Source organism: Rhodoferax sp. U2-2l, assembly GCF_020594515.1.
Taxonomy (GTDB): Bacteria; Pseudomonadota; Gammaproteobacteria; order Burkholderiales; family Burkholderiaceae_C; genus Rhodoferax.
The window spans coordinates 113,261-170,603 of sequence record NZ_JAJCTH010000006.1 but is presented as its reverse complement, the minus strand read 5'-3'; the positions used below and the strand labels follow the sequence as shown (position 1 = coordinate 170,603).

At 62.6% G+C, this 57,343-nt stretch carries 50 protein-coding genes (2 of these 50 cut by a window edge); 24 read left to right on the top strand and 26 right to left on the bottom strand.

The window, feature by feature from the left end; all coding sequences use genetic code 11:
* The 14 genes from crtA to ompA all read right to left on the bottom strand — a co-directional run.
* Positions 1-339 carry the beginning of a spheroidene monooxygenase gene (crtA, locus tag LHU53_RS07825; protein ID WP_227332046.1) on the bottom strand. It extends 423 nt beyond the left edge of the window, so the window shows 339 of its 762 coding nt (coding positions 1-339); its start codon is at positions 337-339; its stop codon lies beyond the left edge, outside the window.
* Positions 340-479: 140 nt separating this feature from the next.
* Positions 480-1,343 carry an HDOD domain-containing protein gene (locus tag LHU53_RS07820; RefSeq protein ID WP_227332044.1) on the bottom strand — a complete coding sequence of 288 codons (864 nt, stop codon included), beginning with the start codon at positions 1,341-1,343 and terminating at the stop codon, positions 480-482.
* A gap of 88 nt (positions 1,344-1,431) precedes the next feature.
* Positions 1,432-1,974, bottom strand: coding sequence for a peptide-methionine (S)-S-oxide reductase MsrA (msrA, locus tag LHU53_RS07815; RefSeq protein WP_227332043.1), 543 nt, complete (start codon positions 1,972-1,974; stop codon positions 1,432-1,434).
* A 90-nt stretch (positions 1,975-2,064) separates the two neighbouring features.
* Positions 2,065-3,636: a nitrogen regulation protein NR(I) gene (gene ntrC / locus LHU53_RS07810; protein ID WP_227332041.1), complete on the bottom strand. Its 1,572-nt coding sequence runs from the start codon at positions 3,634-3,636 to the stop codon at positions 2,065-2,067.
* Positions 3,637-3,710: 74 nt separating this feature from the next.
* Positions 3,711-4,781 carry a nitrogen regulation protein NR(II) gene (glnL, locus tag LHU53_RS07805; protein ID WP_227332096.1) on the bottom strand — a complete coding sequence of 357 codons (1,071 nt, stop codon included), beginning with the start codon at positions 4,779-4,781 and terminating at the stop codon, positions 3,711-3,713.
* Between the two features lie 44 nt (positions 4,782-4,825).
* Complete coding sequence (locus LHU53_RS07800; RefSeq protein ID WP_227332039.1) at positions 4,826-5,335, bottom strand: hypothetical protein; 510 nt, start codon at positions 5,333-5,335, stop codon at positions 4,826-4,828.
* Positions 5,336-5,492: 157 nt separating this feature from the next.
* Positions 5,493-6,908 (bottom strand): type I glutamate--ammonia ligase, encoded by a 1,416-nt coding sequence (glnA, locus tag LHU53_RS07795; protein WP_227332037.1) that lies wholly within the window; start codon positions 6,906-6,908, stop codon positions 5,493-5,495.
* A 228-nt stretch (positions 6,909-7,136) separates the two neighbouring features.
* Positions 7,137-7,976, bottom strand: coding sequence for a molybdopterin-binding protein (locus LHU53_RS07790; protein ID WP_227332036.1), 840 nt, complete (start codon positions 7,974-7,976; stop codon positions 7,137-7,139).
* Positions 7,942-8,847 (bottom strand): EI24 domain-containing protein, encoded by a 906-nt coding sequence (locus LHU53_RS07785; protein WP_227332034.1) that lies wholly within the window; start codon positions 8,845-8,847, stop codon positions 7,942-7,944. The genes LHU53_RS07790 and LHU53_RS07785 overlap by 35 nt, the downstream gene beginning before the upstream one ends.
* Positions 8,848-8,947: 100 nt before the next feature.
* A complete protein-coding gene (locus LHU53_RS07780; RefSeq protein WP_227332032.1) occupies positions 8,948-9,703 on the bottom strand; it encodes a 16S rRNA pseudouridine(516) synthase in 756 nt (251 codons plus the stop codon).
* Positions 9,704-9,711: 8 nt separating this feature from the next.
* Complete coding sequence (locus tag LHU53_RS07775) at positions 9,712-10,896, bottom strand: acetate/propionate family kinase (protein ID WP_227332031.1); 1,185 nt, start codon at positions 10,894-10,896, stop codon at positions 9,712-9,714.
* A gap of 10 nt (positions 10,897-10,906) precedes the next feature.
* Positions 10,907-12,328 carry a bifunctional enoyl-CoA hydratase/phosphate acetyltransferase gene (locus LHU53_RS07770; protein WP_227332015.1) on the bottom strand — a complete coding sequence of 474 codons (1,422 nt, stop codon included), beginning with the start codon at positions 12,326-12,328 and terminating at the stop codon, positions 10,907-10,909.
* Positions 12,329-12,333: 5 nt separating this feature from the next.
* Positions 12,334-12,741, bottom strand: coding sequence for a hypothetical protein (locus LHU53_RS07765; protein ID WP_227332013.1), 408 nt, complete (start codon positions 12,739-12,741; stop codon positions 12,334-12,336).
* Positions 12,742-13,069: 328 nt separating this feature from the next.
* Complete coding sequence (ompA, locus tag LHU53_RS07760) at positions 13,070-13,702, bottom strand: outer membrane protein OmpA (RefSeq protein WP_227332012.1); 633 nt, start codon at positions 13,700-13,702, stop codon at positions 13,070-13,072.
* A 244-nt stretch (positions 13,703-13,946) separates the two neighbouring features.
* On the opposite strand from ompA, the gene gyrA reads away from it, so the two are divergent.
* The 12 genes from gyrA to LHU53_RS07700 all read left to right on the top strand — a co-directional run bounded on the left by gyrA (position 13,947) and on the right by LHU53_RS07700 (position 28,221).
* Positions 13,947-16,595 (top strand): DNA gyrase subunit A, encoded by a 2,649-nt coding sequence (gene gyrA / locus LHU53_RS07755; RefSeq protein WP_227332010.1) that lies wholly within the window; start codon positions 13,947-13,949, stop codon positions 16,593-16,595.
* Positions 16,596-16,667: 72 nt separating this feature from the next.
* Positions 16,668-17,759 (top strand): 3-phosphoserine/phosphohydroxythreonine transaminase, encoded by a 1,092-nt coding sequence (gene serC, locus LHU53_RS07750; RefSeq protein WP_227332008.1) that lies wholly within the window; start codon positions 16,668-16,670, stop codon positions 17,757-17,759.
* A gap of 83 nt (positions 17,760-17,842) precedes the next feature.
* Complete coding sequence (gene pheA, locus LHU53_RS07745; protein ID WP_180132343.1) at positions 17,843-18,925, top strand: prephenate dehydratase; 1,083 nt, start codon at positions 17,843-17,845, stop codon at positions 18,923-18,925.
* Positions 18,926-18,997: 72 nt separating this feature from the next.
* Positions 18,998-19,867 carry a prephenate dehydrogenase/arogenate dehydrogenase family protein gene (locus LHU53_RS07740; protein WP_227332006.1) on the top strand — a complete coding sequence of 290 codons (870 nt, stop codon included), beginning with the start codon at positions 18,998-19,000 and terminating at the stop codon, positions 19,865-19,867.
* Positions 19,868-19,879: 12 nt separating this feature from the next.
* Positions 19,880-22,069, top strand: coding sequence for a bifunctional 3-phosphoshikimate 1-carboxyvinyltransferase/cytidylate kinase (locus LHU53_RS07735; protein WP_227332004.1), 2,190 nt, complete (start codon positions 19,880-19,882; stop codon positions 22,067-22,069).
* A 132-nt stretch (positions 22,070-22,201) separates the two neighbouring features.
* The gene (gene rpsA, locus LHU53_RS07730) at positions 22,202-23,881 is read left to right on the top strand and encodes a 30S ribosomal protein S1 (protein WP_227331997.1); all 1,680 of its coding nucleotides are present in this window, start codon (positions 22,202-22,204) and stop codon (positions 23,879-23,881) included.
* Between the two features lie 81 nt (positions 23,882-23,962).
* Positions 23,963-24,274 (top strand): integration host factor subunit beta, encoded by a 312-nt coding sequence (locus tag LHU53_RS07725; protein ID WP_227331995.1) that lies wholly within the window; start codon positions 23,963-23,965, stop codon positions 24,272-24,274.
* 63 nt (positions 24,275-24,337) lie between these two features.
* Complete coding sequence (locus tag LHU53_RS07720; RefSeq protein WP_227331985.1) at positions 24,338-24,670, top strand: lipopolysaccharide assembly LapA domain-containing protein; 333 nt, start codon at positions 24,338-24,340, stop codon at positions 24,668-24,670.
* Positions 24,660-25,817: a lipopolysaccharide assembly protein LapB gene (gene lapB, locus LHU53_RS07715; RefSeq protein ID WP_227331983.1), complete on the top strand. Its 1,158-nt coding sequence runs from the start codon at positions 24,660-24,662 to the stop codon at positions 25,815-25,817. Before LHU53_RS07720 ends, lapB begins: the two co-directional genes overlap by 11 nt.
* Complete coding sequence (rfaE1, locus tag LHU53_RS07710) at positions 25,814-26,743, top strand: D-glycero-beta-D-manno-heptose-7-phosphate kinase (protein ID WP_227331981.1); 930 nt, start codon at positions 25,814-25,816, stop codon at positions 26,741-26,743. Before lapB ends, rfaE1 begins: the two co-directional genes overlap by 4 nt.
* Positions 26,740-27,765: an ADP-glyceromanno-heptose 6-epimerase gene (gene rfaD / locus LHU53_RS07705; protein WP_227331980.1), complete on the top strand. Its 1,026-nt coding sequence runs from the start codon at positions 26,740-26,742 to the stop codon at positions 27,763-27,765. The genes rfaE1 and rfaD overlap by 4 nt, the downstream gene beginning before the upstream one ends.
* A gap of 138 nt (positions 27,766-27,903) precedes the next feature.
* A complete protein-coding gene (locus LHU53_RS07700; protein ID WP_227331978.1) occupies positions 27,904-28,221 on the top strand; it encodes a helix-hairpin-helix domain-containing protein in 318 nt (105 codons plus the stop codon).
* Positions 28,222-28,402: 181 nt separating this feature from the next.
* Here the strand turns inward: LHU53_RS07700 and LHU53_RS07695 are convergent, their stop codons facing one another.
* The 5 genes from LHU53_RS07695 to LHU53_RS07675 all read right to left on the bottom strand — a co-directional run bounded on the left by LHU53_RS07695 (position 28,403) and on the right by LHU53_RS07675 (position 32,804).
* Positions 28,403-28,702, bottom strand: a complete 300-nt coding sequence (locus LHU53_RS07695) for a hypothetical protein (protein WP_227331970.1) — start codon at positions 28,700-28,702, stop codon at positions 28,403-28,405.
* 23 nt (positions 28,703-28,725) lie between these two features.
* Positions 28,726-28,980, bottom strand: coding sequence for a MoaD/ThiS family protein (locus tag LHU53_RS07690; RefSeq protein ID WP_227331962.1), 255 nt, complete (start codon positions 28,978-28,980; stop codon positions 28,726-28,728).
* Between the two features lie 7 nt (positions 28,981-28,987).
* Complete coding sequence (locus LHU53_RS07685; RefSeq protein WP_227331960.1) at positions 28,988-30,283, bottom strand: NAD(P)/FAD-dependent oxidoreductase; 1,296 nt, start codon at positions 30,281-30,283, stop codon at positions 28,988-28,990.
* A gap of 122 nt (positions 30,284-30,405) precedes the next feature.
* A complete protein-coding gene (locus LHU53_RS07680; protein ID WP_227331959.1) occupies positions 30,406-32,259 on the bottom strand; it encodes an aldehyde ferredoxin oxidoreductase family protein in 1,854 nt (617 codons plus the stop codon).
* A 71-nt stretch (positions 32,260-32,330) separates the two neighbouring features.
* Positions 32,331-32,804, bottom strand: coding sequence for a 4Fe-4S dicluster domain-containing protein (locus tag LHU53_RS07675; protein WP_227331957.1), 474 nt, complete (start codon positions 32,802-32,804; stop codon positions 32,331-32,333).
* A 282-nt stretch (positions 32,805-33,086) separates the two neighbouring features.
* On the opposite strand from LHU53_RS07675, the gene LHU53_RS07670 reads away from it, so the two are divergent.
* The 6 genes from LHU53_RS07670 to LHU53_RS07640 all read left to right on the top strand — a co-directional run bounded on the left by LHU53_RS07670 (position 33,087) and on the right by LHU53_RS07640 (position 39,100).
* Positions 33,087-34,211 carry a helix-turn-helix domain-containing protein gene (locus LHU53_RS07670; RefSeq protein WP_227331955.1) on the top strand — a complete coding sequence of 375 codons (1,125 nt, stop codon included), beginning with the start codon at positions 33,087-33,089 and terminating at the stop codon, positions 34,209-34,211.
* A gap of 98 nt (positions 34,212-34,309) precedes the next feature.
* Positions 34,310-37,084, top strand: a complete 2,775-nt coding sequence (locus LHU53_RS19810) for a PAS domain S-box protein (protein WP_304621928.1) — start codon at positions 34,310-34,312, stop codon at positions 37,082-37,084.
* Between the two features lie 186 nt (positions 37,085-37,270).
* Positions 37,271-37,480 (top strand): hypothetical protein, encoded by a 210-nt coding sequence (locus tag LHU53_RS07655; protein WP_227331954.1) that lies wholly within the window; start codon positions 37,271-37,273, stop codon positions 37,478-37,480.
* A gap of 61 nt (positions 37,481-37,541) precedes the next feature.
* A complete protein-coding gene (locus tag LHU53_RS07650; protein ID WP_227331953.1) occupies positions 37,542-37,865 on the top strand; it encodes a hypothetical protein in 324 nt (107 codons plus the stop codon).
* Between the two features lie 195 nt (positions 37,866-38,060).
* Complete coding sequence (locus LHU53_RS07645; RefSeq protein WP_227331951.1) at positions 38,061-38,780, top strand: AzlC family ABC transporter permease; 720 nt, start codon at positions 38,061-38,063, stop codon at positions 38,778-38,780.
* Entirely contained in the window at positions 38,777-39,100 is a 324-nt protein-coding gene (locus tag LHU53_RS07640) for a branched-chain amino acid transporter permease (RefSeq protein WP_227331948.1), read from the top strand. Before LHU53_RS07645 ends, LHU53_RS07640 begins: the two co-directional genes overlap by 4 nt.
* Before the next feature lie 8 nt (positions 39,101-39,108).
* Here LHU53_RS07640 and LHU53_RS07635 read toward each other — a convergent pair whose 3' ends face one another.
* Positions 39,109-39,768, bottom strand: coding sequence for a histidine phosphatase family protein (locus LHU53_RS07635; protein WP_227331947.1), 660 nt, complete (start codon positions 39,766-39,768; stop codon positions 39,109-39,111).
* 276 nt (positions 39,769-40,044) lie between these two features.
* Between LHU53_RS07635 and LHU53_RS07630 the strand changes: the two genes are divergently transcribed.
* Genes LHU53_RS07630 through LHU53_RS07620 form a run of 3 tightly spaced genes read left to right on the top strand, consistent with a single transcriptional unit; the run spans position 40,045 to position 44,406 of the window.
* On the top strand, positions 40,045-40,224 hold the full coding sequence (locus tag LHU53_RS07630; protein WP_227331946.1) for a hypothetical protein: 180 nt from the start codon (positions 40,045-40,047) through the stop codon (positions 40,222-40,224).
* A 17-nt stretch (positions 40,225-40,241) separates the two neighbouring features.
* Positions 40,242-43,463, top strand: a complete 3,222-nt coding sequence (locus LHU53_RS07625; RefSeq protein WP_227331945.1) for a hybrid sensor histidine kinase/response regulator — start codon at positions 40,242-40,244, stop codon at positions 43,461-43,463.
* A gap of 19 nt (positions 43,464-43,482) precedes the next feature.
* Entirely contained in the window at positions 43,483-44,406 is a 924-nt protein-coding gene (locus tag LHU53_RS07620) for a diguanylate cyclase (RefSeq protein ID WP_227331943.1), read from the top strand.
* A 146-nt stretch (positions 44,407-44,552) separates the two neighbouring features.
* Here LHU53_RS07620 and LHU53_RS07615 read toward each other — a convergent pair whose 3' ends face one another.
* From LHU53_RS07615 to LHU53_RS07590, 6 genes are read right to left on the bottom strand one after another with little or no spacing between them, the layout of a single operon-like run.
* Positions 44,553-45,734 carry a two-component system response regulator gene (locus tag LHU53_RS07615; RefSeq protein ID WP_227331941.1) on the bottom strand — a complete coding sequence of 394 codons (1,182 nt, stop codon included), beginning with the start codon at positions 45,732-45,734 and terminating at the stop codon, positions 44,553-44,555.
* 5 nt (positions 45,735-45,739) lie between these two features.
* The gene (locus LHU53_RS07610; RefSeq protein ID WP_227331939.1) at positions 45,740-50,758 is read right to left on the bottom strand and encodes a PAS domain S-box protein; all 5,019 of its coding nucleotides are present in this window, start codon (positions 50,756-50,758) and stop codon (positions 45,740-45,742) included.
* Positions 50,755-51,447 (bottom strand): histidine phosphatase family protein, encoded by a 693-nt coding sequence (locus LHU53_RS07605; RefSeq protein ID WP_227331937.1) that lies wholly within the window; start codon positions 51,445-51,447, stop codon positions 50,755-50,757. The genes LHU53_RS07610 and LHU53_RS07605 overlap by 4 nt, the downstream gene beginning before the upstream one ends.
* 38 nt (positions 51,448-51,485) lie before the next feature.
* Positions 51,486-52,283 carry a substrate-binding domain-containing protein gene (locus LHU53_RS07600; RefSeq protein WP_370632249.1) on the bottom strand — a complete coding sequence of 266 codons (798 nt, stop codon included), beginning with the start codon at positions 52,281-52,283 and terminating at the stop codon, positions 51,486-51,488.
* A 50-nt stretch (positions 52,284-52,333) separates the two neighbouring features.
* Positions 52,334-53,080: an ATP-binding cassette domain-containing protein gene (locus LHU53_RS07595; protein WP_227331935.1), complete on the bottom strand. Its 747-nt coding sequence runs from the start codon at positions 53,078-53,080 to the stop codon at positions 52,334-52,336.
* Complete coding sequence (locus LHU53_RS07590; RefSeq protein WP_227331933.1) at positions 53,077-53,817, bottom strand: ABC transporter permease; 741 nt, start codon at positions 53,815-53,817, stop codon at positions 53,077-53,079. The genes LHU53_RS07595 and LHU53_RS07590 overlap by 4 nt, the downstream gene beginning before the upstream one ends.
* 85 nt (positions 53,818-53,902) lie before the next feature.
* On the opposite strand from LHU53_RS07590, the gene LHU53_RS07585 reads away from it, so the two are divergent.
* The 3 genes from LHU53_RS07585 to LHU53_RS07575 all read left to right on the top strand — a co-directional run.
* A complete protein-coding gene (locus LHU53_RS07585; protein WP_227331932.1) occupies positions 53,903-55,024 on the top strand; it encodes a substrate-binding domain-containing protein in 1,122 nt (373 codons plus the stop codon).
* A gap of 101 nt (positions 55,025-55,125) precedes the next feature.
* Positions 55,126-55,737, top strand: coding sequence for a TRAP transporter small permease subunit (locus LHU53_RS07580; protein ID WP_227331930.1), 612 nt, complete (start codon positions 55,126-55,128; stop codon positions 55,735-55,737).
* Positions 55,738-55,761: 24 nt separating this feature from the next.
* Positions 55,762-57,343, top strand: partial view of a TRAP transporter large permease subunit gene (locus LHU53_RS07575; RefSeq protein WP_227331929.1) — the 5' portion only. 233 nt of this gene lie beyond the right edge of the window; only the first 1,582 of its 1,815 coding nucleotides appear in the window; its start codon is at positions 55,762-55,764; the stop codon falls past the right edge of the window.

The following is a 57,343-nucleotide window of genomic DNA, read 5'->3' as shown; positions in this document are numbered from 1 at the left end:
GGTGAAAGGCACTTTGCCGCCCCACTTGCCTTTGGCGGCGATGGGGTTGAGGTAAACCGTCCAGTGCTCGTCGGCCTTGGCGCGCCATTTTTGGAACAGGGGTTGCTCGGCGATGTGTCGGCGTGCCGTGGCTTCATCGGGCCAGACGGTGAAGATGCCCCAGACGGCGGTGTTGGGTTTGGGGGTGAACCCCTCCCCAGTGCCAGATCCCAGCAGCTTGTAGAAGCGCAGGTCAGGCATGCTGTTGAGCGGCGCGCGCGCCCAAGCCATCTGGCCAATCACCCACAAACGGTCGAGGGCGGATTCAAAGTGAAAGATGCTCAGGCAAACAGTGGTCATGGCAGGCTCTCAAAGGCAGGGACAAACCCGATCTGACGGGCTCCAGGGTGGGCGATAACGTCAGCCAAATTTTAGGTTGCCCGGGATTTGATACCGGTCAATTGACCTGCATCCAAACGATGGCTGCCAGAACGCCCAGCCTACTCGAACATGGCCTCCAGACCCTGGGTCAACTCAGCCAGCGGCGGCATCACCGGCTGGCGCGCATCCGGGTGCGCGCGGGCAGCCAGCGCGGACGTCCAGTCAGGCTGCAGATACAACCGCTCACCCACTTCCGCCGGGTAGTAGGCCAGTTGTTCGGCATCGCTCCAACCCAGCACGTCGGCGCGGGCACGCCAGGCCCCCAGGTGGACCAATGCCGAGGCTTCCAGAAATTCAGGGGCAGCCAGCGGGTGCGCAATGTGCCGCAGCGCTTCGGTCAACGGCAACGGGAACTGCCACGCCCGGGCCAGTTCAGCCGACACATCGCCGTGGTTGAAACCAAAGGTCTGTTTTTCCAGCTGGGCGCGTCCCGGGGCCAACACCCCCATCTGCTGGTCCAGCGACGCCATCGCCGACGCTGCCACCGTGTGCATTTGCAATTGACCGATGGCATGCAACAACCCCAGCGTGAAGACACGGTCAGAGTTGACATCTATCCGGTTGGCCAGCCAACGTGCGGTGCAGGCGGTGTACAGGTTGTAGCGCCAGAACTGTGGCAGATCGATCCCGGCGGTATGGCGAAAAGCGCCTGCCACACTGCTGCCCAGCACCAGATTGCGCACCATCACCAGGCCCAAGATCTGCAACGCGGCGTCCACCGTGCCAACGGTGCGCGACACATGAAAGTAGGCCGAGTTGGCCAGCCTGAGCAGCTTGGCGCTCAGCGCCGGGTCGGCCGCGAGCTGGTGGGCGATGTCGGTGACAGACACCTCGTTCGCACTGAAACTGGCAATGAGCTGCTGCCCCACCTTGGGGATGGTGGGCAGCTTGCTGGGGTCGTCAATCAGGCTTTGGAGGTCCATGGCGTCACTTTCTCAAGGGGCAGGCGGCAACAGCCATTTTCCACGATCTGCCACGCTGCCAGCGAGACGTTTCGGGGCGCGGGTTGGTTCAATCCAGCGCCAGCCGGGCAAACGTGCTCTTGAATTTAGCCACTTTGGGCGCGGCCACCGCCAGGCAGTAGCCCTGGTACGGGTTGCGCGCGAAATAGTCCTGGTGGTAGGCCTCGGCGGGCCAATAGTTGCGCAGGGGCAATACCTCGGTGACGATCGGCCGGCGGTAAACGCCACTGGTTTGCAGCTCGGCGATCACCTCCAGCGCCACCTGTTGCTGATCCAGGTCGGCAAAGTAAATGCCACTGCGGTATTGGGTGCCATGGTCGTGACCCTGGGCATTGAGCGTGGTCGGGTCGTGGATGACAAAAAAGATCTCCAGAATGTCCCGCAGGCTGATCTGCGCCGGGTCAAACACCAGCTTGACCACCTCGGCATGGCCAGTTTGGCCGGTGCAGACCTGCTCGTAACTGGGTCGCTGGACATGGCCGTTGCAGTAGCCGGACTCCACGTCGACGATGCCCTTGACCTTGACGTACACCGCTTCCGTGCACCAAAAACAACCTCCCCCCAGGGTGATCGTTGGGTGTTGTGCTGACATGGAACGCTCCTTGACGTGATCTGTGACGCGGTTGATTGTCCACAGATCGGCAAAGACCCCAAACAGCCGCTTGACGCGGGGGTGTGCGGCTTATTCCAGCCCGAGTTCCTGAATCTTGCGGGTGATGGTGTTGCGGCCAATGCCCAAGCGCTGAGCGGCCTCGATACGCCGCCCGCGCGTGCTGGCCAGCGCGGCCAGAATCAGGCGCGACTCGAAGCGGCGCGTGAGCTCATCCCACACATCACACCGGTCGGTGGCCAGCAGCGCATGCGCATCGGCGTCCAGCCCGAGCTCCCAGGTGGACACGGGGGCGTGGGCCGCTGGCGATTCGCCTGCGTGGAGTTCGGCGTCGTCCAACATCGGCCCAGCCAACGCGGATGACAGTGACGGGCTGTGGTTGGCACCAGAACGCGGCAACGCTTCAGCCAGCCCCGCCGGGAACGATGGCACAGGCTCCGCCGGACGGACCGCACCGATGGGTGCCTGGCGGCCACCCTGGGCAACCACGTCCACCTCAGGCGGCAAGTCTTTCGGTTCAATCAGTTGGGCCGGCGCCATCACGGTCAGCCAGTGACAGATGTTTTCAAGTTGGCGCACGTTGCCCGGAAAGCCAAACTCGCTCAAATAAGCCAGCGCCGCCTCGGAAATGCGCTTGGGCTCGACACCCAGCTGCGCTGCACTTTGCTGCAAAAAGTGCCGTGTCAACGCCGGAATGTCTTCACGTCGCTCGCGCAAGGCCGGCAGCCGCAGCCGGATGACGTTGAGACGGTGAAACAAGTCTTCGCGGAACACGCCTTCCTTGACGCGCTGCTCCAGATTCTGGTGCGTGGCGGCAATCACCCGCACATTGGTCTTGACGGCGCCGTGACCGCCCACGCGGTAAAAGTGCCCGTCGGACAGGACCCGCAACAGACGCGTCTGCAGGTCAAACGGCATGTCGCCAATTTCATCCAGAAACAGGGTGCCGCCATCGGCCTGCTCAAAACGGCCACGGCGCATGGTCTGCGCCCCGGTGAAAGCGCCACGCTCATGGCCGAACAGTTCGGACTCCAGCAGATCCTTCGGGATGGCGGCGGTGTTGATCGCGACAAACGGCCCATTGGCGCGGGGAGAGTGCTTGTGCAGTGCCCGCGCCACCAGCTCTTTGCCCGAGCCCGACTCGCCGGTGATCATGACCGTGACATTGCTTTGGCTCAGGCGACCAATGGCTCGGAACACATCCTGCATGGCGGGTGCCTGACCCAGCATTTCGGGTGCATCGGTGATGTGCTCCTCAGCCACTTCTTCGCGCTGGCTTTCTTCCACCGCACGGCGGATCAGCTCCACCGCCTTGGGCAAATCAAACGGTTTGGGCAGGTACTCGAACGCGCCACCCTGAAAGGCGGACACCGCGCTGTCCAGGTCAGAGTAGGCGGTCATGATGATGACCGGCAGACCGGGCAGTTTGGCCTTGACCTTTTCCAGCAGATCCAGCCCGGAACCCCCCGGCATGCGGATGTCACTCACCAGCACCTGCGGGCCACGGTCGCTCTCGTCGTTGAGCGCGGTCAAGACATCGCGGGCGTTGGTGAAGCTGCGCGTGGGCAGGTTGTCGCGCAACAGCGCTTTTTCGAGCACAAAACGGATGGACTGGTCGTCATCCACAATCCAGATGGGCTTCATAGCAATTGGTCACCTCGGTAAGTACCCATGCTCTGGTCAGGTACAGAACGCCTTGCGACGCGCCATTGTGCAGCTCAGGGCAGAGGAATCAGTATTTTGAAATCCGTCAATCCGGGCGCGCTGTCACACTCGATCAGGCCTTGGTGTTGCTGGACAAAGGTTTGCGCCAATGTCAGCCCCAGTCCGGAACCTCCCTCGCGCCCGGACACCAACGGATAAAAAATGCGGTCCTTGATCGAGTCTGGTACACCAGGCCCGTTGTCCAGCACATGCAATTCCAATGCCAACCGGTAGCGCTGTTTGCCAAAGGTGGTCTGGCGCGCCACGCGGGTCCTGAAAGTGATGCGGGCATCGCCCTGTTGCATGCGATCAACCAGCGCCTGGCAGGCGTTGTGGGCAATGTTGAGCAGCGCCTGGATCAGCTGCTCGCGGTCACCGCGAAACTCGGGGATGGAGGTGTCGTAGTCCTGCACCACCTCCAGGCCCTTGGGAAACTCGGCCAGGATCAACGAGCGCACCCGCTCACACACCTCATGGATGTTCACATCGCCCACCACATGGGCCTTGCGGTGGGGTGCCAGCAGCCGGTCCACCAGCGACTGCAACCGATCGGCCTCGTGGATGATGACCTGGGTGTACTCGTTGAGGTCGGGCGAGGCCAGCTCCATCTCCAGCAACTGCGCAGCGCCGCGAATGCCGCCCAGCGGGTTTTTGATCTCGTGGGCCAGGTTGCGAATGAGTTCCTTGTTGGCCAGCGCTTGTTCGGCCAAGCGCTCCTCGCGGTCCTGGCGGGCCTGCTGCTCCAGCGGCAGCAGTTCCACAATGATTTCCGGGCCCTCGTTGAGCGTGACGATCACATGCACCGGCAAGGGGTCGCGGTTCACACGCAACAGCGCAGCGTCGTAACGCAGGGCCGAAAAATCGTTGCCACCCACGCTTTTCAGAATGGTACGCAAATGCTCCGGCTGGGTGAAACAGTCCGGAAAATGCGCCCCCACCATGGCCCGGCGCGACATGCCCAACGCATCTTCCATCGCGGCATTGACAAACAGCATGTCGCCATCGCTGCGCACCACAGCCACCAAGGTGGCCAACAGATCAAAGGCTTTGTAACGCTCGGCGTTGTGGCGGGCTGCGGCTGTCATGCCAGGTTTGAGCGAACGTTCCACGCAAATTGATCCTGACATTTTTAAGGCGCCGCTGATGTGCCTGGCGCAGCTGGCAAGCGGTCTATTTCACGGCGAAGGCCCGCAATGTCGCTCTCGGTGCGTGCCAGGTTGGCCTTGAGTTCAGCGACCCGGTCCAGATACTTCTGGTGGTTGCGGGCTTCCGGGCCCAGCTTTTCGGGTTCGCCGTTGTTGTATTCCTTCTTGAGCTGCTCCAGACGGGTCTGGGCCTTTTTGAGCTCTTCCTGCAAGATCAGGCGCATATCGGAATCGCGCACTTTTTGTTGCGCCGCGTCAACCCGCGGTGCGTTGTTGCCTGCCGACGCGCTGGTTTTGGAGACCGACGATTTCGGCACCGGGCTGCCCTGCACCACCGTGACGTTGCCGCCCTCCACCAATTTGCAGCCTTTATTGGATCGGGCATCGGGCTTGGTGTTGGTGTATTCGTTGCCACAACGGTAAATCGCGTCCTGCGCCTGGCCCGTGGCCGCCACCGCGCCCATCCAGGCCACCAGCATCCACAGTCGTTTCATAGAAATTTCGCTCAGTCAATCAAAACCGGACATGGCGGGTGGCCAGACTTCGGCACCCCGCCCCATCGGCATAGTTTCCCACAATAAAAAAGGACGGCACCAGCCGTCCTTTTGTTGACCAGGTGGTCATGTTCTACACACCTGGCGGGTCAGCCGATCACAGCGAGTAGTACATGTCAAACTCGATCGGGTGGGTGGCCATGCGCAGGCGCGTGACTTCGCCCATCTTGAGCTCGATGTAGGCATCGATCAGGCCGTCGGTGAACACGCCACCCTTGGTCAGGAAGGCACGGTCTGCATCCAGGCATTCCAGCGCCTGGTCCAGGCTGTGGCAGACGGTCGGGATACGTGCGTTTTCTTCAGGCGGCAGATGGTACAGGTCCTTGGTGGCTGCTTCGCCGGGGTGGATCTTGTTTTCCACACCGTCCAGACCGGCCATCAACAACGCGGAGAAGCCCAGGTACGGGTTCATCAGCGGATCGGGGAAGCGGGCTTCCACACGGCGGCCTTTGGGGTTGGCCACATAAGGAATACGGATCGACGCCGAGCGGTTCTTGGCCGAGTAAGCCAGTTTCACCGGGGCTTCAAAACCGGGCACCAGGCGTTTGTAGCTGTTGGTACCGGGGTTGGTGATGGCGTTCAAGGCACGGGCGTGCTTGATGATGCCGCCGATGTAGTACAGCGCGAAGTCGCTCAAACCGGCATAACCGTCGCCAGCGAACAGGTTTTTACCGTCCTTCCAGACCGACTGGTGCACGTGCATGCCGGAACCGTTGTCACCCACGATGGGCTTGGGCATGAAGGTAGCGGTTTTGCCGTAGGCGTTGGCCACGTTTTGCACCACGTATTTCAGGACTTGGGTCCAGTCAGCGCGCTCAACCAGGGTGCTGAACTTGGTGCCCAGTTCGCATTGGCCAGGGGCGGCCACTTCGTGGTGGTGCACTTCCACCGGAATGCCGAGCGATTCAAGAATCAGGGACATTTCGGAACGCATGTCTTGGGTGCTGTCGATCGGAGGCACCGGGAAATAACCACCCTTGGTGGTAGGACGGTGACCGCGGTTGCCGCCTTCGATTTTCTTGCCAGAGTTCCAGGGCGCTTCGTAGTCGTCGATTTTGAAGAAGGTGCCCGACATGTCGGTGTTCCAGCGCACGTCGTCAAACAGGAAAAACTCGGGTTCGGGGCCGAAATAGGCCGTGTCACCCATGCCGGAGGCCTTCAGGTAGGCTTCAGCGCGGTGGGCCACCGAGCGGGGGTCACGCTCATAACCCTTGCCGTCGGTGGGCTCGATCACGTCGCAGCTCATGAACAGCGTGGTTTCTTCAAAGAACGGGTCGATGTTGGCGGTGTTGGGGTCGGGCATGAGTTGCATGTCCGAGGCTTCAATACCCTTCCAGCCAGCAACGGATGAACCGTCAAACGCGTGACCCGAGCTGAATTTGTCTTCATCAAAATGCGAAACCGGCACGGTCACGTGTTGTTCCTTGCCACGCGTGTCGGTGAAACGGAAGTCAACAAACTTGACTTCGTTGTCTTTCACCATCTTCATGACGTCTGCGACGGTCTTGGCCATCAAATACTCCTGGTTACAGTTGAGAAAAGGTTAGTTAGGATGAATGCAGGTTTTGTGCCAGTCCTTGCGCGCGACGCGTAGCCCAGACAAGCCTTGTATTTTGCACTGACTTTGGCGTCGGGCTGGCAACGCTCACACCCTGAAGACGCGACAGGAACCCGTAAGCAGAACAGTCCGGACTTCAATTGCACTATATTGGTGCAATTGACTGCACCAAGACTGAGTCTTTCAGGATTGCACCAATTCAGGGCCCAACTTCAGTTGAAAGGTCTGCAAACCGGCCAACAACGCGGCGTAGGCTGGCGTGACCAAGCCTGGCGCCCCCTTGACACCCAGTTCAATGTGGCGACCCCATTGCGCATGATCCACACTCGGCAGACTGAACACCTTGATACCGGGAAAATCATGCTCCAACTGCACCATCAGCGGCGTGAGCGTCGCCTCCATGGCACCAAAAACAATCACTGAACGCTCCAGCCAGGCCTGGGTCTGGAACCATGGGGCGTAACAGGTGTCCAGCACCCATTCGATCATCGGCCAAGCCATCACCGGGAAACCGGGTACAAAATGCACCCGCCCCACGCTGAAGCCCGGGATCTTGTTGTAGGGGTTGGGGATCACGGTGGCGCCTGCCGGAAACACACCCATGTTGAGCCGGTGCAGGTTGTCCGCGGCGTCGGGCTGGTACACCTTGCCTTGCTCCAGCGCCACATCCTGCATGCGCTGCTCAATCAGCACCTTGGCCTGCGGGTGCAAGGCCAGCGGTACCCCCAGGGCACGGGCGGCACACTGCCGGGTGTGGTCATCCGGCGTGGCACCAATCCCGCCAGTGGAGAAGACAACATCACCGGACGCGAAAGCACGCTCAAGCAGCGTCGTGATGCGGTCTGGGTCATCACCCACATACTCGGCCTGAGTGAGCGACAGCCCGCGCGCCTTGAGCAACTCAATCACCTTGACCAGGTGCTTGTCGGCCCGTTTGCCCGACAAAATTTCGTCGCCCACAATGATCAGGCGAAAACCGGGACGATGCTCAGGTGACGGTTGGGGGATGGGGCTTGGGTTCATGGGTGGATGGTAACGCTTCAGGCTCTGACAAGGTCACGTCCGCCCAAGGCTCATCCGTTGGCGGCTTGTCCAAGTCGCGCTCCTGGCGCAAGGTTTGCAAGGCCTGCAGGCAGTAGTGCGCAAACCACAAGGACGACAGCGCAAACACCCAGGTGTAGAGCCAGATGCCCAGGGGCACCAGCACCACAAAGGCGGCGGCAAACAACACGCCCGAGGCCCAGATCACGCTGGGCGCCGCACCCAGGTAACCGCAAAAAACCCCGATGCCCAGCAAGGAGAGCCGATGTCGGCGAAACAGTTCACGCCGCTCTTCACCACTGGCATGGGTGGCCAGCGCATCAAAAGCCATCACGCGGTAGGTGAGCCACCCCCAGATCAGCGGTGGCAACACCAGAATCAGCGGTGGAATCAGCCACAAAGGAATCGACACCAGCAACGCCAACAGCGCCAGTCCGGCCGACAACAGCGACCAACCCAAACCCAGTAACAGCGATCCGCCTTCTTTACGCACCAACTCCGGGAACCGTCTGGCCGCCACCAATGCGGTGAGTGCGGGTGTCATGAGCAACGCCACCGACAGCAGCGACAGCATCACCACCACAGGCATCACCGCCACAATCACGATCAGCGGCGCCAGAAACGCGGTGATGCCACCCAGACCCATCGCCTGCATCCAGCCCGACACACCGCTGATGACACTGGAAGCCTCCAGCGTGGCGCGCACCCAGGCCAGGCTGGTCTCCCAATACAAACCACCCAGCGTCACCGACAGCACGGCGATCAGCAACAGCGGCGCCAGCGACAGCAGCATCACGCGGGGCCGAAAGCAGTCCAGCACGGCACGCCAGAATGAATCAAACAGCAAATTCATGCCACAAGCATACCTGAGCGCTGCGCGGCCACGGGCTGGCCACTGCGCAAGGGTTCAGGGGCAAGCAGAGCCAAAGCGGCCGGCGAAGATCGTGCGGGCTTCAGCGCACTGCGGGTTGGTTGATGCGGGCGAGGTCACTGGCGTCAAGCCAGCGCCACTGGCCGGGCAGCAAGTCCTGCGGCAGCGGCAGGTCGCCAATCTGGGAGCGGTGCAGCCCCTCCACCCGGTTGCCGACGGCCGCTAGCATGCGTTTGACCTGGTGGTATTTGCCCTCGGTCAAGGTCAGGCGCAGGTGAAATTCAGACACCGCTTCACACGCGGCGGCGCGCACCGGCTTAGGGTCATCATCCAGCACCACACCGGCCAGCAGCCGCTGCACCTGTTTGTCATCCAGTGGGTGTTTGACCGTCACCTCGTACACCTTGGGCACATGGTGGCGCGGTGAACTCATGCGGTGAATGAACTGCCCGTCATCGGTCAGCAGCAGCATGCCGGTGGTGTCCTGGTCGAGCCTGCCGACCGCCTGCACCCCTTGCACCGCCCCTTTTTGGGGCCGCTGGCGCAGCGGCGCGGGCAGCAGGCTGTAGATGCTGGGGTAAGTGGAGGGCTTCTGGGAACACTCGGTGGCGGTCGGCTTATGCAACACGATGTAGGCCTTGTCGGCGTAACGCCAATCCACGCCCTGCACCCTGAAATACAAACCCGCCGCGTCAAATTCCGCCGCAGCTTGCACCACGGTGACCAGGCCTGCGGGGTCATCTGGCGTGTGAACCTGAACCAGCCCCTGCTGGATCAACCCGGCGCACACCCGCCGCGTCCCAAAACCCTGCGAGTAAAGAATGTCTTGCAGCTGCATGCCCCGCGTCACCGGCTGATCAGAGCCGCCGCTTCGCGGGCCGCCACCACCCCTTCATCGGTGGGGACCACCCAGACCTCGACCTGACTGGTCGGGGCGTGAATGGCCATCACATCGCTGCCGGTGGCCTGGGCGTTGAGCACCGGGTCGATCACCACACCCAGCCAGGCCAGTCTTTGGCCGACTTGCGCGCGCAAAGCCACGTCATGTTCACCAATACCGCCGCTGAACGCCAGCACATCGAGACCCTGCATGCAGGCCACCAGGGCGCCACTTTCACGCACCACACGGTAGGTGAAGGCATCAATCGCCAGCTTGGCGTTGGGGCTGGGGTCGGCGCGCAGACGGCGCATGTCCGCCGAAATGCCCGACATGCCCAGCAAGCCACTTTGTTTGTAAAGCAGTCTCTGCAACTTGGCATGGTCCCAGCCCTGCTCCAGCAGGTACAGCATCACACCCGAGTCCAACGACCCGGTGCGGGTGCCCATCATCAAGCCATCCAGCGCCGAGAACCCCATGGTGGTCGAACAACTCTTGCCGTCCTGCGCGGCACACAGGCTGGCGCCGTTGCCCAGGTGGGCCATCAGCGTGCGGCCCCGGGCGCGGTGCGAATACTCCAGCAGGGTCCCCATCACATACTGGTAGGACAGGCCATGAAATCCATAACGGCGCAAACCCTGCTGATAGAGCTCTTGCGGCAGCGCAAACCGGTAATCCACCTCGGGCAGCGTGGCGTGGAACGCGGTGTCAAAACAGGCCACTTGGGGCAAACCGACAAACGCCTCGCGAAAGGCACGGATGCCCTCCAGGTTGTGCGGCTGATGCAGCGGCGCGAGCGAGTTGAACTCGGTCAGCTGGGCCAACACCTCGTCGGTGACGATCAGGCTGGCACGGTACATCGCCGCACCATGCACCACCCGATGGCTCACCGCAGAGAGCGCGGGCACGCCGGGCAACTGCGCCAACAGATCGCGCAGACTCATCAGCGCCTGGGCAAACACATGCCCCTCGGCCAACACCAGCGCACGCGTCTGGTTCTGGCCTTGGTAGGTCCAGCTCATCTGTGGCGCCCCACCGGGCTCCAGGCCCTCGATCAAGCCAGACAAAATTTGCGGCTGCACTTGGGCATTGACCAGGGGATAAAGGGAAAATTTGAGCGAGGACGAGCCCGCATTCACTGAAAGAATGGCCATGAAAAAACTCCTACCAGGCGGTTCGAGGTTGGCTGCGGCGCGCATTGTGTGCGGCCAGCAAGCCCAAAAGTGCAGAGGCGACACGGTTGGACGGCCCCTCTGCGCGGCTGGTGAGCGCGATCGGAATACGTGCGCCCACCACCAGACCGGAGCCACTGGCTCCGGCCAGATACTCCAATTGTTTGGCCAGCATGTTGCCGCTTTCCAGATCAGGCACCGCCAGAATATCGGCGTGCCCCGCCACCGGCGAGTTGATCTGCTTGATCTGCGCAGCATGCATCGAAATGGCATTGTCAAAAGCCAGCGGCCCGTCCAGCACACCACCGGTGATCTGGCCGCGCTCGGCCATCTTGCACAAGGCGGCGGCGTCAATGGTTGACGGAATGTTGGGGTTGACGGTTTCAACCGCCGACAGGATCGCCACCTTCGGCGTCGCCACACCCATGACCCGGGCGAAATCAATCGCGTTCTGGATGATGTCGATTTTTTCCTTCAGGCTCGGGCGAATATTGAGTGCGGCGTCGGTGATCAACAGCGGCTTGTGGTACAGCGGCACATCAAAGCGGAACACATGCGACATGCGACGCCCGGTGCGCAACACCGCCTGCGACAGCACCGCCTGGATCAGTTCGTCGGTATGCAGGCTGCCCTTCATGAGCATTTCGACATCGCCACTGGCGGCCAGGCCGGCCGCAGCCTCAGCCGCCGCGTGGCTGTGCGGCTGGTTGATGATTTCGGCGCCATGCAGGTCGATGCCCGCCTCGGCGGCCACATGGCGGATGCGCACCTCGGGGCCCATCAGCACCGGCACGATCAAACCGTAACGCGCGGCGTCCATAGCTCCGCTGAGCGAACCTTCATCACAAGGGTGCACCACCGCGCAGCGCACCGCTTCCAACTTGTCGCCCATGGACAGCAACTGCTTGAACCTGATTTGCGGGTCATACAGCTGGATTTGCGGCGCCGCCACACGCGGCAGCCGCACCTTCACGGTGGGCGCCAGCACACGGGCCATGCCACTGAGGACACACGTCCCCTTTTGGTTGACCACCTGGCAGTCCAGCTCGATGCTGTGGTTCTCCGGGTTCTTCGAGATCACGGTCACCGTCACCGTCAGCGTGTCACCCACCCGCACCGGCTTGACAAAATGCAGCGCCTGGTCCTGGTAGATCGTGCCGGGGCCGGGAAACTGGGTGCCCAACAGCGCAGAGATCAGGGCGCCACTCCACATGCCGTGGGCAATCACCCCATGAAAAAGTGTGTCGTTCGCGTACTCAGGGTCCAGGTGGGCCGGGTTGGTATCACCGGACACAGCCGCAAACGCCCGGATGTCCTCCAACTTGAGCGCACGCAACAGGCGGGCACTCTGGCCAATGCTGATTTCGTCGAAAACATAGTTCTCGATCAGTTCGGTATCTGACGGAAGGTTCATGTGTTTTACTTAGCGTTGAAGAAGTTGTCGAGATCGAGCCCATCGGCGCCCGGCTTGAAGCCTCGTTGAATCAGGCGACCTTCAGCCTGCTCAATGACCTGGCGGACGACCGTCAGGCCGTTGTCTTTCAGGATATCTGTCTCCAGTTGGTAACGCAGCACCAGCAGACCCCGCAACTCCTCGCGCAGGTGCGCTGCCCGCCGTTCCCCGGTCATCGGCGTGAAACTGGCTTGGCCGTCTGCCGATGCGACTCGACGCTCTCTGTCAATCGCAGGAATCTGCGTCTGGTCCATGAGCTTCTGCACAGCTTGCGGGTCGTCCAGAGAGATGCCCAAACCGATCGCCAAGCGACCAATACGTTCACTCAAGGACTCCAGAGAGGCACTCAGGCGTTGCACCAGCTCATCATCCATCTGCATCGTCGACCTACTTTCAAAAAATCACTTCGGACAGCAAGGCGGCTGCTCGTCTCAACAATCACGTGCGACACGGTGAGCACCGCCCGAAGGCACGGCACACAACAACCCTTGCGACACGCCACTCTGCGCAGATCAGATTTTAGGTCAAACCACCCTTTATTGAAACAGCGTTTCGACAAAATGAAACAAAAGTCGTGCGCACCAACCGAACTGAACGCACCTCAAGATGCCTGCCGGGTTCTGTCAAGCCCAACCATCTCACGCGCCCATAAAAAAACCCGCCGCAGCGGGTTTTTTTGATCAGGTCAGCGCAGCTGACGGCTTATTTGGCGCGTGTACCCACCACTTCGACTTCCACGCGGCGGTTCTTGGAACGGCCAGCAGAGGTCTTGTTGTCGGCAACAGGCTGCGACTCACCCTTGCCTTCGGTGTAAACACGGTTCTTTTCGATGCCCTTGGACACCAGATAAGCCTTGACAGCTTCAGAACGCTTCACCGACAGACCTTGGTTGTAGGCGTCAGAGCCGACAGCGTCGGTGTGACCCACAGCGATGATGACTTCGAGGTTGATGTCCTTGACCTTGGCAGCCAAATCATCCAGCTTGGCTTTGCCTTCGGGCTTCAGCACAGCTTTGTCAAAGTCAAAGAATGCGTCAGCGGCGTAGGTCACCTTGGCTGCGGCGACTGCGGGTGCAGGTGCCGGTGCGGGAGCAGCAGCAGGAGCCGGTGCAGCAACAGGGGCCGGAGCCGGTGCAGCGACGGGAACGATGGCGCCGTCGCAAGTTGCGGCAGCCGTAGCGGGGGTCCAGAAATTGTCGCGCCAGCACAGTTCGTTGGTGCCGTTCTTCCAGACGGTACCGTCGGTAGCACGCCAGTTATCAATGGTCTGGGCACCGGCTGCACTTGCGAGAGCTGCGGTAGCGATCAGCATCGCCAATTTGTTCAATTTTTTCATGATTCTCCTGGATGAAAAAGGCCGCAGCGACGCGGCGTTACTAAGTCAGACGCCCACAATGCCTATCACGTGGAACGTTCAATTGATTGTGCCACACAGCGATTCAACACAAAAGCGATAGCAGCACACAGCGCACTGCAATGTCGAGGCATGTGAACTAATTGCTGTTTTCGTTGCGGGCTAGCCACAGCCTGACCGCATAAAATCGCAGAACTCTACTGAATTTGCCTCGCATCAACTCCCCATGACCCAATTCGCCAAAGAAACCTTGCCCACCAGTCTTGCGGACGAAATGCGTCGCAGCTATCTGGACTACGCCATGAGCGTGATCATCGGGCGGGCTTTGCCGGATGCGCGCGACGGCCTCAAGCCGGTGCACAGGCGTGTGTTGTTTGCGATGCACGAGCTCAACAACGACTGGAACAAGGCCTACAAAAAATCCGCGCGTATCGTGGGTGATGTGATTGGTAAATACCACCCCCACGGTGACCAATCTGTGTACGACACGATTGTGCGTATGGCGCAGGACTTCTCCATGCGCCACATGCTGGTCGACGGCCAGGGCAATTTCGGCTCGGTGGACGGTGACAGCGCTGCCGCCATGCGTTACACCGAAATCCGCCTGGCCAAGATTGCGCATGAGCTGCTGGCCGACCTGGACAAAGAAACTGTGGACTTTGGTCCCAACTATGACGGTTCCGAGAAAGAGCCCCTGGTGTTGCCCACCCGCCTGCCCAACCTGTTGGTCAATGGCTCGGGCGGCATTGCCGTGGGTATGGCCACCAACATCCCGCCGCACAACCTCAACGAAGTCGTTGATGGCTGCCTGCACCTACTCAAAAACCCGGAAGCCTCGATTGACGAGCTGATGGAGATCATCCCGGCGCCCGACTTCCCCACCGCCGGCATCATCTACGGCATCAACGGCGTGAAAGACGGCTACCGCACCGGCCGTGGCCGCATCGTGATGCGCGCCAAATGCCATTTCGAGGACATCGACAAGGGCCAGCGCCAGTCCATCATCGTTGACGAGCTGCCCTACCAGGTCAACAAGAAGACCTTGCAAGAACGCATGGCCGAACTGGTGCACGAGAAAAAAATCGAAGGTATCAGCCACATCCAGGACGAGTCCGACAAATCCGGCATGCGCCTGGTGATCGAACTCAAACGCGGTGAAGTGCCCGAGGTGGTGCTCAACAACCTGTACAAACAGACCCAGCTGCAAGACACCTTTGGCATGAACATGGTGGCGCTGGTCAACGGCCAGCCCAAGCTGTGTAACCTGAAGGACCTGATTGCGGTCTTTTTGAACCATCGCCGCGAGGTGGTGACACGGCGTACCGTGTTCGAGCTGCGCAAGGCGCGTGAACGTGGCCATGTGCTCGAAGGCCTGGCCGTGGCGCTGGCCAACATCGACGACTTCATCCGCATCATCCGCGAGTCACCCACCCCACCGGTGGCCAAGGCCGAGTTGATGACCCGCAGCTGGGACAGCAAGCTGGTGCGCGAAATGCTCACCCGTACCCGTGCCGACGGTGGTGTGGTCAACGCCGACGACTACCGCCCCGACGGCCTGGAGATGCAGTTTGGCATGCAGGCCGACGGCTTGTACCGCCTGTCTGAAACCCAGGCCCAAGAAATTCTGCAGATGCGCCTGCAACGCCTGACCGGGCTGGAGCAGGACAAGATCGTGGGTGAGTACAAAGAAGTCATGGCAGTCATTGACGACCTGCTGGACATCCTGGCCCGCCCGGAGCGGGTCTCCATCATCATCGGCGACGAACTCACCGCGATCAAAACCGAGTTTGGCCTGACCAAGGTGGGCGCACGCCGCTCGCTGGTGGAGCACAGCTCGTTTGACCTGAGCACCGAAGACCTGATCACCCCGACCGACATGGTGGTCACACTGAGCCACAGTGGTTACATCAAGAGCCAGCCGCTCAGTGAATACCGCTCCCAAAAGCGTGGTGGCCGAGGCAAGCAGGCCACCGCCACCAAAGAAGACGACTGGGTCGACCAGCTCTTCATCGCCAACACCCACGATTACCTGCTGTGTTTTTCCAACCGCGGCCGCATGTACTGGCTCAAAGTTTGGGAAGTGCCACAAGGCTCGCGCGGCTCGCGTGGCCGCCCGATCGTCAACATGTTCCCGCTGCAAGAGGGCGAAAAAATCACCGTGGTGCTGGCACTCACTGGTGAAAAACGCACGTTCCCCGAAGACCAGTATGTGTTCATGGCGACCCGCATGGGCACCGTCAAAAAGACCGCACTCGACGAATTTTCCAACCCACGCAAGGCCGGCATCATTGCGGTGGACTTGGACGACGGCGACTTCCTGATTGGCGCCGCCTTGACCGACGGCAAACACGATGTGATGTTGTTCAGTGACGGTGGCAAGGCGGTGCGTTTTGATGAAAACGATGTGCGCCCCATGGGTCGCCAGGCACGTGGCGTGCGCGGCATGATGCTTGACGAGGGTCAGAGTGTGATCGCCATGTTGGTGGCCGAAGACGAGTCCCAAAGTGTGCTCACCGCCACCCAACACGGCTACGGCAAACGCACCAGCATCGTGGAGTACACCCGCCATGGCCGTGGCACCAAGGGCATGATCGCCATCCAGCAAAGTGAGCGCAACGGCAAGGTGGTTGCAGCCACCCTGGTACACGCCGATGACGAGATCATGCTGATCACCGACAAGGGGGTCTTGGTACGCACCCGCGTCAGCGAAATTCGTGAATTGGGCCGCGCCACCCAGGGCGTGACCCTGATCGGCTTGGACGAAGGCTCGCAGCTCAGTGGGCTGCAGCGTATTGTGGAAAACGACGCGATCGTCAAAACTCCCGACGACAGCAGCGACGAGGCCTCCGACGAGCCTGCTGCGCCCGATGCCTGATTACTTCTAAAAATATAGCTACTAGCCCTTAATCAATAAGGGCTGGAGCCCGATTTATTATCAATTCCTCGCATGAACAGACCTTATAACTTTTCTGCCGGCCCGGCCGCCATGCCCGAAGAGGTGTTGGCAGAGGCTGCGGGCGAGATGCTGGACTGGCACGGCAGCGGCATGGGTGTGATGGAGATGAGCCACCGCGGCAAGGAGTTTGGCCAGATCGCCCAGGAAGCCGAGGCGGACTTGCGCGAGCTGTTGGCCGTGCCAGCGCACTTCAAACTGCTGTTCATGCAAGGTGGTGGCCTGGCCGAGAACGCCATCGTGCCGCTGAACCTGTCGCGTGGGGAGGCGGTGGACTTTGTGGTCAGCGGCAGCTGGAGCCAGAAATCTGCGCAAGAAGCGGCGCGCTATTGCACCGTGCGGGAAGCTGCCAACACCAAAAGCGGCGGCTTCACCACGCTGGTCGACCCGACCAGCTGGCAGCTCAGCAACAAACCAGCCTACGTGCACATCTGTAGCAACGAAACCATCAACGGGGTCGAGTACCAGAGCCTGCCAGACCTAAAGGCGCTGGGCTGTGATGCACCGCTGGTGGTGGATTTCTCGTCCCACGTCGCCTCGCGGCCAGTCGACTGGTCACGGGTCGGTCTGGCTTTTGGTGGTGCACAAAAAAACCTCGGCCCCGCTGGCTTGACCCTGGTGGTGGTACGTGAGGATTTACTGGAACGTGCCCTGCCGATCTGCCCAAGCGCTTTCTGCTACAAGACCGTGGCCGAGAACAACTCCATGTTCAACACCCCGCCCACCTATGCGATCTACATCGCGGGGCTGGTGTTCAAGTGGCTCAAGCGCCAGGGTGGGATCGCCGCGATGGAGGCGCGCAACATCGACAAGGCTGAGCTGCTGTACCAGGTCATCGACCGCTCCAGCCTGTACACCAACCGGGTCGACCCAAGCTGCCGCTCCCGCATGAATGTGCCGTTTTACCTGCGTGACGAAAGTCTCAATGAAGCCTTCCTGGCTGGCGCCAAAGAACGTGGTCTGCTGCAACTCAAAGGCCACAAGTCGGTGGGAGGCATGCGCGCCAGCATCTACAACGCGCTGCCGCTCGAAGGGGTGCAGGCGCTGGTGGCCTATTTAAGCGACTTCGAAGCGCAGCACGGCTGACCACTTCGGTCGGCCGTACCTGCCCACAGAGATTCCACACCAACGCCAGTCAAACACCCAGCCCTACCACCTGAACCGACACGATGGCCAAGACCCTTCCTGAATTGCGCAACCAGATCGACGCGGTGGATCTGGAACTGATTGCCCTGCTCAACAAACGCGCCGCCCTGGCCCATGAGGTTGGTGAGATCAAACGCCTGGACGGTTCGACCGTGTTCCGGCCCGACCGCGAAAACCAGGTGATCAGCAACCTGCAGGCCGTCAACCAAGGTCCCCTCAAAGACCACAGCGTGGCCATCATCTGGCGTGAAATCATGTCGGCCTGCCGCTCGCTGGAGGCGCCGCAGCGCGTGGCGTACCTGGGCCCGGCAGGCACGTTCAGCGAACAGGCCGCGATCCAGTTTTTTGGCGGCAGCATGGCGCGCGTCATGTGTGTCAGTTTTGACGAGGTGTTCCGCGCCACGGCGGCGGGCAGCGCCGAATTTGGTGTGGTGCCGATCGAGAACTCGTCCGAAGGAGTGGTCTCGCGCACGCTGGACCTGCTGCTCAGCTCACCCCTGCACATCATCGGTGAGACCAGCTTTCTGGTGCGCCACAACCTACTTCGCCTGGAACCCAGCCTGTCCAACATCGAGGCGGTCTACGCCCACCCGCAGGCCCTGTCGCAATGCCAGGACTGGCTCAGCACCCACCTGCCGCATGCCGACCGCCGCGCCGCGCCGAGCAATGCCGAAGGTGCCCGCCTGGCATCCACCAACCCGGCCTGGGCCGCGATTGCCAGCGAACGCGCGGGCAGCGAGTTTGGCCTGCATGTGGTGTCCTACGCAATCCAGGACGACGCCTTCAACCGCACCCGCTTTGCGGTGATCTGCCTGCCCACCACCCTGGCAGCGCCGCAAGCCACCGGCAAAGACTGTGTCAGCCTGATCGTGTCGGTGAACAACAAGCCCGGCGCGGTGCACGACCTGCTGGTGCCGCTCAAACGGCATGGGGTGTCGATGACCCGTTTTGAGTCACGCCCGGCGCGCTCCGGCCAGTGGGAGTACTACTTCTACATCGACCTGGCCGGCCACCCGTCCGAGCCACATGTGGCTGCCGCGCTTGAAGAGTTGCGCAGCCTGTGTGCCTTCTACAAGGTGCTGGGTACCTACCCGGTGGCGGAATGAGCCTGTGGCCCACCCCACCTCAACCGTTTGGGTCGCTCGGCCTGGGCGACAGTCAAGTTGTCGGGAGGTCTGATGTTTGAACAACTGGGCTTGATCGGCTGCGGCCTGATGGGTGGCTCCTTTGCCCTGGCACTCAAACAGGCGGGCCTGGTCAAACGTGTCGTGGGTTACAGCAAGTCACCCTCCACCACCGAGCGCGCCTGCCAGATGGGGGTCATCGACGTGGCAGCCCCATCGGCCTTGCTGGCGGTGTCGGGCGCCGACATTGTGCTGATGGCGGTACCGGTGGCAGCCTCCGAGGCCACCTTCAAGGCCATCAAACACATGGTCACGCCCGGCATGTTGATCATGGATGTGGGTTCCACCAAGGGTGACGTGGTCGAGGCAGCGGCGCGCGGCCTGCGCGACCAGGTTGGCTCTTTTGTGCCGGCGCACCCGATTGCGGGCAAGGAACTCGCTGGTGTCGACAATGCCGACGCCGAGCTGTATGTGGGCAAACAGGTGATCCTGACGCCCACCGATCTCACGCTGGCCACCCACACCCAATGCGCGACCGAGGTCTGGAGCGCGCTAGGCTGCAAAGTGGTGCAGATGTCGCCCGAATCCCACGACGCTGCTTTTGCGGCGGTGAGCCATCTTCCCCACATGCTGGCCTTCACCCTGATGAACTCGGTGATTGGGCAGAGCAAAGGGGCCGGCTACATGGGCTTGGCCGGGCCGGGTTTTCGCGATTTCACCCGCATTGCCGCCAGCGACCCCAAGGTCTGGCGCGACATTCTGCAGGCCAACCGGGCCGAGTTGCTGACCCAATGCCAGCATTTCCGCGATCAGTTGGCCCTGTTTGAAGCCGCCATGTTGGCGGGTGACCAGCAGACGCTGGAAGCCCTGATCACCCAGGCCAGCACCGCCCGCGCCGCCTGGCGCATGAACCAGTTACCGTGAGTCCCGCTGCGCATGTTCACCACCGCTTTCCTTGATCTTCCCCCCCTAGAAACCGCCGGTGGCACCATCACCCTGCCCGGCTCCAAAAGCATCTCGAATCGGGTTCTGCTGCTGGCCGCCCTGAGTCAGGGCAGCACCGTGGTGCACGACCTGCTGGACTCCGACGACACCCGCGTCATGCTCGAAGCGCTGCGCCAACTGGGTTGCGGGGTTGAACAAAACCATAGCACGGTCACCATAGAGGGTCTGGGCGGGAAGCCGAAAACAGCACAAGCCCAGCTGTTCATGGGCAACGCGGGCACCGCCATCAGGCCACTCACCGCTGCGCTGGCGGTGATGGGTGGCAGTTATGAATTGCGCGGCGTGGCACGGATGCACGAGCGTCCGATTGGTGATTTGGTGGACGCACTGCGCCAACTGGGTTGCCAGATTGATTACCTGGAGAACCCTGGTTACCCGCCGCTGCGCATTGGCCAGCCCAAGCTGGACGTGTCGCAACCGATCCGGGTGCGCGGGGATGTGTCGAGCCAGTTCCTGACTGCACTGCTGATGGCGTTGCCCCTTGTTGCGATGCACCGCGCCCCCACGCTCGGCACTGACCCCGGGCCGAGCGGGAGCTCGGAACGCATGTCCTCGCTGCCCCCCGAGGGGGCTGTGCAGCCTTGGGGCGGCCCGGCGGCTGCACAAGACATCACCATCGAGGTGGTGGGTGAGCTGATTTCGCGCCCCTACATTGAGATCACGCTGAACCTGCTGGCGCGTTTTGGCGTGGTGGTGCAGCGCGACGGCTGGCAGCGGTTCACCATTCCAGCGGGCAGCCGGATCGTGTCGCCGGGAGATATCCATGTCGAGGCCGACGCCTCATCTGCTAGCTATTTCATAGCTTTAGGTGCAATTGCAAAAATGGCTATTGGCCAAAAGTGCATCAAAATTTTGGGTGTCGGCGCCGACTCCATTCAGGGCGACATCCGTTTTGTCGAAGCCGCACAGTTGATGGGTGCGCAGATCACGAGTGGCCCGAACTGGCTGGAGGTCACACGCGGTGCCTGGCCGCTCAAGGCGATTGACCTGGACTGCAACCACATCCCCGACGCCGCCATGACGCTGGCGGTGATGGCGCTGTACGCCGACGGCCCCTGCACGCTGCGCAACATCGCCAGCTGGCGCGTCAAGGAAACCGACCGCATCGCGGCCATGGCTTGTGAATTACGCAAGCTCGGCGCGACGGTGGAAGAAGGCGCTGACTTCATCCGGGTGTTGCCACTGCCGAATCCGACGATCGCCGCCGCGCCGGGCAGCCCCAAGCCAGGCACGGCCCCCTCGGGGGGCAGCGCAGTAAGCGAAGCGACAAGCGTGGGGGCATGGAAACCCGCCAGCGTCCACACCTACGACGACCACCGCGTGGCCATGTGTTTTTCTCTCGCGGCCTTCAACCCGGCGGGCTTGCCGGTGCGCATCGAAGACCCGAAATGTGTGGCCAAAACCTTCCCGGACTATTTTGAGGCGCTGTTCTCGCTGGTCCAGACCAGCCGCCAGCACATTCCGGTGATCTGTATCGATGGTCCCACGGCCTCAGGCAAAGGCACGCTGGCAGCAGCACTGGCCAAACGCCTGGGTTACCACTTCCTGGACTCCGGTGCGATGTACCGCATCACGGCGTTGGCAGCCAGCAACGTTGGCTTGCCGATTGACGCAAGCGGCGAGGTCGCCATCGCCCGTCTGGTGCAAGACCTGTCGATCACTTTCACCGCCGGGCAGATCCTGCTGGATGGGGTCGACGTGAGCGAGGCTATCCGCTCGGAAGCCAATGGCATGAACGCCTCCAAAGTGTCTGCCCTGCCCCAGGTTCGCGCAGCCTTGGTCGACCTGCAGCACAGCTTTCACCGCCTGCCCGGGCTGGTGGCTGACGGGCGCGACATGGGCTCGGTGATCTTTCCGCAGGCCCCACTCAAGGTGTTTCTGACCGCCAGTGCCGCAGAGCGTGCACAAAGGCGTTTCAAACAGTTGATTTCAAAAGGGATTTCAACTACACTCGATAGTCTTCGCGCTGATTTGGAAGCCAGGGACAAGCGGGACCAAACCCGCAGCGCCTCTCCTTTAAAACCCGCACAAGACGCCGTGTTGCTGGACAACTCGGATTTATCGGTTGAAAAATCGGTTGATCTGGTATTGGGCTGGTGGCAAGGCAAACAGCCCTTTTGAACCTTCTCAAGGGCTGTACCCGCAGGGACTGATCCCCTTGCAACCGGCCCTTATCTGCCTTCTCGCGCTGCACTGCGCACCGCAGGTGAGGTTCACAAAACTTAACCCCGTGGCGTTAATGCCACACAAAAAATGTCTGAATCTTTTGCCGCCCTGTTTGAAGAGTCCCTGCAACGCACAGAAATGCGCCCAGGCGAAGTGATCACCGCTGAAGTTGTTCGCATCGAACACAGCTTTGTGGTGGTCAACGCTGGCCTGAAATCCGAAGCCTATGTGCCGCTGGAAGAATTCAAGAACGACCAGGGCGAAACCGAAGTGCAAGTCGGTGACTTCGTGTCGGTGGCCATCGGCTCCATCGAAAACGGCTACGGCGACACCATCCTGTCGCGCGACACCGCCAAACGTCTGGCTTCCTGGATGAGCCTGGAAAAGGCCCTCGAATCCGGCGAATTTGTTACTGGCACCACCAGCGGCAAGGTCAAGGGTGGTCTGACCGTGTTGGTCAACGGCATCCGCGCCTTCCTGCCCGGCTCTCTGGTTGACACCCGTCCCACCAAGGACCTGTCTCCGTACGAAAACAAGACCCTGGAATTCAAGGTCATCAAGCTCGACCGCAAGCGCAACAACGTGGTGCTGAGCCGCCGTGCCGTGGTGGAAGCCTCCATGGGCGAAGAACGCTCCAAGCTGATGAACACGCTGAAAGAAGGCGCCATTGTTCACGGTGTGGTCAAGAACATCACCGAATACGGTGCGTTTGTCGACCTGGGTGGTATCGACGGCCTGCTGCACATCACCGACATGGCTTGGCGCCGTGTCCGTCACCCGTCTGAAGTGGTGACCGCTGGCCAGGAAATCACCGCCAAGATCCTGAAATTTGACACCGAGAAGAACCGCGTGTCTCTGGGTCTGAAGCAAATGGGTGATGACCCGTGGATGGGCGTGAACCGCCGCTACCCGCAAGGCACCCGCATGTTCGGCAAGATCACCAACATCGCCGACTACGGCGCATTTGTGGAACTGGAACCCGGCATCGAAGGTCTGGTGCACGTGTCCGAAATGGACTGGACCAACAAGAACGTGGCCCCGAGCAAGATCGTTGCCCTGGGCGACGAAGTCGAAGTCATGGTTCTGGAAATCGACGAAGACAAGCGCCGCATCAGCCTGGGCATGAAGCAATGCAAGGCCAACCCATGGCAAGAATTCGCGCAAAATACCAAGCGCGGCGACCGCGTCAAGGGCCCGATCAAATCCATCACCGACTTCGGCGTGTTCGTTGGTCTGGCTGCTGGCATCGACGGTCTGGTGCATTTGTCCGACCTGTCCTGGAACGAAACCGGCGAAGCCGCTGTGCGCGAGTACAAAAAGGGCCAGGAAGTCGAAGCCCTGGTGCTGGCTGTGGACGTTGACCGCGAACGCATCTCCCTGGGTATCAAACAACTCGACTCCGACCCGTTCACCACCTTCTCGTCGATCAACGACAAGGGTTCCGTGGTCACCGGCAAGGTCAAGACCGTGGATGCCAAGGGCGCTGAAATCGACCTCGGCGAAGACATCCTTGGTTACCTGCGCGCCTCCGAAATCAGCCGTGACCGCGTCGAAGACGCACGCAACGTGCTCAAGGAAGGCGACGAAGTCACCGCTGTGGTGGTCAATGTGGATCGCAAGACCCGCAACATCCAGTTGTCGATCAAGGCCAAGGACGCGGCTGACCAGAACGAAGCCATGCAAACCCTGAGCCAGCAGTCTGCCCGCGAAAACGCTGGCACCACCAGCCTGGGCGCTTTGTTGCGTGCCAAACTGGACAACAACTGATCGGGTGATTCCCCATTGAACTGACGACCGGTTGCACCCGCGTGCACCGGTCGTTTTTTTCTTCGTTTCAGGCCTACCACCATGACCCGTTCTGATCTTGTTGAAGAACTTGCTGCACGTTTCAGTCAACTGACCCAGCGTGACGCCGAGTTTGCCGTGAAGGCGATTCTGGACGCGATGAACGACGCGCTGGTGCGCGGTCACCGCATTGAAATCCGTGGTTTTGGCAGCTTCTCCGTGAACTACCGCGCCCCGCGCATGGGCCGCAACCCGCGCAGCGGCGAGAGTGTGGCCATTCCCGAAAAGCGCGTCCCCCACTTCAAACCTGGTAAAGCCCTGCGTGAAGCGGTGGACCAGCGCACGGCAGAATTGACCCAAACCGCCAACGGCTGACGCGCCTGATGGCGCTTTGACCGCCACCAGCGTTAAAATTTTTGGCCACACGGGAAAACGCCAATGAACAAACTACTATGGTTGCTTAAGTGGATGCTTAAAGCAGCCATTTTTTTTACCCTGTTCGCATTTGCGCTGAACAACCAGCAAGACACCACGGTGCATTTCTTTTTTGGCAACCAGTGGCAGGCGCCCCAAGTGCTGGTGGTGCTGACCGCTTTTGCCGCTGGCGTGGCTGTGGGCGTCTTCGGCATGGTGCCCTGGTGGTGGCGTCAGCGCCGCCTGGCCAGCACACCCGCGCCCACCCCGACCTGGACATCCACCACCAGCCCGGCCCCTTTGGCGCCTGCCGTGGCATCACCCGCCACCGCACCCGCCTACGCTGATGGAATTTAACCTGAGCTGGATTCTGCTGGGGTTGCCACTGGCTTTTGGGCTGGGCTGGCTGGCGTCCCGGTTCGATCTGCGCCAGATCCGGTTTGAAAACCAGCGGGCGCCCAAAGCCTATTTCAAGGGCTTGAACTACCTGCTCAACGAGCAGCAGGACCAGGCCATCGACGCCTTCATTGAAGCCGTCCAGAGCGACCCCGACACCTCCGAGCTGCACTTTGCGCTGGGCAACCTGTTTCGTCGGCGTGGCGAGTACGAGCGTGCCGTGCGTGTGCATGAGCATCTGCTGTCACGCGCGGACCTGAGCCAGACCGACCGCCACCGCGCCCAGCACGCACTGGCGCTTGATTTCCTCAAGGCCGGTTTGCTGGACCGTGCCGAGGCCGCGCTCAACAAGTTGGAGGGCACCGCCTTCGAGACGGAGGCCCGGCTGGCGCTGCTGGCCAATTACGAACGCAGCCGCGACTGGGTGCTGGCGGCGGAGATCGCCCACAAGCTGGAGCGCGCCCAACAAGGCAGTTTTGGCCAAAGGCTGGCGCACTACCTGTGTGAACAGGCCGCTAACGACCTGGCGCACAAGCAGCCCGACGCCGCCCGTGCGCGCCTGCAGGAAGCCATTGCCACAGCGCCTGAAGCGGCGCGGGCACGCATGGCGTTGGCCCAACTGCAAGCCGGTGCCGGTGAGTTGGCCGCGGCTCAACAGACGTTACTGGACGCCATGACCCATGCGCCCACGGCGATCCCGCTGATGGCTGCGCCGCTAGCAGACATCGCGCTGCGGCTGGGCAGTGTGACGCAGGCGCTGGCCCGCTTGCAGGTGGTGTACGAGCAAAGCGCCTCACTCGACGTGCTGGAAGCCATCGTCCGGCTGTCGGCCAGCACCCCCGCCGCCAGCATGACCGATCGTGACTGGTACGCCCGCCACCTGGAACGCGAACCCTCCCTGGTGGCCGCCACCCGCTGGATGGCTGGCGAGAAATTTCAAGACGAACAGTTTCACCCCCAAGTGCAACGGGCGCTGGACCACGCGGTCAAACCGCTGTTGCGTTACCGCTGCGCCGCCTGTGGGTTTGAAGCCACGCAGCATTTTTGGCAATGCCCGGGTTGCCAGACCTGGGACAGTTACCCCGCACGGCGGGTGGAAGAGTTATGACCATCTCCAAAGAACAATTGAGTCAGGCCCGCGTCTTGGTCGTGGGTGATGTGATGCTGGACCGTTACTGGTACGGCGCCGTTGACCGCATCAGCCCGGAGGCTCCGGTGCCAGTGGTCCGCGTCACCCGTGAGGAAGAACGCATTGGCGCCGCAGCCAACGTGGCCTACAACGTGGTCACGCTTGGCGGGCAAGCGTCGTTACTCACGGTGGTGGGTGATGACGAAGCCAGCCACAAGCTCGAAGCGCTGGTGGCCCAAACCGGCATCCAGGCCCATTTTGGCCGCGATGCCGAGCTCAAAACGACGGTGAAGTTACGTGTGATTGGCCGCCAGCAACAGTTGCTGCGCATGGACTTCGAGAACACGCCCAAAACTGAAATATTGGCCTCCCAAACCGCTGCCTTCCTGGACCTGCTGCCACGGCATGACGCGGTGCTGTTCTCCGACTACGGCAAAGGCGGCCTGGCGCATGTGAGCGACATGATTGCCCGCGCGAAAGCAGCAGGCAAGCCGATCCTGATCGACCCCAAAGGCAGCGACTACTCACGCTACCAGGGCGCCACGGTGATCACCCCCAACCGCGCCGAGTTGCAACAGGTGATTGGCAATTGGCAAGATGAAGTCGAGCTGCAAACCAAAACGCAGGCTTTGCGTGAACGCTTGGGCCTGCAGGCCATTCTGGTGACCCGCAGCGAGGAAGGCATGACACTGTTTGACGCCGCAGGTCAAGTCAGCGTGAGTGCACAGGCGCGCGAGGTGTTCGATGTGACCGGCGCCGGCGACACCGTGATCGCCACGATGGCGGCTTTGGTGGCTGCTGGCCTGACCCTGCGTGAGGCCCTGCCGCTGGCCAACCGGGCCGGCGGCCTGGTGGTCGGCAAATTTGGCACCGCCACTGTTTCTTATGAGGAGTTGTTCGCATGACCCGAATCGTTGTCACCGGCGCAGCCGGTTTTATTGGTAGCAACATCATCAAGGGGCTCAATGCCCGCGGCCTCACCGACATCATCGCGGTGGACGACCTGACACAAGGCGACAAGTTCCGCAACATCGCCGATCTGCAGATTGCCGACTATGTCGACGCCGACGTGTTTTACGACGCGTTTGCCAGTGGCAGCTACGGCCAGGTCGAAGCGATCTTCCACGAAGGTGCCTGCAGCGACACCATGGAAAGCAATGGCAAGTACATGATGCAGAACAACTTTGCCACCTCGCTGCAGCTGTACCACGCGTGCCAGAAGCGCGGCGCCCGGCTGCTGTATGCGTCCAGCGCAGCCACCTACGGCGGTTCGGACACCTTCCGCGAAGAGCCGGCTTTTGAGCGCCCGCTCAACGTCTACGGCTACTCCAAGCTGCTGTTTGACCAGCGCATGCGCCGCGAATGCGGCCTGCAGTTTGAGCGCGCCTTTGCTGGCAAAACCATGCAGGTGGTGGGTTTCCGTTATTTCAACGTGTACGGCCCGCGCGAGCAACACAAAGGCCGCATGGCCAGCGTGGCGTTCCACCAGTTCAACCAGTTCCAGGCGGAAGGCCGGGTCAAACTGTTTGACGCCTATGGCGGCTATGCAGCGGGTTCACAAATGCGCGACTTCGTTTTTATTGACGACGTGGTGGCGGTGAACCTGTGGTTTTTTGACCATCCGGGCATCTCGGGCATTTTTAATCTGGGCACCGGCCGCGCCCAGCCCTTCAATGACGTGGCCAGCTCGGTCGTCAACAGTTTGCGCCAGTTGGCGGGCCAACCCGCCCTGTCGCTGCAGGAATTGGTCGATCAAGGACTGCTGCAATACATCCCCTTCCCGGACGCGTTGCGTGGCAAATACCAGTGTTACACCCAGGCCGACCTGAGCGCGCTGCGCGCCACCGGCTGCGACCATCACTTTGCTGACGTGCAGACCGGCGTGGCCAGCTACGTGGCGTGGATGATGCAAAACAGACAGATTTGACGCGCTGCGCAGTCGGATTCAAATATCTCTTGAGTCGGTGCAAAAGGGCGCCGTACACTGGTTTTGTGAATGGCAGGTGCGCCGACATCCCGCCAGTATCACGTCACAAAACCATCCAACCCTCAGGAGAGTTCACCCATGCTGAAGAAAATTCTGACCACCGTGGCCATGCTGTATGCAGCCGCCAGTTTCGCCGCTGTCGATGTCAACAAAGCCAGTGCTGCCGACCTGGACAGCATCAAAGGCATCGGCCCCGGTATTTCCACCAAGATTCTGGACGAACGCAAAAAAGGCGCTTTCAAGGACTGGGCCGATTTCCTCGACCGCGTCCAAGGCGTGGGTGACAAAAATGCCGCCAAATTTTCAGACGACGGCCTGACCGTCAATGGCGAGGCCTTCAAGGGGGCCGCGCCCGCCGCCAAAAAAAGCGGATGCCAAGAAGGCCGATACCAATGAACCCAAAGCCGAAGCCGCCAAGCCAGCAGCCAGCGCTGCGAAGAAATAAGCTGCTTGCGCGTTTGCACAAGGACCCGCCTCGGCGGGTTTTTTCTTGACCGCCAGCCAGCGCCCAGGGCGATTTCCGTCGAGGCGACTTGAGCTTGGTTGGCGTTGGCCAACACCTGCCGTTTCAAAAAAGCTAGCCACCCCCGCGCTGCATGTACAAGTCAAACCGCGTCATGAACGCATGGCGCTGCTGGTCATCCACCCCGGCGAACCGGAAACTCACCTTGAGCACCGGCAGGCTGATCTGACCGATCACACGCGGGGCGGCCATCTGCCATTTCAGGCCGAGCGCGCCGTCGCCGATGCGCACACCCGCGCTGCCGGGCTGCTGCTTCCAGTGCAGGTCGCCCACGGCGCCAGGCAGCCAGCGCAGCCAGTCGGCCTCGCTGCAGGCCATCTCACGCTCGAAGCGTTCCGGGTAAAAAGACTGCATGAAGGGGTCGCTGCAATCCAGCGTCAGCCACCGGCAATCGGTGGCCAGATGGCCAGCGTGTCACCCTCCTGCAGCACATGCGCCATGCGTTGCTCCGGGGCGACATAGGTGCCGTTCACCAAGACCAGATGCACCCATTTGGCGGGCAGCCGGTGCGCCTCCACCACCTGGCCAATGGTGGTGCCCGGCGCCACCTCCAGGTCCACCGCATTGGTGTACTTTTCCTGCGTGGGCAGGTAGTCGGTCAGGGTCGCGAACAGTTTGAAGGTGATTTTCATGGGCGGATCATCGCCGGTGTTTGTCGTGTGCGCCGGACCAGTCGGCCTGGCCGTGAGCTGCGGCCTGGTAAGCCTCCACCAGACGGGTGGGGTCTTGCATCAGCTTGTCTTTCCAGGCGCCCAGTTTGATCTGGCCTTCGACCAGGCCGCGCATCGCGCCCACATGCTGCGTCCAACCCACGCTGTTGCAGCCAATCAGCACATCGTCCTTGAACTGCAGGCTCAGGTGTTTACCTGCGGCCTTGTCGGTGATCTCGACATGTTCACCCCCCGTGGCACCCTGCCAGTCGCCAAAGCTGGTCGAGATCAAGCCGAGTGTGTCGAGCACATTGATTTGTGTGACGCCTTTGAGCACCGCCTTGGCCTCCAGACCGCGTGCGTAGGCGACCATGTTGCTGGCCGCGATACGCGCCTGGTCCGAGGCGTTGGGCTGGATGGCGCTGACCATGGTTTTGCGGGAGATTTTGTCAAACGCTTCGGCACAGTCGCCAGCGGCAAAGATGCCTGGCACGTTGGTCTGCAGATGTTCGTCGGTCAACACACCCAGCAGGCACAAAATGCCCGAGTCTTCCAGAAAACCAATCGCCGGGCGCACGCCTGCGGCGCTGATGACCAGGTCCGCCAGCATGGTTTTGCCGTTGGAGAGCTTCACCTGCAGCGGCTTGCCAGGTTCGATGGATTCGACACGGGTAGCGGTGAACACTTCCACCCCTTTGGACTCGACCCAGTCACGGATCATGCCGCCCGCCACCGGGCCCATCATACGCGGCACCATGCGGTCACCCATCTCGACCACACTCAACCTCACCCCGCGCGCGGCCAGCGCTTCCATGATGATGCAGCCGATGAAACCGGCGCCAAGCTGCAGCACGCGCGCCCCGGGCTGCGCCAGTGCGGCGATGGCACGGGCGTCTTCCAGCGTCCAGCAAGTGTGCACACCTTCGGATTTGATGCCGGGAATCGGCGGGCTGACCGGGTGGGAGCCGGTGGCCACCAGCAAGGTGTCAAAACTGACCGTGTCGCCACTTTTGAACACGATGGTTCGGGATGCAGCGTTCACAGAGCGCACCCGGTCCAGCCGCAGATTGACCCGCAGGTCGGCAAAGTGGGTCGGGCTTTTACGCAGGTAGGTGCCGCTCTCGTCGATGTTGCCCATCAACAGATAGGGGATGGCCATGCGCGAGTAAGACGGCTCGGGTTCATCACCAATCAGGGTGATGTCGTCTTGCGGGGCCTGTTTGCGGATGGTTTCGGCGGCGATCACGCCAGCCGGGCCCGCGCCCAGAATCACGTGGTGGGTCATGGTTGATACTCCGGAAAAAAGCGGCCTTGAAGACCGCTAATTTATGTGGTGTGGTCCGGTTTATTGGGGTCAGAGCACACTACGTTCGCTTCGCTCTCTACGGTGATCCGACCCCAAAAAACCTACAGGCTCAGGCGTTCGCGGGTTTCAGCCGTCGGGCGGCCTTCCGGGTCCCAGCCACGGGCTTCGTAGTACAGCGGCAGCATGGTCGCGAGTTCGTTGAACTTGCCTTTGGCCGGGCCGGTCTTGCAGGCGCCTTCCACACTGGTCAGACGTGGTGGCAGGCTGTCGTCCGCCTTGGTGAACCCGGCGCGGTTGTTGAACTCGCGCTCCATGTTCCAGATGCGCTCACCGATCTTGGCCAATTCTTCGATGGTGTACTGCTCACCACAGGCCCCTTGCATTTGCGGCGCCAGGTCTTGCAGGCCCCAGGCAAAGGTGGTGAAGATGCACAGGCCCGACGAGTCAAACGCGGCGGTGGCGTCCTGGAAGGCTTTCACCAGCTCGGGCTTGCCTGCGGATTCCAGCGGGTCGGTCTTGACCGGGATGCCCAGAATTTCCGACGCGATGGTGTAGCCGCGCAGGTGGCAGCCACCCCGGTTGCTGGTGGCGTAAGCCAAGCCAATGCCCTGGATGCCGCGTGCGTCGTAGGCCGGGAACTCCTGACCCTTGCTGCTCATGCTCAGCTCCGGGTGACCGTATTTGGCGGTCAGGCGTTTGGAGCCCTGGCCAATTTCCTTGCCAAAACCCCGGCCGTTGACGGTTTCTTCGGCCAAAAACGCCAGCGCACGGGCCGAACCGAACGGTGCCTCAATACCAATCTGCTCCTTGGTCAACACCCCCATGCCATACAGCTCCATCACGGCACCCACGGTGGTGCCAAAGCTGATCGGGTCGATGCCTTCCTCGTTACAGAGCAAGTTGGCGTATTGCAGGCATTCCAGGTCGTTCACGCCGTTGGCAGCGCCCAGCGCCCAGGCCGCTTCGTATTCCAGACCGCCGTTGGCACCGCGGTATTGCGGCTTGTTTTCGATGGTGAAGTGGCCTTCGTCCATCTTGCTGATGCGCCCGCAGGCGATGGTGCAGCCAAAACAGGCCTGGTTGGTCACCAGATGTTTCTTGCCGTCCGTCGCACGCGGTTTGGCCATGGCCTCGGCACCAATGTCCATGGCGCTTTCAAACTGGTTGTCCTGGTGGTTGCGGGTGGGCAAGGCACCCACTTCGTTGATCACGCTCATCAGCACCTGGGTGCCCATGGCGGGCAGACCAGTGCCGGTGACGCCGTTTTCGGCCAGTACTTTCTTGGAGGCTTTCACCGCCGCCATGAAGGCTTTCGGGTCACGCAGATTGCCGACACCCTTGGTGCCACGCACCGCAATGGCCTTGAGGTTTTTGCTGCCCATGACCGCGCCCACACCCGAGCGGCCCGCCGCGCGGTGCAAATCGTTCACCACCGCGGCAAACAACACGCCGTTTTCACCGGCCTTGCCGATGGACGACACGCGCACCAGCGGGTCTTGCAGGCCCTTCTTGATGATTTCTTCGGTCTGCCAGACACTCTTGCCCCACAGGTGGGCGGCGTCGCGCAGTTCGACCACGTCGTCGTTGATGTACAGGTAGACCGGTTTGGCGCTCTTGCCTTCAAAAATGACCATGTCCCAGCCGGCCATCTTGAGTTCGGCGCCCCAGTAGCCGCCTGAGTTGGAGCAGGCAATGGCGCCGGTGAGCGGGCCTTTGGTGATGACGGTGTAACGGCCGCCGGTGGAGGCCATCGTGCCCGTCAGCGGGCCGGTGGCCCAGATGATCTTGTTCTCGATGGACAGTGGGTCCACGGTGGCATCCACCTCTTCCACCAGGTATTTGGTGCCCAAACCGCGCGAACCGATGTAGGCCTGCGCCCATTCCATGTTCAGCGGTTCCACGGCAACGGTGCCAGCCGTCAGGTTGACGCGAAGGATTTTTCCAGCCCATGACATGATGTGTTCTCCTCAAATGTTGAGGTCAGCATACGTTGGCAACGCCACGTGGTCTGACCCGCAAAGTTTTGTTAAGCGGCGACCTGGTTGCCCAGTTTGTTGGCCCACTGTTCCATCTTGGAGAGGCCGGTCCAGTTGGCGTCGATGAAGGTGATGGCGCTGGTGGGGCAGGCGTCCACGCAGGCGGGGTCGCCGCCGCACAGGTCGCACTTCTGCACCTTGCCGGTCTCCTGCACATAGTTGATGGTGCCAAACGGGCAGGCAATGGTGCAGACCTTGCAGCCCACACAGGTGGCCTCGTTGACCACCTTGGCGCCGGTGAGTTTGTCCAGCGTGATGGCTTCCACCGGGCAGGCGTGCAGGCACCAAGCTTCGTCACACTGGGTGCAGGTGTAGGGCACTTTTTTGCCGGTATGGTGAAAGTTGAAAACCTTGATGCGCGATTTGGCCGTGGCGAAGGTGCCGTAGTTCTCGAAAGCGCAAGCCATTTCGCACTGCAGACAGCCGGTGCATTTGTCTGCGTTGATGTGCAACACCTTTTGCATGTGTGTCTCCTGAGGGTAATAAACGGGGGCGAAACAGCACCTATGCAGCGCCGTTCCTATGTTCCAGATTGCCTGGTGATTGTTGACATTCGAGGCACCGAACCACTTAGGACTAACCCTGAGAAGCACCCGCGCATTGCTGGAAATTCTCAAGTTGAGACGCCAGGGGCCCGTCTGGGGCCTTCTGACGCACCGCCCCGGCTTGGCCGCAGTTGCCCATAATGGCGCTCCGTCAGGCTTTTTTCCAACCCGCAAAGCTCGCCCGTGACCACGCCAAACGCCTTGCCTTCTTTAGTCACTGAATCGGCGCTGCACCGCAGCAGCGCCATTGCGCAGGCACGCCATCTGGTCCTGGACGAAGGTCGTGCGGGTGGCACCGGTTTGACCTCGCCCTGGGTCGAACGGTCCTGGCAACGCTGCCTGCAACTGGGTCTGCAGCCACAGCAACCCGTGCAGTTTGACGTGATCAGCACCGCCCAGTGCCAGCGCACCCTGGAAGCCAACCGCCGCCTTCTGCAGTCAGCACATGTCATCATGCAAGGGCTGGGCAAGGCCATTGGCCACACCGGTTATTTCGCCATCCTGACCAACGCCGAAGGCATTGTGCTGGGCACCAGCGGCCCCATCGATGCGCGTGACCCGCGCGCCAGCCTGATCACCCGCATCGGCACCGACCTGTCGGAGCAACGCATCGGCACCACCGCCATCAGCACCGCGCTGGCCGAACAGCAGCCGGTGTGGCTGCACCGGGGCGAGCATTTTTTTCTGGACAACACCCACTACAGCTGCGCCGGCGCCCCGCTGTTTGACCCGCAGGGCCGCTGCGCCGGCATGCTGGACCTGACCGGCGTGGATGTGCCCGAACGCACCGAGCTCAAACACCTGGTGATGCAGTCCGCCGCGCAGATTGAGAACGCGCTGGTGCTGGCCACCCCGCACGCGCTGTTGCTGCGCCTGAACTGGCCGGGCCACGGCTTGGGCAGCACGGCAGACGCCCTGCTGGCGCTGGATGACGACGGCTTTGTCAGCGGCGCCAACACCGTGGCACGCCAGATCGTGCCCGGGCTGGAACATGGGCTGGGACATGGGCAGGCCCCGGGCGTGCATGCCAACGAGGTGTTTGGCCTGCCGTTTCAGGCGCTGTTTGATGCCGCGGGCCGCACCGATGCCACGCTGGATGTGGCGCTGCGCGGCGGCTTGCGCCTGCGCGCCCTGGCCACCCGCTCGCAGCACGGCGGCACCCAGGGGGAGGGCCACTGCGCCAGCGGTGTGCCGATGCGCCAGATGCAGGCCTCGATGATCCGCCAGGCCATGGAGCAAGCCGCTGGCAACGTCACCGACGCGGCGCGTGCTTTGGGCATCAGCCGCGCCACGCTGTACCGCAAACTGGGCCGCAAAGACGGCTGAGCCGCCGGTCGGCACCAGCAGCCCGTGCGGGGAAAAGCCCCGTCTTGCGGCCCGCGCCCCCGTTTTACAAGCTGTAGCGGAATGGTTAGCATGCTTTCATGCACCTCAACCTGCTGGCACGGCACTCCATCAAGACACGCGTCACCTTGTCCATCATGGCCATTTTTCTGGCCAGTTTTTGGAGCTTGTCGTTTTACGCCAGTTATGAGCTGCGTCGCGACATGGAGGCCGACCTCAGCGCGCAACAGTTCGCCACGGTCGTGTTGCTGACCCAGCAGGTGAACGAGCGGCTGACCGAACGGCTGGCCTGGCTGCAGCTGGTGGCCAACCACATCGACGCCGAGCTGCTGGACGATTTGCCCGGCCTGCAACACCACCTGGACAGCCACCCGGTGCTGCGGTCCGAGTTCAATGACGGCTTGATGGTGGTCAATGCCGACGGCCTGGCCATGGCCGCTGCCCCGCACGATGATGACCGTCTGGGGACAGCGCAACTGGGGCTGGAGTCGGTACGGGCCGCCTTGACCCAGGGGCGCAGCGGTGTGGGACGGGTTTATCTGGATGCCCGCCACGGCGCGTCCATGCTCGACATGGCCGCGCCGATACGCGACGCCAGCGGTCACGTGGTGGGTGCCGTGGCGGGTCTCACCCATCTGAAGAAAGCCAATTTTCTGGACGCCATCACCGCCAGCCGCTACGGCCGAACCGGGGGGTACCTGCTGGTGGAGCCCCGGCAGCGGCGCATCCTGGGTGCCACGGACACCTCACGCGTCATGGAACAGTTGCCCGGCGTCGGCGTCAACCCGAAGCTGGACCGATTTCTGGACAATTCCGAGGGCTCCCTGGTGTTGACCGACCCCCATGGGCAGGAGGTGCTGATCTCGGGCAAGGTGGTGCCGGGCACCGGCTGGATCCTGTCCGCAGTCTTGCCCACCGAGGAGGCGTTTGCCGCCATCCACGCCATGCAGCAACGGCTGTTGGTCGCCACGCTGCTGCTGACCCTGCTGGCCGGTGGGCTGACCTGGTGGCTGACCCGGCGCCAGCTGACCCCCGTGTTGGACACGGTTCGGGCGCTGGCCCGCCACCAGCCCAACAACGGTGCGCCGATCACCCTGCCAGAGAACGCACCCGGTGAAATCGGCGAGCTGATCCACGCCTACAACACCCTGCTGGCCACGCTGGCACAGCGCAACCAGAAGCTGCGGGCACAGCAGGACATGCTGTCGCGTACCGAGGCGCTGGCCCATGTGGGCAGCTGGGAGTGGGACAGCGCCAGCAACACCGTCACCTGGTCGGCCGAGCTGTTCCGGTTTTTCCGCCTTGACCCGCAACAGGGGGCGCCCACGCTGGAGCAGCAGCTCAAGCTGTACATCCCCCAAGACGCCCGACGGCTCAAGGCGGCGATGGAGCAGGCGCTGCGCTACGCCATTCCCTACGAACTGGAATTGCACGCCATGCGCCGCGACGGCAGCCAGCGTTATTACCTGGCGCGTGGTGAGGTGCAGCGCGATGCCAACAACGTGGTGCGCAAGCTGGTGGGCTCGCTGCAAGACATCACCGAACTCAAACAGATCCAGGAAACCCTGCAGTTCAGCTACGTGGCCCTGCAAGGTGTGTTGCAGACCACGCTGGATGGGTTCTTCCGCGCCGACCGGCAGGGGCGGCTGCTGCAGGTCAACCCGGCGTACTGCGCCATGTCGGGCTATTCGCAAGAGGAACTGCTGCAGATGTCCATCCTGGACCTGGAAGCCACCGACAAGCCCGAACAGGTCGCCGCCCGCATCGTGCACCTGTACCGCACCGGGCGCGAGCAGTTCGAGACCCGGCACCGCCGCAAGGATGGCAGCGTGTGGGATGTGGAAGCCAGCATCACCGTCCATTCCGCAGGGGGCGGCGAAATCTTTGCCTTTTTGCGCGACATCACCGAGCGCAAGCAGGCCCAGCTGCGCCTGGAGATGGCGGCCAATGTGTTCAGCCACGCGCATGAGGGCATCAGCATCACCGACATCCACGGCCACATCCTGGACGTGAACGACACGTTTTGCCAGATCACCGGCTACTCCCGCGCCGAGGTCATTGGCCACCACACGCGGCTGCTCAAATCCGAGCGCCAGGACAAGGCTTTTTATGAAGTCATGTGGAAAGGCCTACTGATCAACGGCCACTGGAGCGGCGAGATCTGGAACCGCCGCAAAAATGGCGAGATCTACCCCGAGCTGCTAACCATCAGCGCCGTGCGCGACGAACACGGCACCACACGGCAATACGTGGCGCTGTTCTCCGACATTTCAGCGCGCAAAGCCATTGAAGACCGGGTGCGCCAGCTGGCTTTTTTTGACGCCCTGACCGAGCTGCCCAACCGCCGCCTGCTGACCGACCGCCTGACCCAGATCCTGCTGACCCACAAGCGCAGCGGCCACTACGGCGCGGTGATGTTTCTCGATCTGGACAACTTCAAACCGCTCAACGACACCTATGGCCATGCGGTGGGCGACCTGCTACTGATCGAAGTGGCGCGGCGCCTGAAAACCTGCGTGCGCGAGGTCGACACCGTGGCCCGCCTGGGCGGCGACGAGTTTGTGGTGGTGCTCAGCGAGCTCGACACCACGCTGGAAAGCTCCAAAACCCTGGCGCTCAACGTTGCCGAAAAAATCCGGCAAACACTCTCGCAGGCTTATCAGCTCAGCCGCAGCACCAGCCAGCAAACGCCGGGGCCCCAACACATCGAGCACGTTTGCACCGCCAGTATCGGCGTGGCGGTGTTTGAGCCCACCCAGACCGACCAGGACGTGATCCTGCGCCATGCCGACCAGGCCATGTACCGCGCCAAGGAATCCGGCCGCAACCGGGTGGTGCTGGACGTGAGCCCCTGAGCAATCGCCTCCCCCGCGATCGCGCCAACACCTGTCGGCGCCGTTGCAGCCAGGGCCTTTGACTTGCGCCAGCGTACGGTGAACGACCTACGTGCAGGTGCGTATTCACAGCCCTGAAGGTGATCGTTACCCTCAACCGTCAGAACAACCGCCACGTCTGTGTTTTGCCAACCCAAGGAGCATGCCATGCCAAATCTTGCGGCTTTGACGCCCTTTCGCCAACTTGCTGCGGTCGCCCCCTTCACACGTAACGTCGATGCGTTGTTCAAGGATTTTTTCATCAGCCCCTGGTCCCTTGATGCCACGCCGACAAGGCAGCCCGCCCCAGACGCTGACACCCCCGACACGCCCGCCGGGCAACAGGCGGCTGTGCCTGCAACCGACAACCCGGCCTGACGCCGCCACCCCAAGGCGCGACCGATGACGGTCGCCCCTTTTTTTCAGATCAGAGAACCCTATGGATACCGACCCAATCGGCGGCTGGATGAGCCAGGTGCAACCCATTCTGGTGGCGCAACTGGCGGGCAGTGCGGATGTCGACCACGCCATCACCTTGCTCAAAGCGGCCGTGGCCAAGGTGCCCCACGTCAGCCCAACCGCAGGTGTGGAGGTCGACATTCTGGAATTCAACGAGTTCAGGCCCAAACTGGCCGTGCGACCCCACTGCCACACCCAACATGACTGGCAGGTTGATTTCGACACCAACAAAACCATAGCCGACACGCTGGGCAGCGCCGGCTTCCCCGTGGCCACCCGCCCGGTGAAGCTGTACCCCGTGTGAACCTGACAAACGCAAAAGAAACCCGCACGACACCCGATGCGGGTGACGTCGTGAACGCTGGCCCCCGTGGGCGGGCGGTAACCGCGTGCCGTGTGACGGTTTGGTCGCGTAATGTGACATCGGCAGAGGCTGCTGGCCGTTGGGGCCAACAGGCTGCGCGACAATCACGGCTGTCCCGTGAAGCCCGCCCCTTGCATGTCCCCAGAACCACTCGCTCCCCCTGCCCCACCACCCCACGCCGTCTCGGTGCTGTCGCTCTCCATCCCGGTGGCCATGGGTTATGTGCCGCTGGGCATGGTGTTTGGCTTTCTGTTTGTGCAGGCCGGGGCCAGCTGGTGGCTGGCGGTGGCCGCCAGTGTGCTGGTGTTTGCCGGGGCGGCGCAGTTCATGATGGTGCCGATGCTGGCGGCTGGCTTGCCACTGCTGACCATTGCGCTGGCCACCCTGGTGGTCAACCTGCGCCATGTGTTTTATGGCCTGTCGTTGCTCGACAAGCTGCCCACCGAACCGTGGGCGCGCTGGTACCTGGTGTTTGGGCTGACGGATGAAACCTATTCGGTGTTGACCACGCTGCCGCCAGGCACCAGCACGCGCCAGATGGTGGGGGTGGCGCTGTTGAATCAGGGCTGGTGGGTGCTGGGCACACTGCTGGGCGCGGTGATCGGCACCCAGGCCCACGTGCCGCTGGTGGGGCTGGACTTTGCCCTGGCCGCGCTGTTTGCCGTGCTGGCGGTCGAGCAGTGGCGCAGCGCCCACACGGTGTTGCCGCTGTGGGTGGCGTTGGGCAGCTACGCGCTGGCGCAGGTGCTGATGCCGCAGCAAGCGCTGCTGATCAGCATTGCCCTGAGTGTGCTGGCCGGGCTGGTGTTGCCCCGCTGGCTGCCAGCCAAGGCGTCCGAGCCGGAGGCCACATGATCGACACCACCTATGCGCTGGGCGTTCTGGCCGCGATGGCAGGGGTGACTTTCGGGCTGCGCGCCCTGCCCTTTCTGGCCGCCAAATTTTTGCAAAAGCACCCGATGGTGCAGCAACTCGGCCGCTTCTTGCCGCTGGCCATCATGACCCTGCTGCTGGTGCACACACTGGTGGGCAACGCGCGCGACAACCCCAGCGGGCCATGGGCCGAACTGGCCGCCGTGGCCGTGGCGCTGGGCCTGCACGGGTGGAAGCGCCATGCCCTGCTGAGTATTCTGGTGGCCACCGCCCTGTACGTGCTGCTGCGCAACACCGCGTGACGCCATCGTCACCCCGGTGCATGAGACATGGCCGTCAGCCGGGCCACGATCTGTACGTCACCGGCCGCATCGGCCTGCAACACCAGCCCCTCGCCCGACTGCGCGTTAGACCCGGTCAGGTCCGACACCACAAAGTCATGCGTCACCCACACCTGAAAACCCGGGCGTGCCGCGGCCGCGTGCAGCGCCGCTTGCAACATCTGGGTGCGCGCTTGCCGCTGGGGTGCTTCGCTGCCCACGGGCGAGGCCAAAGCATCCCAAGGCTGCACCGTGCCAAAAGCCAGCGTGGCGGTGTCCAGACACCGGCACCACGGACTGGCGCGCACCGATTCGGGTGTGAGCCCGTGGCGGGCAAACCAGCGCCCGATGCGCTGCGCTTGCGCGCGCCCCGCCGCGTTCAGGTTACGCTGCGTGCGGCAGTCACCCACCTTGAACTCCGGCGGGTCAAACGTGCCGGGCGCCAACGCGTGACGAAACATCACCACCACACCACCGCCGCGCAGTCGACGCAGCGCCTCGTCCAACGCAGGCGTTGCGCCCGACACGCGATCTGCGTCGGTAGCCGCCATCAGCCCCTGAGCGGGCAACACCCCGGCCGCAGCCGCACCAGCCAGCAAAAACCAGCGGCGAGAGGGGTGACCAGGGGTCTTCAATTGGGTGGACTGCATCAAAGCTCCTCAGTGGACAGACGTTAACGAGAGAGAACAAACTTGTCATGCCGGACTACGACCCGGCATCCATGACTGCTGGCGGCATGGATTGCGGGTGGTAGCCCGCCATGACAACCGACTTGCATTCTGCGGGGACGACTTCGCCACCCATGCCAGTCAACTGCCATGAACCCAAACGCGCTTCAGGTCAACAGGCTTGAGTCTGACGATCTGGTGCCCACGGCCTGCGCCCGACTGCCACTATCATCAACGTGACACAAAAACCTTGCGCTTATGACAGCAAATATCCATCCGGTCTTAGTCGCAAGCGTCCCGGCCTTGTCCGCCTGCAGGCCGCTGATCAACAACTCGGTCATCGTGCGCGACGATGTCCGCCAGACCGCCGGGCGCAACCGCATTCAATTCAGGATGCGTCGCTGTCACGCCCCCAACGTGCGAATCAACGCATTTTGAAAAAGAAGTGATCCACCATGCCCTCCCCCTCCTCCGCACCTGAGCGATCACGCCCGGACTGGCTGCCTTATGCGGGCAGTGCCATGCTGGTGGCGCTGGTCATTTGCGGCTTGACCGCTTTGGTCATCTGGCTCGAGCACCGCAGCTACCAGGATCAGGCCACCGCTTCCACGCAAAGCCTGGCGCGCCTGCTGGCAGAAAACGTGGACGCCGCACTGACCAAGGCGGACACCTTGCTCAAGGTCTCCAGCCGGCTTTATGGCCAGGCGCTGGCCGGCGGCCCGATGGACGCTGAGCGCCTCAACCGCGAGCTTGAGCTGCAGCTCTCCTGGTTCACCGACGTGGCCGACATCCGGGTGATCGACGCGCAAGGGACGCTGCGTTATGGCTCGGGCAGCATCAGCCCGATCAGTGTGGCAGACCGCGACTACTTCATTCGCGCCCGTGACGAGCCCAATGGGGGCGTTGTGTTTTCCGGCCCGATCATCACCCGTTTGTCCCAAAAATGGGTGCTCGTGCTTGCGCGCCGCACGAACCACCCGGATGGCAGTTTTGCCGGCGTGCTCGTTGCCAGCCTTGACATCGCGCACCTGGCCAACATCTTCTCCGCGGTTGACGTGGGTGCGCATGGCCTGGTGGCCTTGCGGAGCACGGCCCTGGGGGAAATTCTGCGCGATCCACCCAACACCAACCCAGCTGGCACCGTCGGCAACCGAGCGGTGGCACCGCAACTCCAAGACCTGCTGAACAGCCAGGCCAAAGCCGCGACCTATGTGGCCACCTCGATGCTGGACGGGATGGAACGCACCTACACCGCCCACAAGCTGCCGGTTGAACCGTTCCACATCATCGTGGCGCTCTCTGAGGTCGATTACCTGCGTGACTGGCGCCAAAAAGCCGCCGGGCTACTGGCTCTGGCGGGCCTGCTGCTGCTGCTGACCGCCGCCGGTGCCCACAGGATGTACCGTTTTTCCAAACTGCAAGCCCGGCGCGAAGGTGACCAGCATGCCATGCTGATTTTGGAAGCCAGCCCGGTGGCGATGATGCTGGTGGACGCCCAAGGCATCATCCAAAAAGCCAACCAGGCCGCTGGCAGCCTGCTCGGCCGGGACGCCAGTGGCCTGATCGGCACCGCGGTCGACGATCTGACCCCGCCACGGTTTCGGACGGCGCACCCGCAGCAGCGCGCGTTCTTCCTGAGCCAGCCAACCATGCGCCCGATGCACGGCGGCCAAACGTCGCCGGTACTGCACCAAAATGGCCACGACGTGCCGGTGCAAATCGCGCTGGCAACGCTGGCGCTCAATGGCAGCCCGCACGTGGTGGTCGCGCTGGAAGACCAAACCCGGCGCCAGCAGCAGCAGCAAGTGCTCAATGATGCGCTGACGCGTCTGAAGCTTGCCAGCGAAGCGGCACAAATCGGCATCTGGGTCTGGGATTTCAACGACGACCATCTGGAATGGGACCGCCGCCAGCAAGAAATATATGCCATGACCGAGGCCGATCGCCAGGCACCGCTGACCTACGCATTCTGGCGCAGCCGCGTCCACCCGGAAGACTTGGCATTGGCAGAAGCCGGCCTGGACCTTGCCAAAGCCAAAATCGCCCCGTTTGCCAAACTCTTTCGCATCGTGTGGCCGGGCGGTGAGGTGCGTTACGTCCGCTCGGCCTCCATCATCGAATACGACGACAGCGGTCAGGTGCTGCGTATGGTCGGCGTAGACCGCGATGTGACCCAGGAGCAGGAACAGCAGAACGCCCTGCAAGACGCCAAGCAGGCGGCTGAAGCCGCCAACACCGCCAAGAGCGCCTTCCTGGCCAACATGTCGCACGAGATCAGAACCCCGATGAACGCCATCATCGGTCTGTCAACGCTGACGCTGGAGTCCGACCTGAGCCCGCAGCAACGCGACTACCTGCACAAAGTGCAGGCGGCGGGCAAATCCTTGCTGGGGCTGATCAATGACATTCTGGATTACTCCAAGATCGAAGCCGGCCACCTGCACTTTGAGCTGGCACCCTTCCGATTGGCCGACGTGCTGCACCACACGGAGAGCCTGTTCAAGTTCAGAACCGAAGAAAAAGGCCTGCAGCTGCACACCGAGCTGGCGCCCGAGGTGCCGCTGCTTTTGCGCGGTGACAGTCTGCGCCTGGGCCAGGTGCTCAACAACCTGGTGGGCAACGCCGTCAAGTTCACCTCGCACGGCGAGGTGCGCCTGCGCGTGACGCTGGCGCCGCCACTGGACAGCGATGCCGCTGCCGTGCCGCTGCGCTTCGAGGTGACGGACACCGGCATCGGCATGGACTTGACCGACGCCGATGCGCTGTTTTCGCCCTTCACCCAGGCCGACTCATCCATTACCCGGCGCTTTGGCGGCACCGGGCTGGGTTTGTCGATTTCCAAGCGGCTGGTCGAGATGATGAACGGCCAGATCGGGGTCGCCAGCACGCTGGGTCAAGGCAGCACGTTTTTCTTTACCGCCGTTTTTGGCCGCCTTGAGTCCGATGACTTGGCGGATGCGCCCGAGCTGCACCACGCACAAGTCGACCAGTCGCCCTACGTCAGCCTGGCAGCGCCCCTGCGCGGCGCGGAAATTCTGGTGGTGGAAGACGACCCTGTCAACCAGCTGGTGGCCCAGGGCTTCCTGCACAACATGGGGCTACGCGTCACGCTGGCCGACGATGGCGCCCAGGCGCTGGCCTGGGTTGAGAAAAAACACTTTGACGCGGTGCTGATGGATGTGCAGATGCCGGTCATGAACGGGTTTGAGGCCACCCAAAAAATCCGCCAGCTCAGCGCCGGTCGGGGTCTGCCCATCATTGCCACCACCGCCTCTGCCATGATCGAGAGCATCGAGTCGTGCCGCAGCGCCGGCATGGATGACCACATTTCCAAACCCATTGACCCCCAGGAACTGGTGTCCCGGCTGCTGGTGTGGGTCGCGCCCAAGGCGCACGCCAGGACGGCCAGCACCGCACCGGCCCCGTTGGCTGAGGCGCCCCTCAAACCCTTTGACGACCTGCCCGCGCTGCACGGCAGGTTGACTGAGCTGCAAGGTTTGCTCGAACAGAACATGCTGAGTGCGAAGAAAGTGGCCCAACAGATCGACCTCCTGGTGAAAGACACCGATTTGTCGGCTAAATTTATGCAGGTCAGCACCACAGTACGGAAAATGCGCTTCAAGGACGCCCTGGCGGCGTTGCAGCGTTTCCAAGGCGAGCTGCCCCCAAAACCTTAAGACAAGAGACCTGCCCGACATGGCCCAAGCCGCAAAACCCCGCGTTCTGGTGGTGGACGACATTCCAGACAATGTTGAAGTGCTGGGCGAAGCCCTGATCAACGACTACGAGGTGCAGTTTGCCAACTCCGGCGCGGAAGCCCTGGCGCTGGTGACGTCTGACCCGCCTGACCTGATTTTTCTGGACGTGATGATGCCGGACATGGACGGCTATGAGGTCTGCCGGCAGCTCAAGTCGGCCCCGGCCACCCAGCACATCCCGGTCATTTTCGTCACCGCCAAAGATACCGAAGACGACGAAGTGTTTGGCCTGAATCTGGGCGCGGCCGACTACATCAGCAAGCCGTTCAACCCGGCCATTGTGCGTTTGCGTGCCAGAACCCATATCACCCTGAAACAACATGCCGACATGCTGGCCTCGCTGGCCATGATTGACGCGCTGACCCACCTGCCGAATCGCCGACGTTTTGATCAGCAGTTGCAGACCGAATTTTTGCGTGCGCAGCGCGAGGCCACGCCGCTGTCGCTGTTGATGATCGACATCGATTTTTTCAAGCAGTACAACGACCACTACGGCCACGGCGGTGGCGATATCTGCCTGCAAAAGGTGGCCGCCGCCATGGCGCAGGTGATCCAGCGGCCTTCTGACCTGCTGGCCCGCTTGGGTGGCGAGGAGTTTGTGGTGATCCTGGCGCAAACCGATGCCCCTGGTGCGGCCCTGATCGCCCAGCGGCTGTGCACGGCGGTGGAACAGCAAGGTCTGATCCACGCCGACTCGAGCGCTGCGCCGGTGGTGACGGTGTCGGTGGGTTGCGCCACCAAGCTGCCTGGCAATGCCATCTCAGACGCTGGCGCCCTGCTGGCCAGCGCCGACGCGCAGCTGTACCGCGCCAAAGCCAGCGGACGCAACCGCATCGCCTGCGCCCCCGTGGCCCAATCCTGACCTGCGCCACCAAACGGCCACGCTGCCAAGCCAGCGCACAGCATGAAATCCGGCGGGTCACGACCCGCCATCCATGGCCCCGGGGTTCATGGATCCCGGATCTGGTCCGGGATGACAACCTTCACCACCAAGCCGGTGGCGGTGAGTCAGGTGCTGCTCGATGGACGCGTAGGCGTGGCAGTTGGCCTCTGGAACAGGGCCAGTTCCTCGGCTTTTTTGGTCATGTCCAGGTCGGTATCGGTAAAGCGCGCAGCAATCGCCTTGAACTCGTCCTGAATGCGCACAAACGCATCCACCACATCGGGGTCAAAGTGTTTGTCCCGGCCTTCGACAATGATCTCCGTGGCTTTCTCATGGGACATGCCGTCCTTGTAGACGCGGCGGCTGATCAATGCGTCATACACATCGGCCAGCGCCATCAGCCGCGCGCTGATCGGGATGGCCTCGCCCGCCAGGCCCTTCGGGTAGCCGCTGCCGTCCCACTTCTCCTGGTGCGACAGGGCAATCTCTTTGGCCGTGCGCAAAAAACCCACATCAATGCCCAGCGCTTTTTCGGCGTGTTCGATGGCCTCATGGCCCAGGTTGGTGTGGCGCTTCATGATCGCAAACTCATGCGGCTCGTAGCGCCCGGGTTTGAGCAAAATGCGGTCCGGAATGCCCACCTTGCCAATGTCGTGCAGCGGTGCCGACTTGAACAGCATGGTGATGTTGGCATCGGTCAGGTAAACCGCAAACCGCGGGTGCGTGCGCAACTGCTGCGCCAGCGCCTTCACGTAATACTGGGTGCGCCGGATGTGGTTGCCGGTGTCGCTGTCGCGGGTTTCGGCCAGCGAGGCCATGGCCAGGATGGTCACGTCCTGAATGGCCATCACCTCCCGGGTGCGCCGGTTGACTTCCTGCTCCAGGTAGTCGGCTTTGTCGCGCAGGAAATCGGCCGAGGCTTTGAGCGCCAGGTGAATTTTCACGCGCTCTTGCAGAATGGGCGGGCTGATGGGTTTGGTGATGTAGTCCACGGCACCCATCTGGAAGCCTTTGCGCTCGTCTTCCACCTCGGCTTTGGCGGTGAGAAAAATCACCCGGATGTCGCGCGCCTTGGGGTCGGCCTTGAGGCGGCGGCACACCTCGTAGCCGTCCATGCCGGGCATCATGATGTCCAGCAAGATCAAATCAGGCGGTTGGTCGGAGGTGGCGATGCGCAGGGCTTTTTCGCCGTTGTTGGCGACCCGCACCAGGTAGTCTTCACGCAGCAGGCTGCTGACCAGGGCCAGGTTGTCGGGCGTGTCATCCACCACCAGCACGGTGGGTTTGGACGAGGCAATGGGTTCCATGGCGTTCACCCGGGCATGCTGTCACGACCGGCCTGGAGGGCTTGCAAAGCGGCCTCAAAGTCGAAGGCCTTGACGGCGTTGTCAATTTGACGGTAGTGCGGCCCAAAGGCCGCGTCCAGCAGGTCGGCGTTGTCGCTGACCACCTCCACCGCAGCAGAGTCATCGTAGGCCAACAGGGCCTCCAGCCGGGCACAGACTTCTTTCAGCCGGGCCGGGTCCACCGCCACCTTGACCCGCGTGGCCTCGGCTGGCAGGGCCTGCTCCAGCGCACGGATCAGCTCAGCCAGCGGCGCCGCCAGCGCCTGGATGCGCGACTGCAGCGCGGCACGCGGGCCGCCCTGCCCGGCTGCCATCTCGACATCGGCCGCCAGCGTCTGGACTTCCCGGGCACCAATGCTGCCCGCTGTGCCTTTGGTGGTGTGCGCCAGGCGCTCCACGGTGGCCAGGTCGTCTTGGTCCAGCGCGTCCTGCAAGGCCACCATCAGCGGCTTTTGCCCGGCCACAAAACGCCGCAGCATCGACAGGTACAAGGCCTTTTTACCCAGCACCCGGCGCAGCCCCAAGGCCGTGTCCAGACCGGCAATGTTGGCAGGAATTTCCACACCGCCCTCTGCGGGGGCGGGCACGGGCGGCAGGCTGGCGTGCGCGGTGAGGTGATTGGCCTGCGGTTGGATCCACTGCAACAGGGTTTGCCACAGCCGGTCTGGGTCGATCGGTTTGGCAATATGGTCGTTCATGCCGGCTGCCAGGCAGCGCTGGCGGTCGCTCTCCTGCACGTTGGCGGTCATGGCGATGATGGGCAGCTGGGCGTACGCAGGCATCTGGCGCAGCTGGCGGGTGGCGGTTTCACCGTCCATCACCGGCATCTGCATGTCCATCAGCAACAGGTCAAAGTTGCCACGTGCCAATTTCTGGATCGCCACCTCGCCGTTTTCCGCCAGGTCGACGATGAAACCGGCATCACGCAGCAGCTCCATGGCCACTTCCTGGTTCAGGTCGTTGTCTTCCACCAGCAAAATACGCGCGCCTTTGATGCTGGCGAGGTGTTCGGCACTCAGGGTGGGCGCGTCTATGGCAGCGCGCCGCTGGGCGGGGGCCTGACCCATCAGGCTCATCACGCATTCAAACAGCATGGAGGGGTTGACGGGTTTGATCAGCACATCTTCCAGACCGGCTTGCTCGGCCCCCCTGAGCACTTCTTCACGGCCAAACGCGGTCACCATCACCTGGTGCGGCGGGTGCCGCAGGGGCCGCTCTTTGAGGCGCCGGGCCACTTCGATCCCGTCCATGCCGGGCATCTGCCAGTCCAGAAACACAAAGTCAAACGGCCGGTCCTGCGACTCGGCCTGGTCCACGGCGTGGATGGCGGCCGGCCCGCCGTCCACCTCGTCCACGGCAAACCCCATGCCCTCGAGCATGTCGCGCAACACCGCGCGGGCGTTGTCGTTGTCGTCCACCACCAGCGCGCGGCAGCCTTGCAGGTCGGCGCTCAGGATGCGCGGCGCCTCGGCGGCCACGCCCAGGCCCAGGCGTGCCGTGAACCAGAAGGTGCTGCCTTGGCCGGGCACACTCTCCACCCCCACCTCGCCCTGCATCATGGTCGAGAGTTGTTTGGCAATCGACAGCCCCAGCCCGGTGCCGCCGTAGTGGCGGGTGGTGGACGAGTCGGCCTGTTTGAACGACTCGAACAGTTGCGCCTGGTGCTCCTGCGCGATGCCGATGCCGGTGTCGCGCACGGCAAAGTACAGCAGCACGTCCTCAGCGGTCTGCTCACGCACGCGCACCAGCACATCCACTTCGCCGTGGTCGGTGAACTTGACAGCGTTGTTGGCGTAGTTGATGAGCACCTGGCTCAGGCGCAGCGGGTCGCCCACCAGGTTATTGGGCACCTGGCGGTCCACGTCAAAGATCAGCTCCAGCCCCTTGGCGGCCACTTTTTCACCGATCAGGTTACCGACATTGCCCAGCACTTTTTCCAGATCAAAAGCAATGTGTTCGATGGTCAGCTTGCCCGCCTCAATTTTGGAGACATCCAGAATGTCGTTGATGATGCCCAGCAGGTGCTGGCCCGAGTCCATGATCTTGCGCATGTAGTCGCGCTGGCGCGGCAGCAGCTCGGTCTTGAGCATCAGGTGCGTCATGCCGATCACCGCGTTCATGGGGGTGCGGATTTCGTGGCTCATGTTGGCCAGAAACTCGGCCTTGGTGCGGGCTGCGTCCTCGGCCAGCTCCTTGGCGCGGCGCATGGCCTCGGCGGTGGCACGCTCTTCAGAAATATCGTCCACCACCCACACGCTGCCCTTGCTGCGGTCGCTCACATCCACCGCCTTGCCGGTCAGGCGGGCCCAGAACAGGCTGCCATCCCGACGTTTGAGCTGCTGCTCGCGGGTATGCGGCGACCCATGCCAGATCACCTCGTACACCGGGTCGCCGCCCATCGCCTCGGCCTCGGCGTCGCTGTACCAGACCGTGGTGCGCTGGCCCACCATGCTGCCTTCGGGCCAGCCAAACAGTTCGCACAGGCGCCGGTTGCAGCGCTCGAAAACACGGTCGCGGATCAGCGCCATGCCCGAGGTGGCGGTCTCGAAAATCGCCACCTGCTCTTCACCCGCCAGGCGCAGCGCCTCAGACACTGCTTCCAGGTCGGCGGTGCGCTGGGCCACCAGGTCTTCCAGGTGCGCGCGGTACTGCGCCAGCTCCTGCGTCATGCGCCGCTTCTCGGTCACGTCTTCCTTGATGGCCAGGTAGTGGGTGATCTGGCCATCGGGTTGGCGCACCGGGGTGATGTGCGCCTCTTCCTCGTACGCGCTGCCGTCCTTGCGACGGTTGAACAGGATGCCGCTCCAGGTGTCCCCGCGCGTGAGCGTGGCCCACATGTCCGGGTAGGTGCCAGGCGGGGTTTTGCCGGTCTTGAGCAGGCGCGGGTTGGCGCCGATGGCCTCTTCGCGGCTGTAGCCGGTGGTGCGGGTGAAGGCCTGGTTGACGTACTCGATCTCGGCGTTGAGGTTGGTGATGACGATGCTCTCGGGGCTTTGCTCGACCGCCAGATAGAGCTTGCGCAGTTCGTCTTCGGTGCGCTGGCGTTCGGTGATGTCTTCCTTGACCGCCACGTAATGGCAGATCTGGCCGCCGGCATCGCGCAGCGGGGTGATGATGGCCGACTCCGTGCGCTCCTGGCCAGCTTTGGTGCGGTTGATGAACTTGCCGCTCCAATGCTCACCCTGCGACAGGGCCTGCCACATCTGGCGGTAGACCTCGGCCGGGGTTTTACCCGCACTCAACATCTTCGGGTTCTGGCCCAGCACCTCGTCGCGGCTGTAGCCGGTCTGGCTGACAAAGGCGTCGTTGACAAATTCGATGCGCGCCTGCACGTCGGTGATCACCACCGCGTGCGGGCTTTGCTCCACCGCCAGCGTCAGTTTGCGCAGCGCCAGGTCGGCCTGTTTCTTCTCGGTGATGTCTTCCCACAGCGCCACCAGGTAGTCGCGCCCTTGCTGGGTGATGGTGCTGACGTTGATGAGCACGTCCACCACCTGCCCGTCCTTGCGGCGGTAGCGGTTCTCAAAGCGTGCCCGCCCGGCGGCCACGACCTGGGCCACCCGCCGTTGCATGGCCTGCAGATCGGGCACCGCCTGATAGTCGGCCAGCGTCATCTGCAGCAGTTCCTCGCGGCTGTAGCCCAGAATCTGGCAACAGGCCGCGTTGACCTGCACCATGCGCAGCGAGGGCAACTCCACCAGATTGATGGCACTGCCCGCCTGCTCGACGATGGCGTGCATCAGCGCTTGCGCCTCCGCCTCGGCGGCACGGGCGCGGCGTAGCGCCAGGCATTTGTTCAGCCGCTGGCTCACGGCGTCCAGCAAGGCCTGCTCTTCGGGCAAAAACGGCTCACTCACGTCGCCGGGCAGCGCCCCCACGTAGGCCACACACACGCGGTGCGCCGGCACGCCGCTGGCACCACCAAAGCGGGCGTCCAGGGTGCGAGGCTGTTGCAGTGCTTCGGGCGCACCGACCACCATCGCTCCGCTCTGGATACAGGCCACCGCCTGCTCCGGGTAACGCATCGCCGCGGGCAGACGCGCGGTGACCCGCTGCAGCAGTTCACCCTCGCTGATGTCGTCGTTCTCGGTCAGGCGCGAGATGTCGAACGAGCAAGCCAGCTCTTTCATGCGCTCACCCAGGTCGTATTGCGCCGCCTGGCGTGCCGCCAGCGCATCCCGAAACGCCACAATGGCGGCGGCAATGTCGCGCAACACGCTGCGCGGGTCGCGGCTGATGGCTTCCACCTCGGCCAAAGCGACCGGTTGCGCACCGTGTGAGGCCATGGCCAGCATGGCCCCGGACAACACATTCACCCGCTGCAGGATCTTGCGCGCCAGCGCCAACCAGACCAGCAACAGCACCAGCAGCAGCACACTGCTGGTGGTGGCCAGCTTGACCACCTGCCGCTCAAACGACTCGCCCTGGGCGATGGATCGCGCGGCCATGGCCTGGGTGGCTGCATGGACCACGCCGTGCGTGTGCTCGGTGAAGGCCACATAACTTTGCCCGGCCTTGAACGCCAGGCGCATGGCCCCCGAGGGGTCAATCGTCGCCATGTCAGTGGCGGTGATGATCAGGCTGCGGTAGGTTTCAAAATCGTTTCGCAGGTGCGAGACGGGTGGCGCCCCCTCAGGCGCATCCTCCAGCGCCAGCAGGCGGGGCTCCAGCCCGGCCAACAGGTTCACCACGGCGGTATGCACCCGGTACACATGGCCCTCGTCGACCTGGCCGTTGGCGGCCTGCTCCAAGGTGTCCGCCACCAGCAGTTGCACGGCCGCCACATCCTGGTTGAAGCGGTTGGCAGCTGCCAGCATGGCCGCATCGCGCGCTTGCGCCTGCGCCACCACCTGGTAATCCTGTTGCAGGGTCTGCATGGCCGAATACACCACCCCGCCCGCGATCAGCGTCACCATCAGCACGGGCACAAAAAACAGCAACAAATAGGGAGAAATGCGCCCGGCGCAGCGCGCGAACCGGGTCATGGCAGCGCCCCCGCCGGCAACACCTGCGGCCACAAGCCGGGTGCAAAGCTGGCCACATAGTCAAAGCGACCCTGCCCACGCGGACGCAAAACCACCAGCGTGCCCTCTTTCGGAAAGTAACCCATCAGGTCCATCAGGTTGGGCCCATGCGCCACCAGCAGGCGGTTGCCGCCGGGCGCCACCGGCTCCGACAAGAGAAACCGGGTGCGCGCCAGGATGGGGGCCTTCTGCGCGGTGGTCAGGTTGGCGGTGTACATCAGGTTCATGTCCAGCGTGGCATCGCGCCCCGGAAAAGCCGCCGCGGTGGTGTCTTTGACCCGGCACATCGGGCTGATGACGATGTCGCCAATCGGGATCTGCGCCGCGCGCATGGCCTGGCCCACTTGCGCGGCGAGTTGCCGCCCGGCTTCGGTCAGCGGGCGCTGGGTGGCGCAGTCGTTGAGGTCCACCTGGGGGAAACGGTCCGGGCGGCTGTTGTCGGTGGTGCCATGGCGCAGGTACAGCACAAACCCGCCGGTACGCAGCACCGCCAGCAGGTTGGGCGTGCCCGGGGTTTCCACAAACTTCGGTGCCATGGCCAATGGCTTGACCGGGGTGTCGGCGGCATGGGCAGCCCCTATAGCCAACATCACGCCCCAGCTGAGCAAGGTGGCGAAACTAAGCCGCGAAATCCATGGTTTTGGCTGCATGGCTGAAATTTAGCACCGTCGCCGCCAGACCAGCCGCCTTACGGTGCGGCGTTGGGAAAAAACAGCGGCTCGCCGCCGATCTTGTAGCCGGCAATCACCGCCTGGCCCGGAGCGGAAATCAGCCAATCGACAAACTTCTGGCCCTCGGCCACTTTCACGTGCGGGTGTTTGAGCGGGTTGACGCGCATCACGCCGTATTGGTTGAACAGGCGCTTGTCGCCTTCGACCAGCACCGCCAGGTCAGCGCGGTTCTTGAAATTGAGCCAGGTGCCGCGGTCCGCCAGCACGTAGGCGCCGGTGCTGGCGGCCATGTTGAGGGCCGGCCCCATGCCGCAGCCGCAGGCCTTATAGCCGCCACCCATCTGATCGCTCAGACCCGCATCTTTCCAGTAGCGCAGTTCGGCCGCGTGGGTGCCGCTTTTGTCACCGCGCGAGATGAAACCGGCGTTGGCAGCGGCCACCTTTTTCAGCGCCTCCACAATGTCCTTGCCACGGGTTTTGGCCGGATCGGCTTGCGGGCCAATCAACACAAAGTCGTTGTACATCACGTCAAAACGCTTCACCGCAAAACCTTCCGCCACCACTTTGTCCTCGGCCACGCGGTCATGGACGAACAACACATCCGCATCGCCGCGGCGGCCCATGTCGATGGCCTGGCCGGTGCCCACCGCCACCACTTTGACGTCCATGCCGCTGGCCTTTTTGAACTCGGGCAGCAAATAAGCAAACAGGCCCGACTGCTCGGTGGAGGTGGTGGAGGCCACCACGATGTACTGCGCCTGCACGGCCATGGCCCCGGTGGCAAGCAACAGGGTCGCCACCAGCCCCCGACGCATCCGGGCCATAGGCCACCAAGTTTGACGAAATTCAAGCGATTTGACGTGTTTCACAGGGTTTCTCCTTTGACAAAAAGATGGGCCGCCGGGTAGTGCGTCTGCAGCAGGTTTCCGGCAAAAAAATCGGCCACCGGCAAGTCGGCCAGCACCCGGCCGCCCTCCAGATAAATCACCCGGCTGGCCAGGCGTTTGACCTGGCCGAGGTTGTGGCTGGCAAAAATCAGCGTGACAGCCGGGCGGTGCTGGGCAAATTCGTGCATCAGCGCTTCCACCTCGCGCTTGGCATGCGGGTCCAGGCTGGCGGTGGGCTCGTCGAGCAGCAACACCTGCGGCGCCAGCGCCCAGGCCCGCGCCATGGCCAGACGCTGCTGCTGCCCGCCCGAGAGGGTGCGCGCCGCACGCGCTGCCAGCGCCGCCATGCCCACCCGTGCCAACGCCTGCAAGGCCTGCGCTTTGGCCTGCGCCCAGGGCGTGCCACGCAGCCACAGGCCCAGCGCCACATTGGCCTGCACCGACATCCGCATCACAAAGGGTTTTTGAAACAGCATCGCCTGGCAGGCGGGCGATGGACAGGTCAGTTGCCCCTGGCTGGGGGGCAGCAGGCCATGCAGCAAGCGCAATAACGTGCTCTTGCCACAGCCGTTGGCCCCCACCAGGGCCACACGCTCGCCGGGCTGGATCGCCAGGTTCAACCCGGCGAGCGCCTGCACACCGCGCGCGCCGCCAAAACGCACACCTACGCCGCTCAGTGCAAACAGATCCCCCTGGCCGCCCCGCTGCGATGCTGCAGCCTTCACAACCCCACCCCTGACAGCGCCGGTGTGGCTGAGCCCGACTCGCGGCCCTGGCGCCAGCGCTTCAGGCCGGCAATCAGCGCGTTGAGTAGCAGCACCACCATCAACAGCACCAGGCCCAGACCGAGGGCCAGCGGCAGGTCGCCCTTGCTGGTTTCCAGGGCAATCGCGGTGGTCATGACCCGGGTGAAGCCTTCGATGTTGCCGCCCACGATCATCACCGCCCCAACCTCGGAAACGGCACGGCCAAAGGCGGCGATCATCACGGTGAGCAGGGCGTAACGCTCGTCCCAGGCCAGCAACACGCCGCGCAGGCCGGTGCCCGCGCCCAGCGATTGCAGCTGCTCACCATGCAGCATTTGGGCGTCTTCCACCACCTGGCGGGTCAGCGCGGTCACCACCGGCAGCACCAGCAGCGCCTGCGCCAGCACCATCGCCTTGAAACTGAACAGCCAACCCAGCGCGCCCAGCGGCCCGCTGCGCGAGAGCAGCAAATACACCACCAGCCCCACCACCACCGAGGGCACCGCCAGAAACGTGTTGAGCAGGGTCAGCACGGCCCCGCGCCCGGCAAAACGCGCCACCGCCAGCCAGGCGCCCAGCACCAGCCCCAGCCACCCGGCCACCAGCGTGGCCACGGTACTCACCGCCAGCGAGCGGCCGACAATGGCAACCAGTTCAGGGTCCAGGGAAGTGATGAGCTGCAGGGCGGTGGCAAGGCTGTCGGCAAAGGTGGTCATGCAAAACGTGAAACGGCAAAAAGCGTTGGCAAAAAAACTTGCGGTATCGTAGCCACCGACACAATCACTGACGATATGAACCCCCGTGCATAGGCTGCAACTCCACTACACCCTGTCGCGCGACGCCAGCCCGGCGCTGGTGCGCAACCCGCTGATCGATCTGTTGCAAGCCATCAGCAGCCAGGGGTCGATTTCGGGCGGCGCACGGCTGTTGGGCCTGAGCTACCGCCACGTCTGGGGCGAGCTCAAGCGCTGGGAAAACGAACTCGGCAACGAATTGCTGGTGTGGGAAAAAGGCCAGGCGGCGCGCCTGAGTGTTTTTGGCACCAAGCTGATGTGGGCTGAGCGCCAGGCGCAGGCCCGGCTGGCCCCGCAAATTGAAGCCCTGCAAGCCGAACTGGAGCGCAGCTTTGCCCAGGCCTTCGACGACCGGGTGCAGGTGCTCACGCTCTACGCCAGCCATGACGACGCGCTGACCGCCTTGCGGGAACATGCGCTGCAGGGCATGGCCGACGGCACCCGGCTGCATCTGGACATCCGGTTTACCGGCAGCGTCGACGCGATCCGCGCGCTCAACGAAGGGCGCTGCGTGATGGCGGGTTTTCACACCCTGCTGGAGGCTGGCAAAAAAAGCCTGACCGGGCGCATCTACAAACCCCTGCTGCAGCCGGGACAGCACAAGATCATCGGTTTGGCCCAGCGCAGCCAGGGGCTGATGGTGCCGCGTGACAACCCGCTGGGCCTGCAGTCGCTGCAGGATGTGGTACGCCAGCAGGCGCGTTTTATCAACCGCAGCCTGGGCAGCGGCACCCGGGTGGTGGCGGACGAGCTGCTGGCACAGGCTGGGCTGCTGCCCCACCAGCTTCACACCGTCGGCCACGCCGAACCGTCTCATGCGGCCGTGGCGCAGGCCGTGGCCGCTGGGCAAGGCGATGTCGGGCTGGGCATTGCCGCGGCAGCCGCTCAAGCCGGGCTGGACTTTGTGCCACTGGCCACCGAGCGCTACCACCTGGTGTGCCTGAAGGCCGCGCTGGACCAGCCTGCCGTGGCCCACCTGCGCCAGCTGCTGCAAACAGCGCCGTGGCAATACAGGCTGACCAGTCTGCCAGGCTACCACGCGCTGCAAAGTGGGCAAGTGCTGTCGATGCGCCAGGTGTTACCTTGGTGGGATTACCGGCATCAGAAGCCTTCGGCCCTGCAAGATTGAGGTAAGACTGTGACCGGATCGACCCGGTAAACTTCGCGCTCGGTTTCGCGTAGCCCCACAGACGTTGGCCTTCCACACAACTAGACAAAGCTGGAGACACCATGCAAGCGCTTTTGAAGCTTTCCAACGGTATTGACGCCATCAACCGGTTCGTCGGCAAATATTCCATCTGGCTGATTTTTGCCGCAACCTTCATCAGCGCTGCCAACGCCATTGTGCGCAAGGCGTTCGACAATAGCTCCAACGCTTTTCTTGAAGTGCAGTGGTATTTGTTCGCATGGTCTTTTCTGATCGCTGCGGGCTACACCCTGCTGAACCGCGAGCATGTGCGTATCGACGTGCTCAACAGCCGTCTGTCTAAAAAGACCCAGGTGTGGATCGACATCATCGGCTTTGCCTTCTTCCTGACGCCGCTGTGCATCACCATTCTGGTGCTGTCCATGCCCGAGCTCATTCAAAAGTACCAGTCTGCTGAAATGTCGGGCAACTCCGGCGGCCTGATCCGCTGGCCTGTCTGGGCGGCCATTCCGGTGGGTATCACGTTGCTGATGCTGCAGGGCTGGTCCGAGATCATCAAACGCATCGCCTTCCTGGCTGGCAAGGGCCCCGACCCCATGGGCAAGCTGGCCGACAAGACTGCCGAAGAAGAACTGATGGAGGTGCTGCGTGCCACCGAAAAAGCCAAAAAGCCCGCCACTGCGGCACCCCACTGAATAGCCCGCAGGAACGCATCTCTCATGGAATTCATCGCCACCAACTTCGCCCCCATCATGTTCGGGGGGCTGATTATTTTTCTGCTGCTGGGTTTTCCGGTTGCGTTCAGCTTGGGCGCTTGCGGCCTGCTGTTTGGTCTGCTGGGAATCGAGATGGGCGTTTTCCCATCGTCGGTGATTGCCTGGCTGCCCCAGCGCCTGATCGGCATCATGGCCAACGACACACTGCTGGCGGTTCCGTTCTTCACCCTGATGGGGCTGATCATGGAACGCAGCGGCATGGCCGAAGACTTGCTGGACACCGTGGGCCAGGTGTTTGGCCCCATGCGCGGCGGCCTGGCGCTGGCCGTGATTTTTGTGGGGGCGCTACTGGCGGCCACCACCGGCGTGGTGGCCGCATCGGTCATTTCGATGGGCCTGATTTCGCTGCCCATCATGCTGCGCTACGGCTATGACCGGCGCCTTGCCAGCGGCGTCATTGCCGCATCCGGCACATTGGCCCAGATCATTCCGCCGTCGCTGGTGCTGATTTTGATGGCCGACCAGCTCGGCCGCAGCGTGGGCGAGATGTACAAGGGCGCCTTCGTGCCCGCCTTCATGCTGATGGGCATGTACGTGCTGTGGGTGGTCATCCTGGCCATCTTCAAACCCAAGGCCGTGCCCGCCCTGCCACCAGAGGCCCGCGTCTATCGCGAAGACAACGGCAGCTCCGGCTACAACTCGCTGGCCGTGTTGGTGGCGATTTCTACTGCCGCAGCCATCTTCCTGGCCACCCACATGGCTGACGTGCATACCTGGTGGACTGGCATCGAGGTGCTGGACGTGCCGACGGACGAGAAAATAGTGACCGCCATGTGCGGCGGCACCTTCATTGCCTTCGTGATCGCCAGCATCAACCACGTGTTCAAGCTGGGCCTGCTGTCGCGCCTGGCCGAGCGCGTGACCTTTGTGCTCATCCCACCGCTGCTGCTGATCTTTCTGGTGCTGGGCACCATCTTCCTGGGCATTGCCACGCCCACCGAAGGCGGCGCCATGGGCGCCATGGCGGCGCTGGTTCTGGGTTTTGCACGCAAGCGCCTGAATATGGCGCTGCTCAAGCAGGCGCTGGGTTCTACCACGCGCCTGGCCAGCTTTGTCATGTTCATCATGATCGGCGCCACCACCTTCAGCCTGGTCTTCCAGGCCGCCGACGGCCCGAAGTGGGTGGAGCACCTGCTGGCTGGCCTGCCCGGCGGACAGATCGGCTTTCTGATCGTGGTCAACCTCATGATCTTCTTCCTGGCGTTCTTCCTGGACTATTTCGAGCTGTCCTTCATCGTGGTGCCGCTGCTGGCGCCGGTGGCCGACAAGCTGGGCATCGACCTGATCTGGTTCGGCGTGCTGCTGGCCATGAACATGCAAACCTCGTTCATGCACCCGCCGTTCGGCTTTGCGCTGTTCTTCCTGCGCTCGGTGGCACCCGACAAGCCTTATGTAGACCGTGTGACACACAAGGTGATTCAGCCGGTGACCACCATGCAGATCTACAAGGGCGCCATCCCCTTCGTGATCATCCAGCTGACCATGGTCAGCATGCTGATCGCCTTCCCGTCGCTGGTGACAGGCA

What these genes read in the sequence shown, in the direction of transcription:
- LHU53_RS07785 (WP_227332034.1), bottom strand. Translation starts at nt 8,847, where the DNA reads ATGAATTTGCTGTTTGATTCATTCTGGCGTGCCGTGCTGGACTGCTTT.
- LHU53_RS19810 (WP_304621928.1), top strand. Translation starts at nt 34,310, where the DNA reads ATGCACCTCAACCTGCTGGCACGGCACTCCATCAAGACACGCGTCACC.
- LHU53_RS07645 (WP_227331951.1), top strand. Translation starts at nt 38,061, where the DNA reads ATGTCCCCAGAACCACTCGCTCCCCCTGCCCCACCACCCCACGCCGTC.
- LHU53_RS07790 (WP_227332036.1), bottom strand. Translation starts at nt 7,976, where the DNA reads ATGAACCCAAGCCCCATCCCCCAACCGTCACCTGAGCATCGTCCCGGT.
- rfaE1 (WP_227331981.1), top strand. Translation starts at nt 25,814, where the DNA reads ATGACCATCTCCAAAGAACAATTGAGTCAGGCCCGCGTCTTGGTCGTG.
- LHU53_RS07725 (WP_227331995.1), top strand. Translation starts at nt 23,963, where the DNA reads ATGACCCGTTCTGATCTTGTTGAAGAACTTGCTGCACGTTTCAGTCAA.
- LHU53_RS07775 (WP_227332031.1), bottom strand. Translation starts at nt 10,896, where the DNA reads ATGGCCATTCTTTCAGTGAATGCGGGCTCGTCCTCGCTCAAATTTTCC.
- LHU53_RS07800 (WP_227332039.1), bottom strand. Translation starts at nt 5,335, where the DNA reads ATGAAACGACTGTGGATGCTGGTGGCCTGGATGGGCGCGGTGGCGGCC.
- serC (WP_227332008.1), top strand. Translation starts at nt 16,668, where the DNA reads ATGAACAGACCTTATAACTTTTCTGCCGGCCCGGCCGCCATGCCCGAA.
- LHU53_RS07655 (WP_227331954.1), top strand. Translation starts at nt 37,271, where the DNA reads ATGCCAAATCTTGCGGCTTTGACGCCCTTTCGCCAACTTGCTGCGGTC.
- rfaD (WP_227331980.1), top strand. Translation starts at nt 26,740, where the DNA reads ATGACCCGAATCGTTGTCACCGGCGCAGCCGGTTTTATTGGTAGCAAC.
- LHU53_RS07610 (WP_227331939.1), bottom strand. Translation starts at nt 50,758, where the DNA reads ATGACCCGGTTCGCGCGCTGCGCCGGGCGCATTTCTCCCTATTTGTTG.
- pheA (WP_180132343.1), top strand. Translation starts at nt 17,843, where the DNA reads ATGGCCAAGACCCTTCCTGAATTGCGCAACCAGATCGACGCGGTGGAT.
- LHU53_RS07590 (WP_227331933.1), bottom strand. Translation starts at nt 53,817, where the DNA reads ATGACCACCTTTGCCGACAGCCTTGCCACCGCCCTGCAGCTCATCACT.
- LHU53_RS07680 (WP_227331959.1), bottom strand. Translation starts at nt 32,259, where the DNA reads ATGTCATGGGCTGGAAAAATCCTTCGCGTCAACCTGACGGCTGGCACC.
- LHU53_RS07765 (WP_227332013.1), bottom strand. Translation starts at nt 12,741, where the DNA reads ATGGATGATGAGCTGGTGCAACGCCTGAGTGCCTCTCTGGAGTCCTTG.
- LHU53_RS07640 (WP_227331948.1), top strand. Translation starts at nt 38,777, where the DNA reads ATGATCGACACCACCTATGCGCTGGGCGTTCTGGCCGCGATGGCAGGG.
- LHU53_RS07635 (WP_227331947.1), bottom strand. Translation starts at nt 39,768, where the DNA reads ATGCAGTCCACCCAATTGAAGACCCCTGGTCACCCCTCTCGCCGCTGG.
- LHU53_RS07605 (WP_227331937.1), bottom strand. Translation starts at nt 51,447, where the DNA reads ATGCAGCCAAAACCATGGATTTCGCGGCTTAGTTTCGCCACCTTGCTC.
- LHU53_RS07600 (WP_370632249.1), bottom strand. Translation starts at nt 52,283, where the DNA reads ATGCGTCGGGGGCTGGTGGCGACCCTGTTGCTTGCCACCGGGGCCATG.
- LHU53_RS07625 (WP_227331945.1), top strand. Translation starts at nt 40,242, where the DNA reads ATGCCCTCCCCCTCCTCCGCACCTGAGCGATCACGCCCGGACTGGCTG.
- LHU53_RS07740 (WP_227332006.1), top strand. Translation starts at nt 18,998, where the DNA reads ATGTTTGAACAACTGGGCTTGATCGGCTGCGGCCTGATGGGTGGCTCC.
- glnL (WP_227332096.1), bottom strand. Translation starts at nt 4,781, where the DNA reads ATGACAGCCGCAGCCCGCCACAACGCCGAGCGTTACAAAGCCTTTGAT.
- LHU53_RS07720 (WP_227331985.1), top strand. Translation starts at nt 24,338, where the DNA reads ATGAACAAACTACTATGGTTGCTTAAGTGGATGCTTAAAGCAGCCATT.
- glnA (WP_227332037.1), bottom strand. Translation starts at nt 6,908, where the DNA reads ATGGCCAAGACCGTCGCAGACGTCATGAAGATGGTGAAAGACAACGAA.
- LHU53_RS07770 (WP_227332015.1), bottom strand. Translation starts at nt 12,328, where the DNA reads ATGAACCTTCCGTCAGATACCGAACTGATCGAGAACTATGTTTTCGAC.
- LHU53_RS07615 (WP_227331941.1), bottom strand. Translation starts at nt 45,734, where the DNA reads ATGGAACCCATTGCCTCGTCCAAACCCACCGTGCTGGTGGTGGATGAC.
- LHU53_RS07620 (WP_227331943.1), top strand. Translation starts at nt 43,483, where the DNA reads ATGGCCCAAGCCGCAAAACCCCGCGTTCTGGTGGTGGACGACATTCCA.
- LHU53_RS07695 (WP_227331970.1), bottom strand. Translation starts at nt 28,702, where the DNA reads ATGCAGTCTTTTTACCCGGAACGCTTCGAGCGTGAGATGGCCTGCAGC.
- LHU53_RS07580 (WP_227331930.1), top strand. Translation starts at nt 55,126, where the DNA reads ATGCAAGCGCTTTTGAAGCTTTCCAACGGTATTGACGCCATCAACCGG.
- LHU53_RS07650 (WP_227331953.1), top strand. Translation starts at nt 37,542, where the DNA reads ATGGATACCGACCCAATCGGCGGCTGGATGAGCCAGGTGCAACCCATT.
- lapB (WP_227331983.1), top strand. Translation starts at nt 24,660, where the DNA reads ATGGAATTTAACCTGAGCTGGATTCTGCTGGGGTTGCCACTGGCTTTT.
- gyrA (WP_227332010.1), top strand. Translation starts at nt 13,947, where the DNA reads ATGACCCAATTCGCCAAAGAAACCTTGCCCACCAGTCTTGCGGACGAA.
- msrA (WP_227332043.1), bottom strand. Translation starts at nt 1,974, where the DNA reads ATGTCAGCACAACACCCAACGATCACCCTGGGGGGAGGTTGTTTTTGG.
- rpsA (WP_227331997.1), top strand. Translation starts at nt 22,202, where the DNA reads ATGTCTGAATCTTTTGCCGCCCTGTTTGAAGAGTCCCTGCAACGCACA.
- LHU53_RS07675 (WP_227331957.1), bottom strand. Translation starts at nt 32,804, where the DNA reads ATGCAAAAGGTGTTGCACATCAACGCAGACAAATGCACCGGCTGTCTG.
- LHU53_RS07780 (WP_227332032.1), bottom strand. Translation starts at nt 9,703, where the DNA reads ATGCAGCTGCAAGACATTCTTTACTCGCAGGGTTTTGGGACGCGGCGG.
- LHU53_RS07700 (WP_227331978.1), top strand. Translation starts at nt 27,904, where the DNA reads ATGCTGAAGAAAATTCTGACCACCGTGGCCATGCTGTATGCAGCCGCC.
- LHU53_RS07690 (WP_227331962.1), bottom strand. Translation starts at nt 28,980, where the DNA reads ATGAAAATCACCTTCAAACTGTTCGCGACCCTGACCGACTACCTGCCC.
- LHU53_RS07820 (WP_227332044.1), bottom strand. Translation starts at nt 1,343, where the DNA reads ATGGACCTCCAAAGCCTGATTGACGACCCCAGCAAGCTGCCCACCATC.
- LHU53_RS07630 (WP_227331946.1), top strand. Translation starts at nt 40,045, where the DNA reads ATGACAGCAAATATCCATCCGGTCTTAGTCGCAAGCGTCCCGGCCTTG.
- LHU53_RS07735 (WP_227332004.1), top strand. Translation starts at nt 19,880, where the DNA reads ATGTTCACCACCGCTTTCCTTGATCTTCCCCCCCTAGAAACCGCCGGT.
- ompA (WP_227332012.1), bottom strand. Translation starts at nt 13,702, where the DNA reads ATGAAAAAATTGAACAAATTGGCGATGCTGATCGCTACCGCAGCTCTC.
- LHU53_RS07685 (WP_227331960.1), bottom strand. Translation starts at nt 30,283, where the DNA reads ATGACCCACCACGTGATTCTGGGCGCGGGCCCGGCTGGCGTGATCGCC.
- ntrC (WP_227332041.1), bottom strand. Translation starts at nt 3,636, where the DNA reads ATGAAGCCCATCTGGATTGTGGATGACGACCAGTCCATCCGTTTTGTG.